The sequence below is a fragment of the Nonomuraea sp. NPDC004580 genome (assembly GCF_040609855.1).
Taxonomy (GTDB): domain Bacteria; phylum Actinomycetota; class Actinomycetes; order Streptosporangiales; family Streptosporangiaceae; genus Nonomuraea; species Nonomuraea salmonea.
Window position 1 is genome coordinate 454,513 of sequence record NZ_JBEXLH010000001.1, and the last position, 57,671, is coordinate 512,183.

43 protein-coding genes and 1 tRNA gene (1 of these 44 running past the window's edge) are annotated in these 57,671 nt (G+C 71.8%); 27 read left to right on the forward strand and 17 right to left on the reverse strand.

Annotated features, from left to right (window positions below; all coding sequences use genetic code 11):
- The 11 genes from ABZW11_RS02020 to ABZW11_RS02070 all read left to right on the forward strand — a co-directional run.
- A protein-coding gene (locus ABZW11_RS02020; RefSeq protein ID WP_355411608.1) for an ornithine carbamoyltransferase crosses the window boundary here: on the forward strand, positions 1-364 show its 3' portion. Its footprint begins 557 nt before the window's first position; the window shows 364 of its 921 coding nt (coding positions 558-921); its start codon lies beyond the left edge, outside the window; it ends in the stop codon at positions 362-364.
- Positions 361-1,590, forward strand: a complete 1,230-nt coding sequence (locus ABZW11_RS02025; protein ID WP_355411610.1) for an MFS transporter — start codon at positions 361-363, stop codon at positions 1,588-1,590. The genes ABZW11_RS02020 and ABZW11_RS02025 overlap by 4 nt, the downstream gene beginning before the upstream one ends.
- On the forward strand, positions 1,590-2,813 hold the full coding sequence (locus ABZW11_RS02030; RefSeq protein WP_355411612.1) for an FAD-dependent monooxygenase: 1,224 nt from the start codon (positions 1,590-1,592) through the stop codon (positions 2,811-2,813). The genes ABZW11_RS02025 and ABZW11_RS02030 overlap by 1 nt, the downstream gene beginning before the upstream one ends.
- Positions 2,814-3,022: 209 nt before the next feature.
- The gene (locus ABZW11_RS02035) at positions 3,023-3,619 is read left to right on the forward strand and encodes a hypothetical protein (RefSeq protein WP_355411614.1); all 597 of its coding nucleotides are present in this window, start codon (positions 3,023-3,025) and stop codon (positions 3,617-3,619) included.
- Entirely contained in the window at positions 3,616-4,941 is a 1,326-nt protein-coding gene (locus ABZW11_RS02040) for a hypothetical protein (protein ID WP_355411616.1), read from the forward strand. Before ABZW11_RS02035 ends, ABZW11_RS02040 begins: the two co-directional genes overlap by 4 nt.
- A gap of 45 nt (positions 4,942-4,986) precedes the next feature.
- On the forward strand, positions 4,987-5,817 hold the full coding sequence (locus ABZW11_RS02045; protein WP_355411618.1) for a hypothetical protein: 831 nt from the start codon (positions 4,987-4,989) through the stop codon (positions 5,815-5,817).
- A 142-nt stretch (positions 5,818-5,959) separates the two neighbouring features.
- A complete protein-coding gene (locus ABZW11_RS02050) occupies positions 5,960-7,237 on the forward strand; it encodes a histidine kinase (protein ID WP_355411620.1) in 1,278 nt (425 codons plus the stop codon).
- Complete coding sequence (locus tag ABZW11_RS02055; RefSeq protein ID WP_355411622.1) at positions 7,222-7,866, forward strand: response regulator transcription factor; 645 nt, start codon at positions 7,222-7,224, stop codon at positions 7,864-7,866. The genes ABZW11_RS02050 and ABZW11_RS02055 overlap by 16 nt, the downstream gene beginning before the upstream one ends.
- 88 nt (positions 7,867-7,954) lie before the next feature.
- Entirely contained in the window at positions 7,955-8,167 is a 213-nt protein-coding gene (locus tag ABZW11_RS02060; RefSeq protein ID WP_355411624.1) for an MbtH family NRPS accessory protein, read from the forward strand.
- Positions 8,164-11,673 (forward strand): amino acid adenylation domain-containing protein, encoded by a 3,510-nt coding sequence (locus tag ABZW11_RS02065; RefSeq protein ID WP_355411626.1) that lies wholly within the window; start codon positions 8,164-8,166, stop codon positions 11,671-11,673. The genes ABZW11_RS02060 and ABZW11_RS02065 overlap by 4 nt, the downstream gene beginning before the upstream one ends.
- On the forward strand, positions 11,670-23,315 hold the full coding sequence (locus ABZW11_RS02070) for an amino acid adenylation domain-containing protein (RefSeq protein WP_355411628.1): 11,646 nt from the start codon (positions 11,670-11,672) through the stop codon (positions 23,313-23,315). Before ABZW11_RS02065 ends, ABZW11_RS02070 begins: the two co-directional genes overlap by 4 nt.
- Positions 23,316-23,358: 43 nt before the next feature.
- Here the strand turns inward: ABZW11_RS02070 and ABZW11_RS02075 are convergent, their stop codons facing one another.
- Positions 23,359-24,360, reverse strand: a complete 1,002-nt coding sequence (locus ABZW11_RS02075) for a methyltransferase (protein WP_355411630.1) — start codon at positions 24,358-24,360, stop codon at positions 23,359-23,361.
- Positions 24,361-24,527: 167 nt separating this feature from the next.
- Here ABZW11_RS02075 and ABZW11_RS02080 point away from each other — a divergent pair, with 167 nt between their 5' ends.
- From ABZW11_RS02080 to ABZW11_RS02115, 8 genes are all read left to right on the forward strand, one after another.
- Positions 24,528-25,541, forward strand: a complete 1,014-nt coding sequence (locus ABZW11_RS02080; RefSeq protein ID WP_355411632.1) for a 3-oxoacyl-[acyl-carrier-protein] synthase III C-terminal domain-containing protein — start codon at positions 24,528-24,530, stop codon at positions 25,539-25,541.
- A 25-nt stretch (positions 25,542-25,566) separates the two neighbouring features.
- Positions 25,567-27,402, forward strand: coding sequence for an HAD-IIIC family phosphatase (locus ABZW11_RS02085; protein ID WP_355411634.1), 1,836 nt, complete (start codon positions 25,567-25,569; stop codon positions 27,400-27,402).
- On the forward strand, positions 27,395-27,634 hold the full coding sequence (locus ABZW11_RS02090; protein ID WP_345397000.1) for an acyl carrier protein: 240 nt from the start codon (positions 27,395-27,397) through the stop codon (positions 27,632-27,634). Before ABZW11_RS02085 ends, ABZW11_RS02090 begins: the two co-directional genes overlap by 8 nt.
- On the forward strand, positions 27,631-28,059 hold the full coding sequence (locus ABZW11_RS02095) for a VOC family protein (RefSeq protein ID WP_355411636.1): 429 nt from the start codon (positions 27,631-27,633) through the stop codon (positions 28,057-28,059). The genes ABZW11_RS02090 and ABZW11_RS02095 overlap by 4 nt, the downstream gene beginning before the upstream one ends.
- 66 nt (positions 28,060-28,125) lie before the next feature.
- Entirely contained in the window at positions 28,126-34,644 is a 6,519-nt protein-coding gene (locus ABZW11_RS02100; RefSeq protein ID WP_355411638.1) for an SDR family NAD(P)-dependent oxidoreductase, read from the forward strand.
- A complete protein-coding gene (locus ABZW11_RS02105) occupies positions 34,641-36,149 on the forward strand; it encodes a condensation domain-containing protein (RefSeq protein WP_355411640.1) in 1,509 nt (502 codons plus the stop codon). Before ABZW11_RS02100 ends, ABZW11_RS02105 begins: the two co-directional genes overlap by 4 nt.
- Positions 36,150-36,525: 376 nt before the next feature.
- Positions 36,526-37,302, forward strand: a complete 777-nt coding sequence (locus ABZW11_RS02110) for an AfsR/SARP family transcriptional regulator (protein ID WP_355411642.1) — start codon at positions 36,526-36,528, stop codon at positions 37,300-37,302.
- A gap of 91 nt (positions 37,303-37,393) precedes the next feature.
- Complete coding sequence (locus tag ABZW11_RS02115) at positions 37,394-37,855, forward strand: inositol-3-phosphate synthase (RefSeq protein ID WP_355411644.1); 462 nt, start codon at positions 37,394-37,396, stop codon at positions 37,853-37,855.
- Here ABZW11_RS02115 and ABZW11_RS02120 read toward each other — a convergent pair.
- Positions 37,828-38,760, reverse strand: coding sequence for an aminoglycoside phosphotransferase family protein (locus tag ABZW11_RS02120; RefSeq protein WP_355411646.1), 933 nt, complete (start codon positions 38,758-38,760; stop codon positions 37,828-37,830). The genes ABZW11_RS02115 and ABZW11_RS02120 overlap by 28 nt on opposite strands.
- Positions 38,761-38,769: 9 nt before the next feature.
- Positions 38,770-39,246 (reverse strand): carboxymuconolactone decarboxylase family protein, encoded by a 477-nt coding sequence (locus ABZW11_RS02125; protein ID WP_355411648.1) that lies wholly within the window; start codon positions 39,244-39,246, stop codon positions 38,770-38,772.
- Positions 39,247-39,380: 134 nt separating this feature from the next.
- On the opposite strand from ABZW11_RS02125, the gene sigJ reads away from it, so the two are divergent.
- Complete coding sequence (gene sigJ / locus ABZW11_RS02130) at positions 39,381-40,271, forward strand: RNA polymerase sigma factor SigJ (protein ID WP_355411650.1); 891 nt, start codon at positions 39,381-39,383, stop codon at positions 40,269-40,271.
- Here the strand turns inward: sigJ and ABZW11_RS02135 are convergent.
- Positions 40,260-40,820: a TetR/AcrR family transcriptional regulator gene (locus ABZW11_RS02135; RefSeq protein WP_355411652.1), complete on the reverse strand. Its 561-nt coding sequence runs from the start codon at positions 40,818-40,820 to the stop codon at positions 40,260-40,262. The genes sigJ and ABZW11_RS02135 overlap by 12 nt on opposite strands.
- A 106-nt stretch (positions 40,821-40,926) precedes the next feature.
- Here ABZW11_RS02135 and ABZW11_RS02140 point away from each other — a divergent pair, with 106 nt between their 5' ends.
- Both ABZW11_RS02140 and ABZW11_RS02145 read left to right on the forward strand, forming a co-directional pair.
- Positions 40,927-41,055 (forward strand): SDR family oxidoreductase, encoded by a 129-nt coding sequence (locus tag ABZW11_RS02140; protein WP_355412022.1) that lies wholly within the window; start codon positions 40,927-40,929, stop codon positions 41,053-41,055.
- A 2-nt stretch (positions 41,056-41,057) separates the two neighbouring features.
- Positions 41,058-41,405 carry a VOC family protein gene (locus ABZW11_RS02145; protein WP_355411654.1) on the forward strand — a complete coding sequence of 116 codons (348 nt, stop codon included), beginning with the start codon at positions 41,058-41,060 and terminating at the stop codon, positions 41,403-41,405.
- 178 nt (positions 41,406-41,583) lie between these two features.
- Here the strand turns inward: ABZW11_RS02145 and ABZW11_RS02150 are convergent, their stop codons facing one another.
- Positions 41,584-41,976: a response regulator gene (locus ABZW11_RS02150; protein ID WP_355411656.1), complete on the reverse strand. Its 393-nt coding sequence runs from the start codon at positions 41,974-41,976 to the stop codon at positions 41,584-41,586.
- A gap of 116 nt (positions 41,977-42,092) precedes the next feature.
- Here ABZW11_RS02150 and ABZW11_RS02155 point away from each other — a divergent pair.
- A tRNA-Arg gene (locus ABZW11_RS02155) sits at positions 42,093-42,164 on the forward strand.
- Positions 42,165-42,564: 400 nt separating this feature from the next.
- Here the strand turns inward: ABZW11_RS02155 and ABZW11_RS02160 are convergent.
- The 4 genes from ABZW11_RS02160 to ABZW11_RS02175 form a co-directional block, all read right to left on the reverse strand.
- Positions 42,565-42,738, reverse strand: a complete 174-nt coding sequence (locus ABZW11_RS02160) for a crosslink repair DNA glycosylase YcaQ family protein (RefSeq protein WP_355411658.1) — start codon at positions 42,736-42,738, stop codon at positions 42,565-42,567.
- 291 nt (positions 42,739-43,029) lie between these two features.
- A complete protein-coding gene (locus tag ABZW11_RS02165) occupies positions 43,030-43,662 on the reverse strand; it encodes a histone H1-like repetitive region-containing protein (protein WP_355411660.1) in 633 nt (210 codons plus the stop codon).
- Positions 43,663-43,811: 149 nt separating this feature from the next.
- Positions 43,812-44,705, reverse strand: coding sequence for an HTTM domain-containing protein (locus ABZW11_RS02170; protein ID WP_355411662.1), 894 nt, complete (start codon positions 44,703-44,705; stop codon positions 43,812-43,814).
- Positions 44,706-44,845: 140 nt separating this feature from the next.
- A complete protein-coding gene (locus tag ABZW11_RS02175; RefSeq protein ID WP_355411664.1) occupies positions 44,846-45,607 on the reverse strand; it encodes a DUF5819 family protein in 762 nt (253 codons plus the stop codon).
- Between the two features lie 476 nt (positions 45,608-46,083).
- Between ABZW11_RS02175 and ABZW11_RS02180 the strand changes: the two genes are divergently transcribed.
- Positions 46,084-46,380: a helix-turn-helix domain-containing protein gene (locus ABZW11_RS02180; protein WP_355411666.1), complete on the forward strand. Its 297-nt coding sequence runs from the start codon at positions 46,084-46,086 to the stop codon at positions 46,378-46,380.
- Between the two features lie 599 nt (positions 46,381-46,979).
- Positions 46,980-48,062: a serine hydrolase domain-containing protein gene (locus ABZW11_RS02185; RefSeq protein ID WP_355411668.1), complete on the forward strand. Its 1,083-nt coding sequence runs from the start codon at positions 46,980-46,982 to the stop codon at positions 48,060-48,062.
- 57 nt (positions 48,063-48,119) lie between these two features.
- Here the strand turns inward: ABZW11_RS02185 and ABZW11_RS02190 are convergent, their stop codons facing one another.
- Together ABZW11_RS02190 and ABZW11_RS02195 are read right to left on the reverse strand one after the other, a co-directional pair.
- Positions 48,120-48,965, reverse strand: coding sequence for a hypothetical protein (locus ABZW11_RS02190; protein WP_355411670.1), 846 nt, complete (start codon positions 48,963-48,965; stop codon positions 48,120-48,122).
- A 175-nt stretch (positions 48,966-49,140) separates the two neighbouring features.
- A complete protein-coding gene (locus tag ABZW11_RS02195) occupies positions 49,141-49,485 on the reverse strand; it encodes a hypothetical protein (protein WP_355411672.1) in 345 nt (114 codons plus the stop codon).
- Between the two features lie 522 nt (positions 49,486-50,007).
- Here ABZW11_RS02195 and ABZW11_RS02200 point away from each other — a divergent pair.
- Complete coding sequence (locus ABZW11_RS02200) at positions 50,008-51,135, forward strand: hypothetical protein (RefSeq protein ID WP_355411674.1); 1,128 nt, start codon at positions 50,008-50,010, stop codon at positions 51,133-51,135.
- A 182-nt stretch (positions 51,136-51,317) separates the two neighbouring features.
- Here the strand turns inward: ABZW11_RS02200 and ABZW11_RS02205 are convergent, their stop codons facing one another.
- Positions 51,318-52,430, reverse strand: coding sequence for a winged helix DNA-binding domain-containing protein (locus tag ABZW11_RS02205; protein ID WP_355411676.1), 1,113 nt, complete (start codon positions 52,428-52,430; stop codon positions 51,318-51,320).
- 79 nt (positions 52,431-52,509) lie between these two features.
- Positions 52,510-54,153 carry a protein kinase gene (locus ABZW11_RS02210; protein ID WP_355411678.1) on the reverse strand — a complete coding sequence of 548 codons (1,644 nt, stop codon included), beginning with the start codon at positions 54,151-54,153 and terminating at the stop codon, positions 52,510-52,512.
- 394 nt (positions 54,154-54,547) lie between these two features.
- Here ABZW11_RS02210 and ABZW11_RS02215 point away from each other — a divergent pair, with 394 nt between their 5' ends.
- A complete protein-coding gene (locus ABZW11_RS02215) occupies positions 54,548-54,799 on the forward strand; it encodes a transposase (protein ID WP_355412024.1) in 252 nt (83 codons plus the stop codon).
- 234 nt (positions 54,800-55,033) lie between these two features.
- On the opposite strand, the gene ABZW11_RS02220 is transcribed toward ABZW11_RS02215, so the two are convergent.
- The 4 genes from ABZW11_RS02220 to ABZW11_RS02235 all read right to left on the reverse strand — a co-directional run bounded on the left by ABZW11_RS02220 (position 55,034) and on the right by ABZW11_RS02235 (position 57,587).
- Positions 55,034-55,282, reverse strand: coding sequence for a hypothetical protein (locus tag ABZW11_RS02220; RefSeq protein ID WP_355411680.1), 249 nt, complete (start codon positions 55,280-55,282; stop codon positions 55,034-55,036).
- 77 nt (positions 55,283-55,359) lie between these two features.
- Positions 55,360-55,596, reverse strand: coding sequence for a hypothetical protein (locus tag ABZW11_RS02225; protein WP_355411682.1), 237 nt, complete (start codon positions 55,594-55,596; stop codon positions 55,360-55,362).
- A gap of 175 nt (positions 55,597-55,771) precedes the next feature.
- Entirely contained in the window at positions 55,772-56,950 is a 1,179-nt protein-coding gene (locus ABZW11_RS02230; RefSeq protein WP_355411684.1) for a helix-turn-helix transcriptional regulator, read from the reverse strand.
- On the reverse strand, positions 56,937-57,587 hold the full coding sequence (locus tag ABZW11_RS02235) for an HAD family hydrolase (protein WP_355411686.1): 651 nt from the start codon (positions 57,585-57,587) through the stop codon (positions 56,937-56,939). The genes ABZW11_RS02230 and ABZW11_RS02235 overlap by 14 nt, the downstream gene beginning before the upstream one ends.
- Positions 57,588-57,671 lie beyond the last annotated feature (84 nt).

Here is a 57,671-nt window from a genome sequence, read left to right on the forward strand (position 1 = left end):
GCCGGAGGAGCTGCTCGGCCGCGCGGCCGAGCGGGCGCGGCGCACCGGCTCGTCGGTGACCGAGCGGCACGACATGGACGAGGGCACCGCCAAGGGCTTCGACGTCGTCTACACCACGCGCTGGCAGACGACGGGGACCAGCAAGCCCGACCCCGACTGGCGGCGGACCTTCCAGCCGTTCCAGGTGACGGAACGCCTGTGGGAGGGCAACCCGGAGGCCGTCTTCATGCACGACCTGCCGGCGCACCGCGGCGAGGAGGTCACCGCCGAGGTGCTCGACGGCCCCGCCTCCATCGCCTTCGAGCAGGCCGCGGGCAAGCTGCACAGCGCGATGGCGGTGCTGGAGTGGTGTCGGGCGGGGTGAGCGCCCGCGGCGGCGTGCGCAACCCCGACTTCCTGAAGCTGTGGGCCGGGGCGGGCCTGAACCACCTCGCGGTCCGGGTGGGCGGCATCACGTACCCGCTGCTGGCGCTCTGGCACTCGGGCTCGCCCGGTGTGGCCGGGCTGGTGATGGCCGCCGTGCTGCTGCCCAACCTGGTCGTCCAGCTGCCCGCCGGGGTGCTGGTCGACCGGCTCGACCGGCGCCGGCTGATGCTCTGGTGCGACGTGGGCTGCGTCCTCGTGACCGGCTCCGTCGGCGGGGCGCTGCTGGCGGGCGCGTATTGGACGGCGCACCTCGCGGTGGCGGGTTTCCTGCACGGAGCGCTCTGCGTCGTCCACGCGCTGGCCGAGCAGGCGGCGGTGCGTCACGTGGTCGGCGCGGACGAGCTGCCCGTCGCGCTCGGCAGGAACGAGGCCAGGTCACGCGGCGCCGCGCTGCTCGGCCAGCCCGTCGGCAGCGTGCTGCTCGCGGCCGGGCGCACGCTGCCGTTCCTGTTCGCCGCCGCCGCCCATCTGGTCTCGCTCCTGCTGCTGCTCATGATCAGAAGGGACCTCCAGGACAGCCGCGGCCCGGCGGCCGAGCCGCCGCTGCGCGCGGTGCGGACCGGCGCCGCGTGGCTGTTCGCCCGGCCGTTCCTGCGCACGCTGGTGCTGCTGCTGTCGGCGTCCAACGTCGTCTTCCAGGCCGTCACGCTGGCGCTGATGGAGATCGTGGTGCGCGGGCACGGCCCGGTCGCGCTCGTCGGCGTGATCACCGCGCTGAGCGGGCTCGGCGGCATGGCGGGCGCGCTCACCGGGAGCTGGTGGGCGCGCAGGGCGGGCCTGCGCCCGCTGGTGATCGGCGCCTTCGCGCTGTGGTCCCTGGTGATCGCCGCGCTCGCCGTCAGCACGTCGCCGCCCGTGCTCGCGCTGCTCTACACGCTCATCGGGTACGCGGGCGGCGCGATCAACGTCTCCGGCCACGTCCGGCTGGTCCAGGTCACCCCCGACGCGCTGCTCGGGCGGGTGACCAGCGTCGCCCTGCTGGTCGGGATGGGCCCGGCAGCCGCCGGCTCGCTGGCGGCCGGCCTGCTCCTGGACGCGGCGGGGACCACGCGCACCGTGCTCGGCATGAGCGCGGCCATGGCGCTGCTCGCGGCGGTGGCCGCGCTGAGCCCGGCGCTACGCGGCGAGCCCACGGCTCGCGCACAGAACAGAAGGGGAAAGTGATGTCGGTAAGAACACCACGCATAGCCGTCCTGGGGGCCGGGATCGGCGGGCTCACCGCCGCCGCGACCCTCCTGCGGCAGGGCTTCGACGTGGACGTCTACGAGCAGGCGACCACGCTGCGGGAGGCGGGCGTGGGCCTGCACCTGGGCTCCAACGGCAGCCGCATCCTGCACAGGCTCGGCCTGGCCGCCGGGCTGGACGCGGTCGCGGTGCGGCCGGCCGCGCTGGAGGTGCGCGGCTTCGACGACGGCCGGGTCTTCGCCAGGCAGCCGATGGGGGCGGCGTGGGCGGATGAGCACGGGGCCCCGTACTACACCGTCCAGCGCTCCGACCTGCTCGGGCTGCTCGCGGGGCTGGTTCCCGAGCGGCACCTGCATCTCGGGCGGCGCTGCACCGGCTTCGCCGAGGACGCGGACGGCGTGCGGCTGAGCTTCGAGCGGGGGCCGGCCGCCGAGGCGGACGTGCTCATCGGCGCGGACGGCGTGCACTCGGTCGTCAGGCGCGCCGTAGCCGGGCCCGAGACACCGGTCTCGTCGGGGTCCGTCGCCTATCGCGGGGTCGTGCCCTTAGACGCGCTGCCGGGGCTGGCCCGCGACACCATGTTCGTCTGGCTCGGGCCCGCCTCGCGGCTGCTCGGCTATCCCGTGGCCGGCGGGCGGCTGCTCACGTTCGTCTCGATCGTGCCCGAGGACGGGGAGGGCGAGGCCGAGTCGTGGAGCGCGTACGGCGACGCGCGGGCCGTGGCCCGGGCACTGACCGGCTGGGAGCCCGACGTGCGGCGCATCGTGAGCGCGATCGACGCGGTCGGCCGGTGGGTGCTGCGCGACAGGGCGCCGCTGGAGCGGTGGAGCACGGCGCGTACGACGCTGCTCGGCGACGCCGCCCACCCGATGCTGCCGCACCACGGCCAGGGCGCCAACCAGGCCATCGAGGACGCCGCCGCGCTCGCGCTCTGCCTCGGCCAGGCGCCGCGCGGCCCCGGCTGGCCCGAGGCGGCCCTGCGCCGCTACGAGCAGGTACGCCGCCCGCACACCACGCGGGTGCAGCTCGGCTCGCGCGGCGGCGGCTCCCTGCGGCTGCACGCGCAGGAACCGGCCAGGGTGCCCTGCTCGACCCCGCTGCCCAGGCCCGCCGCGCCGCGCGGCAATGGACTCGGCTCGATGGTCGAGGACGTCGGCTGGATCCAGAGCTACGACGTCGAGGCCGCCCTGACCGGGTCCTGACGAGATCCGGGCGTATAGGGCAGGTATGGGGGTCCTTCCTATCGTTCCTGCGAGATTGACGGATCGGCCGTCGGAGGGCGGGAGACGTGGAAGAGCCGCAGTCAGCGCGGTCAGCACGGTCAGCGCAGCCAGCGCGGTCAGCGCAGCCGGCACGTGACGGCGGCGGTGACCCTGGGCAGCCGCCGGCCGCGCACCAGCGGCGCTTCCTGGTGCGGGCCGACGCAGGCGCCCGTTCGCTGGCCGGGCACTGCGCCCGGTGGCAGGAGGCGTACATCGGCGCGGTGTTCGTGTCGGTGGGGCCGGAAGGGGAGCCGGCCGAGCTGGTCGAGATGTTCCTCGCGGCCGGCTGCCTCGGGCGGCTGGTCACCTTCTACCAGCCGCACCTGGTGCCCGAGCTGGCCGAGCTGGCCGGGCTCGCCGAAACGACCTGGCGCGCCGCCCGCCCGCACGGAGCCGCCTCGGAGGCGTACTGGATGGAGGTGGCGGAGGTGCTCGCGGTGGGGGCGACCGAGACGGCCGGGTTCGGCCAGGACGTCATCGAGCGGGCCGCCGCGACCGCGACGCTGCTGAACGGCGCGCTGGGCCGCGGCGAGCTGCCCGCCCCGAAACCGCTGCCCACCCCGAAACCGCTGCCCGCCCCGCCCGCGAACGGCGCCCCCGTAGGGCCGCCGCCTGCAGGGGGGACGGCCGCGCGGCTGCTGCGCGAGGGGGCCCGGCTGGTGTCGCTCGAATGCGAGCAGCGCATCGAGGCCTTCCACGACCTCGGCGACACCTATCCCGCTACTCCTGCTCCGGAGGCTTCGTGAAGACTTCCACGATCGTCAGGACCGTCCTCGACTTCGACGTGGCCGAGTACGTCACCGCCGCCCGCGTCGCGGGACGCCGCTACCTGGACCCGGCGCTGCGCGGCCGGATGGCCGACCTGTACGTCGACCTGCACGCCCTGCTGACCGGCTCGCCGGCCACGCTGGACCGCCGGGAGCTGCGCGTGCTCAGGCTGGCCGAGCTGGCCCTGCAGAGCGAGTGGAAGCTGGCCGCGCGCACGGGCGAGGGCGTCGAGCCCGGCGGACCCGAGGGCCCCAGGGGCACCCGCTACCAGCCGTACAGCAACGTCAGGCTGCTCAACCACGCGCTCGGCACCCGCAGGCACGCCAGCGACGCGGTGGTGGAGCGGCACTGCCGCCAGGCGCTGAAGTACCTGGTGGACTCCTGGCTCGGCTACGAGCGCCGCACGGTGCGCGGCGAGGAGACGTGGGGCCGGCTCGACCTGCCCACGCCACGCGAGTCGGAGGAGCGGCTGCGCCGGCTGGAGGCACTGCGCGCGGCCATGCGGCCGTGGCCCGCGCTGCTCGAACCCGGGCCCGCGCCGCCGTCGCGCTGGGAGGACTATCTGGGCGAGGCGGGGCGGGCGCGGATCCTCGAATACCTCATCAACCTGCCGCAGAGCGACAAGCACGAGGAGAACGTCTTCCTGCGCGTCATCCACCTCACGGAGGCGGCCACGTCGGGCATCCTCGCGCGTACGGTCGCCGCCAACACCTGGCTGGAGTCCGGCGGCTACGGCGCCGCCGTGCGGTGCCTGGCGCTCGCGACGGAGCTGGCCCTGCTGCAGATCGACATCATGCTGGTGCTGCGGCGCACGATGTCGGTGGAGAGCTTCCTCGGCTTCCGCAAGGACACCGAGAACGCCAGCGCCATCCAGATGGCCTCCGCCCAGACGCTGCAGATCCACCTGCTCGGCGTGCACCCGCGCAAGGTCGAGGCGCTCGGCGGCATCGAGGAGAACGCCTTCCTGCTGCTCTACCTCAACCGCCACTTCCAGCCGCTCAGGTCGCTGCTGCAGCGGCTGGAGGAGACGGACGAGACGCGGCCGGTGTTCGCCGCCGCGCGGGAGCTCGACGAGGCGTTGTTCCGGTGGCGGCGGCTGCACCTCGGGCTCGCGCACCGCTATCTCCCCAAGGACGTGATGGGGTCCGGCGGCACGGTGGGGGCGCCGTACCTGTCGGGGTTCTACCACGATCGGATCTTCGACGCGGAGGGCCGGCTGTTCCCGCATCCCGTGCCGCTCGCGATGCCGCCGATCGACGAGCGGGTCAGGGCCCGCTCCGTCTTCTCCCCGCTCAACTGAGCGATCAGGACGGCCCACGGGCCGACATACCGAAAGGAAACCTCCATGACAGGCATGATGGACAGGCGGCGCATGCTGGGCGTGTCGGCGGGCGCGGCGGCGGCCACCGTGATCGGCGCGGCGACCGCCGGGCAGGCGGCGGCCACCCCCGGGCACCGGCTGCCCCCGGTTCCCGGCATGAAGGGCGACCGGTGGGCCAACGAGTTCTGGTACGCCTTCGACCTGGCCACCTGGCACGAGGCGAGCCAGGAGTTCAAGGACGCCTGGGCGGCGGTGAAGGCGTACTTCGACGGCGGTGACGCCGAGCTGGCGATGGTGCTGGCCTGGATGGAGGACATGCGGTCCCCGTCGTACCCGGCCGGCTACGTCAACCTCGTCACGCCCATCAAGGAGCCGCTGCGCGTCGTCTCCCGCATCCAGCTCGAGGTCTTCGACCGCTTCTACCCGCTGCACCACCCGCACAGCCGCGACCGGCTGGCGAGCGCGTTCGCCGACTTCGGCCAGGGCGTCCTGTACGACCCGCGCATCGAGGGCGTGCACTCCATGAACGGCCAGCCCGCGCCGGCCGGCTACCACATCTGGCACGCGATCCTGCGGGCGCAGACGTTCCTCGGCATCGACGCGTGGAAGTGGCAGATCATCGACCCCATGGTGGGGCTCGGCTGGGGGCTGCAGTCGATCGCGAAGCCGTCGCAGAAGGAGTGGAACCCGCCGCTGCCCCGCCACGTCGTGCGCGAGCAGAGCCGCAAGTGGCTCAGGCGGAGCCCGAGGGAGCTCGACCGGGCCTTCCTGTCGCAGCCGTACCCGGAGGACAGCCCGGGCGGCAATCCGGCCGGCACGCAGGCGCAGCTCTTCACCGGGAGGACCGTGCGGTAGGGCTGGGCGGTAGGGCTGGGCGGTAGGACTGGACCCACCGGGAAAAGGGGCCTGCCCGGCCTGTGCGCGGCGGCCTCGCCGCGCAGACTGGTGTCAGGGACGGCGACGGCCGTCGTGCGACACGGGAACACACGGGAACGGGGTGAGCGCCGTGCGGGAGGCGTTACGTCACCGGTGGATCGAGGTGCGGCGGGCCGGGGTCCGCGCGCTCGCGGGGCTGTCGGGGCTCATCCTGGCCGGCCTGTGCGTGGGCGCGTTCGCCGCCATCCTGGCGGGCGGGCTCGGGCTGCTGCTCGTCCCGCTCGTCATGATCGCCGTACGCGCGCTCGCCGGGTTCTTCCGCGGGTCCGCGGCCGAGCGGCTCGGGGTCGCGGTGGAGAGCCCGTACCTGCCGCGTCCCGGCACGACCGGTGAGTTCTGGCCGCTGCGCCAGGTCAGGCTGTCCGGCTGGATCGTCACCGACCGGGCGACGTGGCGCGACCTGGCGTGGCTGCCGCTGAACGTGCTGCTCGGCGTGCCGCTGGCCGCCCTGTCACCGCTGCTCGTCCTCTACGGCCTGTACGGCGTCCTGCTGCCCATCACCTACCCCCTGATCGACCAGCAGGTCGGCGCGGGGCCCGCGCACTTCCTGCTGCTGACCGTGGCCGACGTGCCGAGCGCGTTCCTCGCCGTCCCGCTCGGCCTGGCCGTGCTCGGAGCCGGGCTCTGGGCGGCCCCCTGGACGCTCGACGCGCACGCCCGCCTGACCGCCGCGCTGCTCGGCCCCACCCGCGGGCAGCTGGAGCGGCGGCTGGCCGCGGTGACGGAGTCGCGCAGCGAGGCCGTCGACTTCAACGCCGCCGACCTGCGCCGCATCGAGCGCGACCTGCACGACGGCGTCCAGGTCAGGCTGCTCGCGCTGGGCATGAACCTGACCGCGATCCAGCGGCTCATCCGCGAGGACCCGGAGGCCGCCGAGGCGCTGCTGATGGAGACCCGCGAGAGCTCCGGCAAGGCGCTCACCGAGCTGCGCGACCTCGTCCGCGGCATCCATCCGCCGGTGCTGGCCGACCGCGGGCTCGCCGACGCCGTCCGCGCGCTCGCCATGGACCTGCCGCTGCGCGCCGAGACCGACGTCGAGCTGCCCGGCCGCGCCCCCGCGCCGGTCGAGTCGGCCGTCTACTTCGCGGTCTCCGAGGCGCTCACCAACGTGATCAAACATGCCGTGGCGAGCCGGGTCGCCGTTCGGATACGGTACGACCGCGGCGTGTTGCGCGCCGAGATCACCGATGACGGCATCGGCGGGGCCGACGCCTCGGCGGGGTCGGGGCTGCGCGGGGTGGAGAGACGGCTGTCGGCGTTCGACGGCATCGTGGTCGTGAGCAGCCCCCCGGGTGGTCCCACGATCGTGGTGCTGGAGGTTCCGTGCGTGTTGTCGTAGCCGAGGATCAGTTCCTGTTACGCGACGGCCTGACCCGGTTGCTGACGGCCCACGGCTTCGACGTCGTCGAGGTCGTCGACAACGGCCCCGGCACGCTCAGGGCGCTGACCGAGCTGCGGCCCGACGTCGCCATCGTCGACGTGCGGCTGCCGCCGTCCTTCACCGACGAGGGGCTGCGCGCCGCCATCGAGGCCAGACGGCGGGTGCCGGGCCTGCCCGTGCTCGTCCTGTCCCAGTACGTCGAGCAGCTCTACGCCCGCGAACTGCTCGCCGACCAGGCGGGCGGCGTCGGCTACCTGCTCAAGGACCAGGTGTTCGACGAGGACCAGTTCGTCGAGGCCATCCGCAGGGTCGCCGCCGGCGGCACCGCGCTCGACCCCGAGGTGGTCGCCAAGCTGCTCGGCGGAAGGGGCGCCGACACGCCCCTGGCCCGGCTGACCGCCCGCGAGCGCGAGATCCTCTCCCTGATGGCCGAGGGCCGCTCCAACAGCGCGATCGCGCAGCGGCTGTTCATCAGCGAGAAGGCCATCAGCAAATACACCACCAGCATCTTCGCCAAGCTGGACCTGCCGGTGTCGGAGGACGACAACCGCCGGGTGCTGGCCGTGCTCGCCTACCTCAACGCCTGAGCCGCCCCGCGTATAGGGCAGATATTGGGTCGTACCCGATCGTGACGCCATTGGGCTGACATCCGTCACGATCGGAAGAGGTGAGCCGGTGTCCGGCGAGCAGAACGACACCTACCTCGTCGTCGTCAACGACGAGGAGCAGTACTCGATCTGGTGGGCCGACCGTGAGGTGCCCGCCGGGTGGCGTCAGGAGGGCACGCGGGGGCCCCGCGAGGAGTGCCTGGCCCACATCGAGCGCGTATGGACCGACATGCGCCCGCTCAGCCTGCGTACCCGCATGGACGAGGCCGAGGTGAGATGAGCGACGTCGAGCCGCGCCTGTCTCCGCGCCCGTCTCCGCGCCCGTCTCCAGGCCTGTCTCCGGGCCTGTCTCCGGGCCTGCTTCCCGGCCTGTTCGCCGCCCAGGCGGCGCGGACACCCGGTGCCGTGGCCGTCGTGGACGGCGGGCGGGAGCTGGACTACGCGACGCTGGAGCGTCGCGCCAACCAGGTCGCCAACGGGCTGCTGGCCAGGGGCGTGCGGCCGGAGACGCCGGTCGGCGTCTGCCTGCGGCGCGGCGCCGGCCTGGTGGCCGCCCTGCTCGGCGTGTGGAAGGCGGGGGCGGCGTACGTCCCCCTCGACCCCGGCCACCCCGCCGACCGCACGCACTGGATCCTGACCGACACCGCCGCCCCGCTCGTCCTGACCGACCCCGACCCCACCGCCGCTTCCGGCGCCGGCACCGACCCCACCGCCGCTTCCGGCGCCGGCCCCACCGCCGCTTCCGGCGTCGACCCCGGTCCCGACTGGGACCTGGTGCTGCCGGACGGTGCGGTGCGGGTCGCCATGGACGTCTTCGACGGGGAGCCCGGCACGGCGCCGGACGTCGCCGCCGACCCCGACCGGCTCGCCTATGTGATCTACACGTCCGGCTCGACCGGCCGGCCCAAGGGGGTGCTGATCGGGCACGGCGCCATCGCCAACCGGGTCAGGTGGACGGTGCGGGAGCACGGGCTCGGCCCGGCCGACCGGGTGTTGCAGAAGACGACGCTGACGTTCGACGCGGCAGGGTGGGAGATCTTCGCGCCGCTCATCAGCGGCGGCGCCGTGGTGCTCGCCCCGCACGGCGCCGAGCGCGACCCGGCGGCGCTGCTGCGCGCGGTCGCCGCGCACGACGTGTCCGTGCTCCAGGTCGTGCCCTCGCTGCTGCGGCTGCTGGTGGACGAGCCGGGCTGGCGGGAGTGCGGGTCGTTGCGGCTGCTGTTCTCGGCCGGCGAGCCGCTGGACGCCGAGCTGTGCGAGCTCGTACGCAAGCGGCTCCCCGTGACGATCTGGAACACCTACGGCCCCACCGAGTGCGCCATCGACGTGACCGCCCACCTGGCCGACCCCGGGCAGAGCGCGGGCCGGGTGCCGATCGGGCGGCCGATCGACGGCATCAGGCTGCGCGTGCTCGACGAGGGCGGCGCACTCGCGCCACTCGGAGCCCCAGGCGAGCTGTACGCGGGCGGCGTCGGCCTGGCCCGCGGCTACCTGGGCAGGCCCGCCCTGACCGCCGAACGATTCCTGCCCGACCCGTACGGCCCGCCGGGCAGCCGCATGTACCGCACCGGCGACCTGGTCAGGTGGCGTCCCGACGGCACGCTCGACTACGACGGCCGCATCGACGCGCAGGTCAAGGTCAACGGCGTGCGGATCGAGCCGGGCGAGGTGGAGTCGGTCCTGCTGGCGCATCCCGGCCTGCGCGGGGCCGCCGTGACGGCCGGTCCCGGGGCCGACGGAGCGGCCCGGCTGGTCGCGTACGTCGTGGGCCGGGACGGCGAACCGCCGCAGGCCGCCGCGCTGCGCGCGTACCTGCGTGACCGGTTGCCCGACGCGCTGGTGCCGTCCCTGTTCGTGCCGCTCGCCGCGCTGCCGCTGACGACCAGCGGCAAGGTGGACAGGGCCGCGCTGCCCGCACCTGACTTCGACGCGACGTCCGACGGCCCGGCCAGGCCGCTCACGAACGCCGAGCAGACCGTCGCCCGCGTCTGGCAGGACCTGCTCGGCGTCACCGGCGTGCGCGCCGACGACGACTTCTTCCAGCGCGGCGGCTCCTCGCTGCTGCTGGCCAGGCTGGCGGCCAGGCTGAGCGCCGCCATGGGCCGGGAGGTGGCCGTGCACCGGCTGTTCGCCGCCGGCACGGTGGCCGAGCAGGCGCGGCTCGTCGAGGAGGCCGCCGAGCCGGTCGCCACGGTGCCGCGCGCGCCCAGGGACCGGCCGCTGCCGCTCTCCGTCGAGCAGCACCAGCTCTGGTTCCTCGACAGGATGGACCCGGGCAACCCCGAGTGGGTGACGCCGCTGCTGGTCCCGCTGCCCGCCGACCTCGGCACGGCGACGGTCGAACGCGCCATGACGGCGCTCGTCGCCCGGCACGAGGTGCTGCGCACCCGCTATCGCATGGAGGGCGCCGAGCCCCGGCAGGTCGTCGACGACCCCGCCCCGGTCACCCTCCCCGTGGCCGGCCGCCCAGACGACCCCGCCGCGCTGGCCGAGCTGCTCGCCGGCACCTTCCGTGAGGGCTTCGACCTGGTCCGTGGCCCCGTCTGGCGCGCCCTGCTGGTCCGCGGCCAGGGCAGCGACGACCATGTGCTGGCGCTGGCCGTGCATCACATCGCCTCGGACGGACAGTCGTCGGTGCTGCTCGGCGCCGAGATCAGGGAGCTGTGCGCCGCACTCGCCGCCGGCCGGGAGCCCGAGCTGCCGCCGCTTCCCGTCCAGTACGCCGACTACGCCGTCTGGCAGCGCGACCGCATGACGGAGGCGTTCCTGGAGCCGCAGCTCGCCTTCTGGCGCGAGGAGCTGGCCGGCCTGCCCAGGCTCGACCTGCCCGCGGACCACCCGCGCCCGGCCGTCCGCGACCCGCGCGGCGCCACGCTCACCTTCGAGGTGCCGCGCGCCTGTTCGGACGGCCTCGCGGAGCTGAGCCGCCGCAGGGGCACGACCCCGCTGGCGGCGTATCTGACGGCGTTCTGCACGCTGCTAGCCCGCTGGAGCGGACAGTGGGACGTGCCGCTCGGCGTGCCCACGGCGGGCAGGACCAGGCCGGAGCTGGCCGGGGTCGCGGGCCCGTTCCACAACACGCTCGTCGTGCGGTGCGCGCTGGAGCCCGAGATGAGCTTCGAGTCCGCGATGGAGGCCGTGTGGGAGCGCAACAGGCGCGCGCTGGCCCACCGCGACGTGCCGTTCGAGCGGGTGGTGGAGGCGCTGGCCCCGGCGCGTGACCTGTCACGGACCCCGCTCTACCAGGTGATGTTCAACTTCATGGAGGAGGGCGTCACCGTCTCGGGCGGCGGCGACCTCGACCCGCTGCGGGACGTCTGGGGCGTCGCCAAGACCGACCTGACCCTGTTCCTGCACACGGCTCCCGACGGGAGCGTGAAGGGCATCATCGAGTACGCCACGTCCCTGTTCGACGAGCCCACGATCGCCAGGATGGCCGAGCACTACCTGCGCCTGCTGGCGGCGGCACCGGGCGGAGCGACGCTGCGTGAGCTGGGCGCGCACGCCGACGCGCCGCGCGGCCCCATCGAGCGGCTGCTCGCCGAGCGCTGCTCGGAGCTGCTCGGCCGCGAGGTCGGCGTGATGCAGAACTTCTTCCACCTGGGCGGCACGTCCCGGCTGGCGCTCACGCTGATGGCGCAGGTGCAGGAGGACTTCGATCTCGACCTGCCGGTCCGGCTGATCTTCGAGCGCCCCTCGGTCGCGCGGCTGGCCGAGGCCGTCCGCGCGCTCGCCGGCGCGGGACCGGACCAGCAACCGACGGTAGTAGAGGAGCAGCGGGCATGACGCAGATCGACATCGAGCGCGAGGAGGCCCTGCTGCGCCGCCGGGCCGGCGGCCGGTCGCGGATCCCGCGGGCCGACCGCGAGGCGCCGCTGCCGCTGTCGTACGGGCAGCAGCAGATGTGGTTCCTCAACCGCCTCGAACCGGACAGCCCCGAATACCTCGTCCCCATGATCCTGCGGCTGACCGGCCCGGTGGACGTGGCGGCGCTGCGCCGCGCGATCGACGAGATCGCCGCCCGGCACGAGATCCTGCGCACCCGCTACGCGGTGGCGGGGGCCGAGCCGGTGCAGCTCGTGGACCCGCCGGGCGAGGTCTCCTTCAGGGTGGACGACCTGCGCGGCGGCGACGAGGAACGGGCCCTGCGGATCGCCGAGGACGAGGTGGCCCGCAGCATGGACCTGGCCGAGGAGTGGCCGGTCAGGGTCCGCCTGGTGCGCGTCGCCGACGAGCTGAGCCTGCTGGTGGTGGTCTTCCACCACATCGCGTGCGACGAGTGGTCGCTGCGCCTGTTCGAGGAGGAGCTGAGCGCCCTCTACCGCGCTCCAGGCTCGCTGCCGCAGCCGCCGCTCCAGTACGCCGACTACGCCGCCCACCAGCGGGCCAGGGCCGCCGACGGCGCCTTCGACGGCACCCTGAGCTACTGGCGCGAGCAGCTGGCCGACCTCGTCCCGACCGAGCCGCCCGCCGACCGGCCCCGCCCCGACGTACGGGACTGGCGCGGCGCGGCGGTCCCCATCGAGGTGGACGCCCGGCTCGGCGCGGCGCTGCGCGAGATCGCCAGGGGCCGCGAGACGACGCTGTTCACCGTCCTGCTGGCCGGTTTCCAGGCGCTGCTCGCCCGCTACACCGGCAGGACCGACGTCACCGTCGGCACTGTGGTCTCCGACCGCAACAGGCCTGAGCTGCAGGGCATGTTCGGCTACGGCATCAACAGCCTCGTCATGCGCGGCCGGTGGCGGCCGGGCGAGACGTTCGCGGGCCTGCTGGCCGGCACGCAGGCGGCGGTGCTGGACGCGCTCGACCACCAGGACATGCCGTTCTCCCGGCTCGTGGACGAGCTGGAGCCGGCCCGCGACCGCTCGCGCACCCCGCTGTTCCGGGTGGCGTTCACCATGCACGAGCCCAAGGCCGCCGCGCTCGACCTGCCGGGCGTGCGGGCCGAGTCGCTGGAGGCGCCCTGGCGGATCTCCAAGTTCGACCTCACGCTCCAGCTCCAGGAGGCGCCCGACGGGTCGCTGATCGGGCAGGTCGAGTACGCCACCGCGCTGTTCGACCGGGAGACGATCGAGCGCACGGCCGCGAACCTGGTGCGCCTGCTGGCCGGCATCGCCGCCGCCCCCGACACCCCGGTCGACCGCCTGGACCTGCTCGGTCCTGACGAGCTGGCGGTCGCCACAGGCCCGGTGCGGCCTCGGCCCGCCGACCCGCGTACGCTGCCCGAGGCGTTCCTTGAGCAGGTCAGAGCCACGCCGGGCGCGGTCGCGCTCACCGACGGCGGCCGTCACCTGACCTACGCCGAGCTGAACGCGCGGGCCAACCGGCTGGCGCACCGGCTGCGCGGCGCCGGCGTCGGCGCGGGGTCGCTCGTGGGCGTCTGCCTCGACCGCGGCGCCGAGCTGGTGGTCACGCTGCTGGCGGTGCTGAAGGCGGGCGGGGCGTACCTGCCGCTCGACCCGGCGTACCCGGCGGACCGGCTGGCGTTCATGGTGTCGGACGCGGGCGCGCCCGTCGTCGTCACCCGCTCGGAGCACCTGGAGCTGGTCGAGCGGGTGCACGGCGGCGAGGTGATCGTCCTCGACCGGGACGCCGCCGCCATCGAGAGCCGTCCGGACACCGACCTCGACCCCGCCTCCGTGCCGGGCGACCTCATCTACGTGATCTACACCTCGGGGTCCACCGGCCGCCCGAAGGGCATGTGCCTGACGCACGCGAACGTGCTGCGCCTGCTGACGGCCACCCGCGAGCGGTTCGGGTTCGGCCCTGACGACGTGTGGCCGATGTTCCACTCCTACGCCTTCGACGTGTCGGTGTGGGAGCTGTGGGGCGCGCTGCTGCACGGCGGCCGGCTGGTGATCGTGCCGTTCGACACGGCGAGATCGCCGGACGACCTGATGGACCTGCTGGTCGAGCAGCGGGTGACGGTGCTGAACCAGACGCCTGGCGCCTTCTACCGCCTGGTGCGCCTGGCCGCGCAGGGCGACCCCCGCGTGGACCGGCTCGCGCTGCGCCTGGTGATCTTCGCCGGCGAGCGGCTGGAGATGCCCGACCTGCGCCCGTGGACCGACCGGCGCGGGCTCGCCGCGCCCGCCCTGGTCAACATGTACGGCATCACCGAGACGACCGTGCACGTCACTCACTACGAGGTGACGGAACGGGACCTCGAACCCGCCGAGGCGTCCCCCGTCGGGCGGCCCATCGACGACCTGTGGGTGGTGCTGCTCGACGAGCGCGGCAACGTCGTGCCGCTCGGCGCGACCGGCGAGATCTGCGTGGGCGGCGCGGGCGTCGGCTGTGGCTACCTCGACCGGCCCGGGCTGACCGCGCAGCGCTTCGTGCCCGACCCCTACGGCCCGCCGGGCTCGCGGCTCTACCGCAGCGGCGACCTCGCGCGGCGGCGGCCGGACGGCGGCCTCGAATACCTGGGCCGCATCGACGACCAGGTCAAGATCCGCGGCTACCGGGTCGAGCCGGGTGAGGTCCAGGCCCGGCTGCGGGCCGACGACCGGCTGCGCGACGCGGTGGTCGTGGCCCGCGAGGACGTGCCGGGCGCGGCCCGGCTCATCGCGTACGTCGTGCCTGCCGACCCCGCCGCCTTCGACCCCGGCGAGCTGCGCGCCACGCTGGCCGGGTCGCTGCCCGACTACATGGTGCCCGCCGCGTTCGTGCCGGTGGCCGAGATCCCGCTGACCGCGCAGGGCAAGGTGGACCGCCGCGCCCTGCCCGCGCCGGGCGACGCGGCGCTGCCCGCCGGAGCCGGGTACGTGGCGCCGCGCACCGCGATCGAGGAGCTCATCGCCACCGTGTGGACGGAGACGCTGCCCACCGGCCGCGTCGGCGTGCACGACGACTTCTTCGAGCTCGGCGGCGACTCCATCCTGGCCGTCGTGCTGGCGGGCGGCCTGCGCGACGCGGGCCTGGACGTCAGGGTCGCCGACCTGTTCGAGACGCGGACCGTGGCCACGCTGGCGGCCCGGCTGAACGAGCGCGGCGGTGAGGAGGAGAGCCGGTCGGGCGGCCTGACCCCGGTGCGGCCGTTCGCGCTGCTCACGGAGCAGGACCGGGCCAAGGTGCCCGGCGGGGTGCTGGACGCGTACCCGATGTCGCGGCTGCAGACCGGCATGGTCGTCGAGATGCTCTCCGACGGAGACCTGAACCTCTACCTCAACGCCACCGCCTTCCGCGTGCTCGACGACCGTCCCCTGCAGCCCGACCTGCTGCGCGAGGCGACCCGCACGGTCGTCGGCCGGCACGAGGCGCTGCGCACGTCGCTCGCGCTCACCGGCTACTCGGTGCCGATGCAGCTCGTGCACCGTCCGGAGGACGTCGAGGTGAGCGTGCCGGTCGCCGACCTCGGCGACCTCGACCTGGACGGGCAGCGCGCGGCCGTGCGCGCGTTCGTCACCTGCGAGCGCACCCGGCTGTTCGACCTGGCGAAACCGCCGCTGATCCGGGTCTCCGCGCACCGCTGCGCCGCCGAGGGCTGGTGGATCACCATCACCGAGTGCCACGCCGTCCTGGAGGGCTGGAGCTACCACTCGCTGCTCATGGAGATCCTCACCGTCTACCGCGCGCTGCGCGACGGGACCGAGGCGACGCTCGCCGACCTGCCCGCCATCAGGTACGCCGACTTCATCGCCGCCGAGCAGGCCGTGCTCGCCGACGACGCGGAACGGGCGTACTGGCGCTCGATCGTCACCTCCGTCCCCAAGTTCACGCTGCCCGCCGGGCTCGGCGCGGGCCAGGACGCGCCCAGGCGGGAGTACCGCATCCGCATCCCGCTGGCCGGCTACGAGGAGGGGCTGCGGGCGGCGGCGAGCGCGGCGGGCGTCCCGCTGAAGAGCATGCTGCTCGCCGCGCACATGAAGGTCATGAGCACGCTCACCGACCAGCGCGCGTTCTTCACCGGCCTGGTCTTCCACGCCAGGCTGGAGGCGCCGGGCGCCGACCGGGTGCACGGCCTCTACCTCAACACGCTGCCCTTCCCGTACGAGCGGGGCGCCCGCACCTGGGGCGAGCTGGCGCGCCGGCTGTTCGAGCAGGAGACCGAGCTCTGGTCACACCAGCGCTTCCCCATGCCGGAGATCCAGCGCGACGCGGGCCCCGAACGGCTGCTCGACACCCGCTTCGTCTACCTGGACTTCCACCAGGTGGACACCGACCTGTTCGACGGCGACTCGGTCATCGACGACAGCCCGACGGAGTTCGGCCTGGGCGTGCACATCCTGGCCGGCCACCTCATGGTCACCGCCAACGTGCAGCACGTCTCGGAGGAGGCGGTGGACCGGCTCGGCGCGATGTACCGGGCCGCGCTGGAGTCCATCGTCGAGGGCCCCGACGGGGACGCCGACGCGGTGCTGCTGCCGCCCGGCGAGTACGACCGGCTCGTCACCGAGCTGAACGTCACCCGCACCCGCCCCGTGGACGCGAGCGTGCTCGACCTGTTCGAGCGGCAGGCGGCCCGCAACCCGGGCGCGGTGGCGGCGGCCTTCGACGGCGGCTCGTGGACGTACGCCGAGCTGGACGCCAGGGCCAACCGCGTCGCCCACCGGCTGCGCGCGCTCGGCGCCGGACCCGAGAGCGCGGTCGGCGTGCTCGCCGCCCGCGGCCCCGACCTGCTGGCGAGCCTCATCGGGGTGTGGAAGTCGGGCGCCGCGTTCGTGCCGCTCGACCCGTCGTTCCCGGCGGGGCGCATGGCGACGATGCTGGCCGACGCCGGCGCGCGGGCGGTCGTCACCGACACGCCCGACGCGTTCACCGAGATCGAGGTCGTGGAGCTCGCCGACGCGAGCCTCGACGGGCTGCCCGCCACCTCGCCCGGCGTCCGCACGGACCTGGACGGCGTCGCGCAGATCATCTTCACCTCCGGCTCGACCGGCCGGCCCAAGGGCGTGCTCGTCACCCACCGCGGCCTGGCCAACCACGTGCGCTGGGCGGCGGAGGAGCTGGCCGCGCAGGGCACCACGGGCGCGCCGCTGTTCTCCTCGGTGGCCTTCGACCTCGTCGTCCCGAACGTCTGGGCGCCGCTCGCCACCGGCCAGCCGGTCCGGCTGCTGCCCGCCGACCTCGACCTGTCCAGGCTCGGCCGCGAGCTGGCCGAGCACGGCCCCTACAGCTTCATCAAGCTCACGCCAGGCCACCTCGACGTGCTCGCCGGCCAGCTCAAAGGCGCCCAGGCGGCCAGGCTGGCCGAGATGATCGTGGTGGCGGGCGAGGCGCTGCCGGGCAGCACCGCCCAGCACTGGCTGCGCGTGCTCGGTCCCGGCGGCCTGGTCAACGAGTACGGGCCCACGGAGGCGACGGTCGGCACCTGCACCTACCCGATCATGAAGCGGGAACGGGACGAGATCGTCCCCATCGGCCGCCCGCTGCCCGGCATGACCATGTACGTCCTGGACGAGCACATGCGGCCGGCGCCCTTCGGCGTCACCGGCGAGCTGTACGTCGGCGGCACCGGCGTCGCCCGCGGCTACGCGGGACGTCCTGGGCTGACCGCCGACAGGTTCGTGCCCGACCCGTTCGGGCCGCCGGGAGGCCGCCTCTACCGCACCGGCGACCGGGCCTGGGTGCGCGGCGACGGCGCGGTCTGCTTCGCCGGGCGGGTGGACGACCAGGTCAAGGTCCGTGGCTATCGGGTCGAGCCGGGCGAGATCCGCGTCGTGCTGCTCGACCATCCCGGCGTCAGGGACGCCGTGGTCGTCGTACGCACGGGCGGGGCGGGGGACCGGTCGCTCGTCGCGTACTGCGTGCCCGCCGACGCCGCCCTGCCGCCCGCCGCCGAGCTGGCCGCGCACTGCGGCACCCGGCTGCCCGACTACATGGTCCCCGCGCTGTTCGTGCCGCTCGACCGCATCCCGCTCAACGCCAACGGCAAGGTGGACAGGAACGCGCTGCCCGATCCCGACCCGCGCGCCCAGAGCGGCTCCGCCCACGTCGAGCCGCGCAACGAGCTGGAGACGCTGATCGCCGAGGTGTGGCGCACGGTGCTCGGGCACGAGCGCATCGGCGTGCACGACAACTTCTTCGAGCGCGGCGGCCACTCCATCAGGGCCGTCACCGTGGTGGGCGCGCTGCAGGAGCAGGGCCTGGACGTCTCCGTCCAGGACGTCTTCGAGCACCGCACGGTCGCCGAGCTGGCCGCCACGCTGGCCGGGCGCGAGAAGGCCGGCGAGGAGCGGCGCGCGGTCGAGCCGTTCGCGCTGGTGCCCGCCGCGGACCTGGCCACACTCCCCGGCGGTATCACCGACGCCTACCCGCTGTCCGAGGTGCAGCGCGGCATGGTCGTGGAGATGCTGGCCGGGCAGGAGCACGGCTACTACCACAACACCATGTCGTTCCTCGTCCGCGACCCGCACCCGTTCTCGCTCGACGCGCTGCGCGCCGCCGCCGGGATCGCCGCCGCCCGCCACGAGGCGCTGCGGACCTCCATCAGGCTGTCCGGGCACTCCGTGCCCCTGCAGCTCGTCCACGAGAGCGCCGAGATCCCGGTCCGCGTGCTCGACCTGCGCGGCCTCGACGACGGCGGTCGCGAGCTGGCCATGCGGAGCTTCCGCGCCCAGGAGCGCGCCCACCGGTTCGACCTGGAACGGGCGCCGCTGATCAGGATCACCGCGCTGCTCAAGGACGACGCGTCGTGGTGGCTGTCGTTCACCGTGCTGCACGCCGTCAGCGAGGGCTGGAGCTTCCACGGCCTGCTCATGGAGCTGCTCGACGACTACCGCGCGCTCAGGGACGGCGCCGAGCCGCCCCGCGTCGAGCCGCCGTCCGTCCGCTACGCCGACTTCATCGCCGCCGAGCTGCGCGCGCTCGAATCGGCCGACGACCGTGCCTACTGGCGCGAGGTCGTCACCGGCAGGCCCGGCTTCGCGCTGCCCGCGGCCTGGGGCGAGCCGCACCTGCCGCGCGAGGACTACCACGTCGTCCTCATGTACGCCGACCTCGAGGAACGCCTGCGCGCCCTGGCGGCCCAGGCCGGCGCCTCGCTGAAGAGCGTGCTGCTCGCCGCCCACCTCAAGGTGCTCGGCACGCTCACCTCGGAGCCCGAGTTCGTCACCGGCCTGGTGTGCAACGGGCGGCTGGAGGCCCAGGGCGGCGAGCGCGTCTACGGCATGCACCTCAACACGCTGCCGTTCGCGTACGACAGGGGCGCCAGGACCTGGCTCGACCTCATCCGGCGGACCTTCGACGGCGAGCTGGCCCTGTGGCCGCACCGCAGGTTCCCCATGCCGGTCATCCAGCGGGAGCTGGGCGACGGGCGCAGGCTCATCGGCACGGCGTTCAGCTATCAGGACTTCGACCAGGTGGACACCGGCCTGATCGACGTCACCGCCACCGAGGGCGAGGACCCGACGGAGTTCGCGCTCGGGGTGCCGGCCACGCCGACGTACCTCATCCTGCGCTCCAACACGCACGCCATGAGCCGGCGCAACGCCGACCGGCTGGCCGCGATGCATCGAGCGGTGCTGGAGGCCATGGTGGCCGACCCGGACGGCGACGCCCGCGCCACCTGCCTGCCGCCGTCCGAGCGCACCTCGCGCGAGAGCGTCCCGGCGGTCGAGCACCCGCTGCCCCGCAGCCTGCACGAGGTGTTCGAGCGGCGCGCCCGCGAGACGCCGGACGCCGTCGCGGTCGTCCACCGTGGAGACCCCGGCGGGCGGCTGACCTATCGGGAGCTGGACGTGCGGGCCGACCGGCTCGCGCACCGGCTGCGTGAGCTGGGCGCGGGCCCGGAGACGCTGGTCGGCGTCTGTCTCGAACCCGGCACCGACCTGGTCGTCACGCTGCTGGCCGTGCTCAAGGCCGGCGCCGCGTACCTGCCGCTGCCGCCCACGTCGCCGGCCGACCGGCTGCGGTTCATGCTGGCCGACTCCGGGGCGGCCGTGGCCGTCACCACCGCCGGCCTCGCGCCGTCGGTGACCGCCGAGGGCGTCGAGCAGGTGCTGCTCGACACCGGCGCCGGCCGCATCGCCGCACTCGCCGGGACACCCCCGGAGAGCGGGACCGAACCGGGTCACCTGGCGTACGTGTGCTACACCTCGGGCTCGACCGGCCGCCCCAAGGGCGTCGCCGTCACCCACGCCAACGTGCTGCGCCTCTACGCGGCCCTGTCGGGTCAGGTCGCCCTCGGCTCCGACAGGACCTGGGCGCTGCTGCACTCCTACGCCTTCGACGTGTCGGTGTGGGAGCTGTGGGGCGCGCTGCTGCACGGCGGCCGGCTGGTGATCGTCCCGACCGAGACCGCCCGCTCGCCCCGCGACCTGCTCGACCTGCTCATCGCCGAGCGGGTGACGACGCTGTCGCTGTCGCCGGTGGCGTTCCGCTCGATGATCGGGGCGGCGGACGGCGACGAGGCCACGCTGGCGCGGCTGTCGCTGCGCGAGGTGGTGTTCGGCGGCGACCGGCTCGAACCGTCCGACCTGGACGCCTGGGGGCTCGACCGGTGCGACCTGGCGCACGCGTACGGGCCGACCGAGTGCACGATCCACGTCACCTACCAGCCGCTCACCCCGGCTGACCTGGGCGCCGACCGAGGGACAGTGGACGGCGTGCCGATCGGCCGGCCGCTCGACGACGTCCGCACGTACGTGCTGGACCCGTACGGGCACGAGGTCCCGGAAGGGGCGCCAGGCGAGCTGTACGTCGGCGGCGCCGGCGTGGCCCGCGGCTACCTCGGCCGTCCCGGCCTGACCGCGGAACGCTTCGTGCCCGACCCGTTCGGGCCCCCCGGCGCCCGCTGCTACCGCACCGGCGACCTCGTACGCCGCAGGGCCGACGGCGCGCTGCACTTCCTCGGCCGGGTGGACGACCAGGTCAAGGTACGCGGGCACCGCATCGAGCCCGGGGAGATCCAGGCCGTGCTGGCCGCCCATCCCGCCGTGCGGGAGAGCGTGGTCGTGGCGCGCGGCGACGGGCCCGCGCGGCGGCTGGTGGCGTACTGCGTGCCCGGCGGCGGGAAGCTGCCGCCGGCCGCCGATCTGGCCGCGTACTGCGGGGAGCGGCTGCCCGACTCCATGGTGCCGGCCGCGTTCGTGCCGCTGGAGGCGGTCCCGCTGACCGTCAACGGCAAGCTCGACCAGCGCGCGCTGCCCGCCCCCGACCGGGCCGCCCTGTGGTCGTCGGAGCGGGACTTCGTGGCGCCGCGCACCCCGGCCGAGCGGACGCTGGCCGGGATCTGGTCGCGGCTGCTGGGCGTGGACCCCGTGGGGGCGCACGACCGGTTCTTCGACCTCGGCGGCGACTCGCTGACGATACTCAAGGCCATGACCCAGGCCAGGGAGGCCGGCCTGCCGGTGACGCTGCGCCTGCTCTACCAGCACGGCTCCATCGCCGAGCTGGCCACCGCCCTGGACGGCGCCGGCGAGCCGGGGGCAGGTCCTGCCCTGACCCCGGCGCAGCGCCGGGTCCTGTCCAGGCCGGGCGGGCACCGCTACGACCACTGGCAGCTCAGCGTCCCCGTCCCCGAGTGGGTCGACGCGGCGACGCTGGCGGAGGCCCTGCACGCCGTCGCCGCCCACCACGCGATCCCGGTGTCGTTCCGCCAGGTCGAGGGTGGCGACCGGGCGGCGGCGGCCGCGTACGAGCGGCTCGACCCGGAACACGGGCCGCTGCTCAGCGCCGTGCTCGCCACGACGGGCGCGGACCGGCCGGTGCTGATCCTCGCCGTGCACGAGCTCGCCGCCGACCGCGCCTCCCTGCTCCTCCTCCTGCGCGACCTGGAGACCGCCTGCCGTGGCTCCGCGCTGCCGGAAGGGGACGGCGGGACGCTGCGACGGTGGGCCGCCGCGCTGCCGGAGCCTGACGATCTGATGGCCCAGGCCCACCACTGGCTCACCAGGATGCCCGCGCCCCCGCTCCCGCTGGACCACCCGTCCGGCACGGGGAGCGTGCGGTCGCTGAGCGTGCCGCTGCCCGAGCCGGTGCCGTCGCGGGAGGAGGTGCTGGCCGCGCTGGCGGTCGTGCTCGCCCGCTGGAGCGGCGGCGACCGCGTGCTGCTCGACGTGGAGGCCAGGGCGGGGCACGCGCCGCAGGACGCGGCCGGGCCGTTCGCGCACCGGTTCCCGGTGAGCCTGTGGGTGCCGCCGCAGCGCGCGGCGGTGCTCGCCTCGGTGGCGGGCCAGCTCGCCGCCGTTCCGGACGAGGGCCTGGGGTACGAGCTGCTGCGCCAGGCGGGCCCTGTCGCCGACGCGCTCGCCGCACTGCCCGCGCCGCAGATCAGGTTCGGGTACGAGCCGGGCATACCGGGCGCCTTCGTCCCGGAGCGGATCACGGCGGTTCGCGACCCGCTCGCCCCCCGCGAGTACGTCCTGGAGATCGACGTCACCGGCTCCCGGCTGACGTGGACGTACGCGCTCCACGACGAGGCGACGATCCGCTCCCTGGCCGAGCAGGTCGTCGCGGAGCTCGGCGGGGCAGGGATCCCGTCGCCGGTGCCGACCATGGAGCGGCATCACGTGCCCGGTGTCAGCCTGGCCGTGATCAGGGACGGCGGGATCGCCGGGATCAGCGCGTACGGCCGCCTCGACGCGAGGCGCGGCGACCCCGTGACGCCTGACACGGTGTTCCGGGTGGCGTCGGTGAGCAAGCAGGTGACGTCGCTGGTCACGCTCACGCTGGCCGCGCGCGGCCGGCTGGACCTGGACGCCGACGTCAACGACCTCCTCACCTCCTGGCGGGTGCCGGGGACGGAGGGCGCGCCGATCACCGTACGGCACCTGCTGGCCAACACCTCGGGCCTGGCCAGAGACCCCGAGTACCCGCCGTACCGCGACGGCGAGCCGGTCCCCACGGTGCTGGACGCGCTGCTGGGCCGGGCGCCGGCGCGCACCCCGGCGGTCCGCCGAGCCCGCCCGGTGGGGACGTTCGAGAAGAACGTGGTCAACTACCTGGTGCTGGAGCAGCTCCTGACGGACGTCACCGGCGCCGGCTTCCCGGCCCTGGCACGGGAGACGGTGCTCGACCCGCTGGGCATGACGGGCAGCGGCTACGAGGCCGGCTTCCCGCACGGCGCAGGACGCCCGATCGCCCATGGCCACGACGCGTTCGGCACGCCGATCGACGGCTTCGGCCTCATCCACCCGGCGACGGCCGCGGGCGGGCTGTGGACGACGGCGGCGGACCTGGCCCGGGTGCAGCTGGAGATCCGGCGCGCGTACCTGGGCGAGCCTGCCCTGATCACGCGGGAGCTGGCCGGGCAGATGCTCACGGCCACGCCGGGCAGCCTCTACGGCCTGTCCATGGTGGTGGACCGCTCGGAGAAGGAGCTGGACTTCGGCGCGGTGGGCGAGTTCACCGGCTACTGGGCGATGACGATGTGCCGGGTCACCGGCGGCGACGGCTTCGTCCTGCTGGCGAACGGTGACGGCGGTCGCGGGGTGGCGACGTTCGTCACGGAGCTGTCCGGCACTCAGCGCTTCGGCGCCGAGTAGCCCTCGGCGGGAGCGGCCGGCCCCGAGGGGCCGGCCGCTCCTGTCACTTGCGGTGGCCGATGACGAGGTGCTTCTCGCCGCCGGTCCTGTGCACCTCGCAGTTGGTGAAGCCGGCCGCCTCAAGCAGCGCGCGGTACTCGGCGGCGGTGCGGTGCCGGCCCTCGGTCTCGACGTGCATGGTCAGGTTCATGACGGACGTGGGCAGCGGCCCCGTGCGGGCGTCGTCGAAGAGCCGTTCCATGATGAGCACCCGCCCGGGCGGCGTGCAGGCCCGGTACGCCTTCTGCAGCAGCATCGCGCACGTCGCGTCCGTCCAGTCCGACAGCACGTATCCGAAGGCGATGCAGTCGCCCTGGGGCAGCTCGTCGGCGAAGAAGTCGCCCCCCTCGAACGCCAGCCGCCCGGCCAGCCCGTGCCGCTGAGCGGATTCGCGCAGGTACGGCTCGACCTGCGGCAGGTCGAAGATCACGGCGCGCAGGCCGGGCGCGTGCTGGAGCGCCGCCGTGGCGAAGGGCCCCGTCGCGCCGCCCACGTCCACCAGTCGCGTGACGTCGCCCAGTCCGGCCAGGGCGGCGATCTCCTGCGAGGGCGCGTAGCTGAGGTCCCACATGGCCCGCAGGAAGTCGCGGGTGGCGGCCTCGTCGCGGTAGAGGGTCTCGAACGGCGACGGCAGGTCCCGGTCGACCGCCGCCTTGCCCTCCCGCAGGTAGGCGTCGAGCCGCCCCATCCGCGCGACGGTCTCGGTGGCCAGGTGCTCCACGAAACCGCCCAGACAGCGCGGGTCGTCCCTGTCGAGGTACGGCCGCATCGGCTCGGGCACGACGTACTGCTCGTCCGGCGTCCTGCCGAGGACGCCGAAGGCCACGAGGACCAGCAGCACCCGTTCGAGGGTGTCGGCGTCGACGCGCAAGGCGGCGGCCAGCGCCGGGGCCGTGGCGCCGCCGTGGCGGATCAGATGGGTGAAGACGCCGTGCCGGTCGGCCACGTGGAGGGCCGGGGTCGCGACGACCCCGTATACGGCGCGTTCGAGCTCGCTCGGCAACATGATGCCATCCGTTTCCCGGTGTCGAAGAAAAGAATTCCGGCTGGAAAGCCTAACTTCGTTCCCGGAAATCGTCAGGGTGCGGTGACCGCGTATGGCGCTGATTTATCGGAGATGTATAGACGCATTTTCCATAATCGGCGGCGACGGCACGAGCGCGCGGGAGGAAGATGTTCGGGATCGCCGGTTTCGGTTACGCGTTCGGAGCGGACGAGGACGTGCGGGAGGTCGCCGCCGACTACGTGCCCGACCCCGAACGCATTCTGCGCATGGGTTACCGCACCTTCCACCGGGCCGAGGACGGCGTCACGGGCACCGAGCTCGCCGCGCGGGCGGGCCGGGCGGCGCTCGACCGGGTCGGGCTCGCCCCCGCCGACCTCGACCTGCTGGCGGTGGCGGTGTCGGAGCTGCCCGAATACCTGCACTGGGACTCCTCGGCGGCGCTGGCCAGAGAGCTGAAGATCGACCGCGTCCAGACGCTGCTGCTCACCGAGGGCTGCGCGTGCGGCGTGACCGGCCTCGGCACGGTGGCGGGCACGCTGGCCGTCCAGCCGGAGATCGAGACCGTGCTGTTCGTCGCGGTGAACCGGGTGAGCGAGTTCCACCGCAACCGGATGACGGTCAACACGGCCGTGCACAGCGACGGGGCGGTCGCGGCGGTGCTGCGGCGCGGCCATCCCCGTAACCGGTGGCTGGCCACCCACCAGTTCACCGACCCGGAGTTCTGCGACTGGTTCCGTACGGACTACGGCGGCGCGGTCGCCCCCGTGCCGCCGCCCGGCTGGTCGGCCGCCACGGCCCCGGCCGGCACCGAGCGGGTGCACGCCCACTTCGACAAGAGCCCGCGCCGGCTGCGCGCCTTCGTGGACGCGCTGGCCACCCGCTCGGCCGAGGTGATCGAGCGAGCCTGCGAGCGGGCCGGCGTGGACCCGGGCGAGCTGACGCACGTCTTCGCGCTGAACGAGAGCGAGGACGCCATCGCCGACGTCGCCCGCCCGTTCGGCATCCCGCCCGAGCGCACCAACGCCGGCCTGGCCGCCGCGCACGGGCACATGGGCGCCGCCGACCAGCTTCTCGCCCTGGGGCGGTGCTGGGACGAGGGCGAGCTGGCGCCCGGCGACCTCGCCGCACTGACCGGCACCTCGATCGGCATGCGCTGGTACTGCAGCCTCATCAGGGTCTGACCGGACGTCCGGGGAAGGGTTGATCATGGACGCACTGCTGCAGGAGCTGCGGACGGCCGTCGCCGAGCGCCGCATGCCGCCGCCGCGCACCCGCCTGGCGCTGCTGGAGACGGCCGACCCCGCACTGGCCCGCCGCGCGGGACGCCTGCTGGCGGCACTGCCACCGCCCGGCGCGGATGACGCGCCCGTCGTGCCGGTGACCGTGCTGGCGACGGCCACGATCGGCCCGTACGAGCAGATCCTGCGGGCCCAGCTCGTGGCCGCCGGCGTGCTGCCCGAGCTGACCGTGGGGGAGCACGGCTCACTGGACAGGGACCTCGCGACGGGCGCGTTCGCCCGGTCGTCGCCGCGGTTCGTCAGCGCGCTCATGGACGAGTCCTTCTTCCTGCCCCGCGACTGGTCCGCCGCCGGCGTCACGGCCCTGGAGGAGCACGTACGCGCCAGGCTGGCCGCCCTCACCCGGCACCTGCCCACCGGCGGCCCGACGCTGATCCTGCACACCGTCCCCATGCCCGCCGAGCTGCGCGACGGCCTGGTGAGCCGCCAGGCCCGCACCCAGGTCACGAAACTCTGGTACGAGCTGAACGCCGCCCTCCTCGCCCTCGCCGAGCAGCACGCCGCCGTCGAGGTCGTGGACCTGGCCGGGCTGCTGGCGGAGGAGCCGTACGCGGCCCGCGACGACCGCATGCACCGCTACGGCGACCTGCCCTACACCGACGGCGCGCTGCTGGTGCTGGCCCGCGAGGTGCGCCGCGTCGTCCAGGCCGGACTCGGCCTGTCACGCAAGGTGCTCGCCCTCGACCTGGACGGCACGCTGTGGGGCGGCGTGCTCGGCGAGGCCGGCGCCGGCGGCGTGCACCTGGGCGGCCTCTACCCGGGCAACTGCTACAGCGCGTTCCAGCGGGCCGTGCTGCGGCTGCGCGAGCAGGGCGTCATCCTCGTCCTGGCCAGCAAGAACGACGCCGAGCCCGTCGAGGAGGCGCTGAGCGGGCACCCCGAGATGCTGCTGCGCGCCGACGCGTTCGCGGCGCGGGCGGTCAACTGGTCGTCGAAGGCGGAGAACCTGAGCAGGGTGGCGGACGCGCTCGGCCTGCCGCCGTCCGCGTTCGTCTTCGTGGACGACACCGACGTCGAACGGGCCGAGGTGGCCGACCGCTTTCCCGAGATCGGCGTCGTCTCGGCCGCCGGCGACCCCGCCCACCTGGTCAGGAGGCTGCTGCGGACCGGCTGGTTCGACGCGCCGTCGCTCACCGAGGCCGACCTGCGGCGCGCCGACCTCTACCGGGCGCGGGCGGAGCGGGCCGAGTTCTCCGACGGGTTCGAGGCGGCCGCCGACTACCTGCGGGCGCTGAAGATCGAGGTGGAGATCGCGCCGGTCACGCCGTACACGGTGGCGCGGGCGGCGCAGCTCGCCGCGCGGACGAACCAGTTCAACCTCACCGGCGTGAGGTTCGGCGAGGCCGAGACGGCCGAGCTGGCCGCGCGCCCCGACCACCTGGTGGCGACCGTCACGGTGTCCGACAGGTTCGGCTCCGACGGCGTCGTGGGCGCGCTGTGGGCCGAGCGCGGCGCGCGTGCGTGGCGGGTGCTCAACCTGGTGCTGAGCTGCCGGGTGCTGGGACGCGGCATCGAGACGGCGATCGCCGCCTGGCTGTCCGAGCGGGCCGCCGAGAGCGGCGCGCGGACCCTGATCGGCCGGTACGTCCCCACGAAACGCAACCGGGTCGCCGCCGCCTTCTGGACGCAGGCCGGCTTCACCAGGGATGAGGACGGGGACGGCTCGTTCGTCCTCGACCTGACCACCGGCACGGTGGACCTGCCCGGCTGGATCACGACGAGCGAGCGGAGCGGACATGAGTGAGCAGGTCAGCAGGGTCGTGACCGAGGTGCTCGCCGAGATACTCGGCGAGGACGCCGGGCGGCTGCGCCACGAGGACGTCCTGGCCGAGCGCGACTGGGACAGCATCAGCTCCCTGGAGGCGCTGGCCCAGCTCGAAAGCCGGCTGCGGGTCACGCTCGACCTGCGCGAGTTCCACGCCGTACGGACCGTCGGCGACCTCACCGAGCTGGTCGGCCGGACGACGGCCGCATGATCCTCGGCATCGACCACATCGGCCTGGCCACCCCGGAACCGCTGCGCACCGGCGCGTTCCTGGAGGCGCTCGGCCTGTCCCCGGTGGACGGCGGCGTCGCCGACGACTATGGCGTGACCTGTGAGTTCTGGCGCCTGCCCGGCCAGGGCCCCGACATCGAGCTGGTCTCACCGTCCCGCCCGAACTCGGCGATCGAGGGCAGGCTCGCCGGGCAGGGGCCGGGGCTCTACCACGTCGCGTTCGTCGTGGACGACGTCGAGGCCGAGCTGCGCCGGCTGCGCGGGAGCGGGCTGTCCCCGGTGGACGCCTCCCCGTGCGGGGGCGCCCGGCCCGGAATGACCGTGGCCTTCATGTACGTCCCCCGCCCGGCCGCGTTCCTCGTCGAGCTGGTGGCGTACCAGGAAAGCGCGGAACGGCGCGTATAGGCGGCATATTGCGGGCCCGCACAGAATGCCGAGCGGACCTCGATAACGACGGAAAAGGGGCACCCGGTGCGTTCCAACGAAGAATTCGTCGCGATCATCGGAATCGGCTGCAGGCTTCCCGGCGCGCGCGGACCGGAGGAATTCTGGCGGCTGCTCCGCGACGGCCGCGACGCCATCGGCGAGGTGCCCGCCGACCGCTGGGACGCCGGCGCCTACTACGATCCGACGCCCGCCACGCCGGGCCGGATCAACAACCGGCTGGGCGGCTTCATCGACGGCGTGGACGAGTTCGACGCCGAGTTCTTCCGGCACTCGCCGCGTGAGGCCGCGCGTACCGACCCGCAGCAGCGCGTCCTCCTGGAGGTCGCGTGGGAGGCGCTCGAAGACGCGGGGCTGCCCGCGCACCTGCTGGCCGGCTCGCGTACGGGCGTCTTCGCCGGCGTGCACTTCAGCGACTACGAGTGCATGGAGTCGGCCGACTCCCACGACAACGACCTGTACTCGATGCGCGGCACCGCCCGCAGCGTCATCGCCGGCCGGCTGTCGCACGCGCTGGCCCTCCAGGGCCCCAGCATGGTCATCGACGCCGCCTGCTGCTCCTCGCTGGTGGCGCTGCACCTCGCCTGCCAGAGCATCCGGCGCGGCGAGGCCGACCTGGCGCTGGCCGCCGGCGCGAACGTGCTGCTCGACCCCGGCATCAGCGTGTCGTTCTCGCGGGGCAACATGCTGGCGCCCGACGGGCGCTGCAAGGCGTTCGACGCCTCGGCCAACGGGTTCGTGCGCAGCGACGGGTTCGGCGTGGTCGTGCTCAAGCCGCTGACGGCGGCCCTGGCCGACGGCGACCGCGTCTATGCCGTGGTACGCGGCGGCGCGGTCAACAACGACGGCCAGACCGGCGCCTCGGCCGGCACGCCCAGCCAGTCGGGGCAGGAGCAGGTGCTGCGCGCCGCGTACGCCGACGCGGGCCTGACCCCCGACCGGGTGCACTACGTGGAGGCGCACGGCACCGGCACGGCCGTCGGCGACCCGGTCGAGCTGTCCGCCATCGCGGCGGTCCTCGCGGCGGGCCGCCCGGCCGACCGGCCGGTCAAGGTCGGCTCGGTCAAGACCAACATCGGGCACACCGAGGGCACCGCGGGCATCGCCGGCGTCATCAAGGCCGCGCTCAGCCTGCACCACAGGACGCTCCCGCCGTCCCTGCACTGCGCCGAGCCCACCCCTGCCTTCGCCTGGGACCGGCACGCCGTCCGGGTGCAGCGGGAGCTGGAGCCGTGGCCCGACGACGCGCCCGCCGCCGTCGGGGTCAGCTCGTTCGGCATCACCGGCACGAACGCCCACGTCGTCCTGGAGGCCGCCCCCGCCGCCGCCACCGAACCCGAACCCGCCCTCGGACCCTCGCGCGGGCTGCTGCTCGCCCTGTCCACGCGGTCCAAGCAGGCGCTGGCCGACGCGGCGGGCGCGTACGAGGAACTGCTGGCCAGGCCGGACGGCCCCGCCGCGCTGGACGTGTGCCGGGCGGCGGCCACCCGCCGCAGCCACGAGCCGCACCGGCTGGTCGTGCACGCCGGTTCGGCCGCCGAGCTGCGCGAGGCGCTGACCGCGTTCAAGGAGGGCAGGGCCAAGGCGGGCACGGTCACCGGCCGGGTGCCCGCGCGGCCGGGCAAGGTGGCGTTCGTCTTCCCCGGGCAGGGCTCCGAGTGGCCCGGCATGGGCGCGGAACTGCTCGCGTCCGAGCCGGTCTTCCGCGCCGCGATCGAGCGGTGCGACGCGGCCGTGCGGCGGTGGAGCGGATGGTCGGTGCTGGAGCTGCTGTCCGGCCCGCCGGAGCGGATGACGGCGCTGCCGATCGACGTGGTGCAGCCGGTGCTGTTCTCCGTGCAGGTGGCGCTGGCCGCGCTCTGGCGGTCGTGGGGCATCGTGCCCGACACCGTGATCGGGCACAGCATGGGCGAGCTGGCGGCGGCCTGCGCGGCCGGCCGGCTCTCCCTGGACGACGGCGCCCGCGTCATCTGCGCCCGCAGCCGGCTGATGGCGACCACGGCGGGCCGGGGCGGCATGGCCGTCGTGGGCCTGGCCCACGAGGAGGCCCGCGCGCTGGTGGAGCCGTACGCGGGGCAGGTCTCGGTGGCGGCGCTCAACGGCCCGTCCACCACGGTCGTCTCCGGTGACCGGGCCGCGATCGACAAGATCGTGGGCGAGCTGGAGGGCGGCGAGGTCTTCTGCCGCCGCATCGACATCGACGTCGCCGCCCACAGCCCCCACATGGACGCCCTGCGCGACCTGCTGCGCACGGAGATCGCCGGCGTCGGCGGCGAGGCCGCCGCGGACGGGCCCGCGTTCCACTCGACCGCCGACCCTGAGGCGGAGCGGCTGGACGCCGCCTACTGGGTGCGGAACCTGCGCGAGCCGGTGCGGTTCTGGCCGGCCGTCGAACGGCTGGTGGCCGAGGGGCACGACACGTTCGTGGAGATCAGCCCGCACCCGGTGGTGCTCGGCGCGATCGGCCGCGGCATCGAGGCCGATCTGCTCCTGCTGCCGTCGATGCGGCGCGACGAGAGCGTGGAGGTGGCGCTCGGCTCGCTCGCCCACCTGTACGTGGCGGGCCACGAGCCCGACTGGCCCGCCCTCTTCCCCGGCCGGGGCGCGCACGTGGACCTGCCGCGCTACCCGTGGCAGCACACCAGTTTCCCGTGGAAGGACTCGGCCACGGCCGGGCGTCCCCGGCACGGCACGGCCGGCCACCCGCTCCTCGGCGCCCGCATGCAGCTCGCCGCGCATCCCGGCACCGAGTTCTGGGAGTCGTGGCAGGACGTCCGCACCACGCCGTACCTGGCCGAGCACCGCGTGGACGACATGGCCGTCTTCCCCGCGGCCGGCTACGCGGAGATGGCCCTCGCGGCATCGGGCGGCGAGCCGGTGGAGCTGACCGGCCTGATCTTCGCCGCCGCCCTGACCCTGCCCGACCAGCGCACCACCCAGGTCCAGCTGGCGCTGGCCGGCACGGGGGAGCAGCGCGCCTTCCAGATCTACAGCGACCAGGGCGACGGCGCCTGGACCCTGCACGCGAAGGGCCGCCTCCGCCCGGCTCCCGCCACAGAACCGGCCGTGCGGGCGTCGGCGGTGCCCGAGGGTTGCACGGTCATCGGCGCGGACGATTTCTACCGGGAGTGCGCCGCGCGCGGCCTGCGCTACGGGCCGAGGTTCCAGCGGATCCAGCGCGTGCACCGTGCTCCTGTCGGGAGCGAGGCGTGGGCGGAGCTGTCCGGCTTCGGCACGGTGACCTCGCCCGGCGACCCGCACGTGGTGCACCCGGCGATCCTCGACGCCTGCCTGCAGACCGTGCTCGCCACGCTGCCGGAGGGCACGGACACGTACCTGCCGGTCGGCCTCACACGGCTGCGCCTGCACGGCGCGCCCGCCGACGGCTGCCTCGCCCACGCGAGCCTCAGCGCCGACGGCCGCGCCGACCTCAAGGTGTGGAACCCGGACGGCACACTCGTCCTGGAGGTGGACGGCCTGGCGATGCGCCGCCTGGGCGGCACGGACGACGCCACGGGAAAGATGACCGAGGCCCGCTACGAGATCGCCTGGCAGCCCTTGCCCGCCCCGCCCCGCGAGGAGACCACCCGCCGCCTCCTGCTCCTCGACGCTCCCGGCGGCACGCTGCACGAGACGCTGACCGCCCGCGGCCACACCTGTGTCAGGGTCCACCCCGGCCAGGCGTACGAGCGCGTGGCCCCTGACCACTACGTCATCGACCCGGCCGCCCCCGCCGACTTCGCCCGCCTGCTCACGGACACCGCCGCCGACTTCGACCTGGACGGCGTCATCCACGCCTGGGCCCTGCTCCCCGGCGACACGGGGAGGATGGGGGAGCAGGACCGCGCCCCGTACACGGGAGCGGCCACCGCCCAGGACGCTGCGACGTCGGACGCGGACGTGCTGGCCGGGGCGCTCGCCCTGGCCTGCGGCGGCGCGCTGCACCTGGTGCAGGCCCTGGCCGGCACATCGACCCGGCTGTGGATCGTCACCACGGGAGCCGTCGCGGTCAGGCAGGGCGAGCTGCCCGACATCGTGCCGGCGTCCCTGTGGGGCTTCGGCAGGACCGTCGCCCACGAGCACCCCGAGCTGCGCTGCACCCTCGTGGACCTCGAACAGGGCCGCCCCGACGCGCTCGCCGACGAGCTGGCAGCCGAGGACGAGGACCAGGTGGCCTGGCGGCACGGCGAGCGGTACGCGGCCAGGATGCGACGCCTGCCGTACCCCGTACAGGACGACGACGAGACCGTGCGCGGCGCCGAGCTGCTGCGCGGCGGCGGCAGGTTCCGGCTGGAGATGCCCGCGCCGGGCCCGCTCGACCGGCTCCGCCTCACCCCCGCGGAGGCGGAGCCGCCCGCGCCCGGCGAGGTCGAGGTCGAGGTGGCGGTCGCGGCGCTGAACTTCAAGGACGTGCTGCGCGCCATGGGCGTGCTGCCCGCCGCCACGACGGCCGCCCTGCCCCTCGGCATCGAGTGTGCGGGCCGCGTCACCGCACTCGGTCCGGGCGTCGAAGGGCTGTCGGTGGGGCAGCGGGTGGTCGCCATCACCGACTCCTCGCGCGGCTGCGTGGCCTCCCACGTGCACGCCGACGCCCGCGTAGTCGTGCCGCTGCCCGGCACGCTGAGCTTCGAGGACGCCGTGACCGCGCCGATCGTCTTCCTGACCGCGTACTTCGGGCTGGAACGGCTGGCGGGCATGGGCGCGGGCGACAGGGTGCTGATCCACTCGGCGAGCGGCGGCGTGGGCCTCGCGGCCGTGCAGCTCGCCCGCGCGGCCGGCGCCGAGGTGTTCGCCACCGCCGGGAGCGAGGAGAAGCGCGCCTACCTGCGCGACGAGCTGGGCATCGAGCACGTCATGGACTCCCGTTCCGTGGACTTCGCCGCGCACGTGCGGGAGCTGACCGGCGGCGAGGGCGTGGACATCGTGCTGAACTCGCTGTCCGGCGACGCCATCGAGGCGGGCCTGGGGGCGCTGCGGCCCGGCGGCCGGTTCGTGGAGCTGGGCAAGCGCGACATCGAGGAGAACACCCAGCTCGGGCTCGCGCACTTCGGCAGGGGTCTGTCGTTCTGCTCGCTCGACGTCGAGGCGCTGTTCCTGCACCGGCCCGAGCAGGTCGGCGCGGCGCTGCGGGGGCTCATGGGCCGCCTCGCGGACGGCCGGCTGAGCCCGCTGCCCAGGGAGGTGCACCCCGTACGGGCGGCCGGCGCCGCGTTCCGCCGCCTCGCCAGGGCCAGGCACGTCGGCAAGGTGCTGGTGTCCATGGAGCCGGAGCCGTCGGGCGACCTGCCGGTCCGCGCGGACGGCAGCTACCTGGTCACCGGCGGCCTGGGCGCGCTCGGCCTCGGCACCGCGCGGGCCCTGGCCCGCGAGGGCGCCGGACACCTGATCCTGCTCGGCAGGCGCGCGCCGAGCCAGGAGACGGCCGCCGAGCTGGACGCGCTGCGCGCGGCCGGCACCGCCGTCACCGTGGTACGCGCCGACGTCGCCAGGCACGCCGACCTGGCCCGCGCCGTCACCTCGGCCCTGGCGGGCGCGCCCCCGCTGCGCGGCGTCGTGCACGCGGCAGGTGTGCTGGCCGACCGCACGCTGGCCCAGCTCACCTGGGAGGACTTCACGACCGTGCTCGGCCCGAAGGCGCTCGGCTCCTGGAACCTGCACCGGCTCGCGGCCGGCGCGCCGCTCGACTTCTTCGTGCTGTTCTCCTCCGTCGCGGCCCTGCTCGGCAACCCGGGCCAGGCCAACTACGCGGCGGGCAACACCGCCATGGACGCGCTCGCCCACCACCGGCGCGCCCACGGCATGCCCGCCACCACGATCAACTGGGGCCCCTGGTCGGACATCGGGCTCGCGGCCCGCCCCGACCGCGGCGGCCGGCTGGAGGACCGCGGCCTGCCGAGCTGCACCCCCGACGAGGGCTTCGACGCGCTCCTGCGGGAGCTGGCGGCGGGCGGGCCCGCGCAGGTGGCGATCACCCGGTTCGAGCCGGGCCGCTGGGCGGAGCTGCTGCCCTCGGCCGGGCGCGGCTCGCTGCTGCGCGACCTGCTGGCCGTCCCCGATGACTCCGGCGCGGACCGGGCCGGCCAGGACGGCAAGGGGCTCAAGGACGAGCTGCTCGCCGCCGCGCCGGACCGCCGCGCCGGCCTGCTCGTCGAGCACGTCACCCGGCAGATCGCCAAGATCACCAGGACGGATCCCGCGCTGCTCGACGCGGAGGCGTCGGCCACGTCGCTGGGCGTGGACTCGCTCATGGCGATGGAGCTGCGCCAGGCCATCGAGTCCAGCACGGGCGTGGTCGTCTCGACGGCCCGGCTGCTCGGCGGCGCGACCATCGTGGAGATCGCGAGGTACGTCGAGTCCGGCCTCACGGAGGCGCACGCCCCGGCCCAGGCCGCCGAGTCCGGTGGCGCCGAGGCGCGCACCCCGGCTCAGGCCGCCCGGCCGGTGACCGTGCCGGAGCTGCGCCCCGAGCAGGTCGACGAGCTGTCGGACGGCGACCTCGACGCCGTGCTCGGACAGTTGCTGGCCGGTGGGGAGAGCACCGCGTGACGGGCATCGCCGACCTGCTCGACCGGCTCGCGCCGGAGGAGAAACGCGCGCTCGTACGCGACCTGCTGCTGCGCCGTGCGAAGGGCGACGAGCTGTTCCCGCTCTCGCACGGCCAGCAGGCCATGTGGTTCATGCACCACGTCGATCCCGGCAATCCCGCCTACAACGTCCCGTCCGCGTGGCGGGTGCTGACCCGGCTGGATCGGGCGGCCTTCGACGGCGCGCTCGCCGACCTGGCCGCCCGGCACCCGATGCTGCGGACGACGTACGTGGCGCTGGAGGGCATCCCGTTCCAGCGCGTGCACCCGTCGGCCGGGCAGGTGCGGCTGGAGTCGTACGACGCCCGCGACCTCGGCGAGGACGCCTTCGCCGCGCTGCTCACCCGCGAGGCGATGCGCCCGTTCGACCTCGCGGAGGGCCCGGTGCTGCGCTGGCACCTGTACGACCGCGGCGACGCCGGGCAGGTCCTGCTGCTCAACGGCCACCACATCGCCCTGGACGCCTGGTCGGCCTTCCAGTGCCTGGACGAGCTGGGCGTGCTCTACACCGCCAGGCTGCGCGGCGAGCCGCCGGACCTGCCGGAGGTGGGCGCCCGCTACACCGACTACGTCCGCCGCCAGGCGGCTCTGCTGGGCGGTCCCGAAGGCGAGCGGCTGGCCGCCTACTGGCGTAGCAGGCTCGCGGGGCCGCTGCCCGACCTGGGGCTGCGTACGGACCGGCCGCGTCCCCGCGTCCGCCGCCGGCGCGGGGACCGGTGCCCGGTGTCGTTCGACGCCGAGCTGTCGGCCGCCCTGCGCCGCCTGGCCGACGCCGAGGCGGCGACGCTGTTCGTGGTGCTGCTGGCGGGCTTCTACACCCTGCTCTACCGGCACACCGGGCAGGCCGACCTGCGGGTGGCGACCCCGACCGCGCACCGGGAGCAGGCCGCCTTCAGCCAGGTCGTCGGTTATTTCGCGGACTCGGTGGTGCTGCGCGCCGACCTCGCGGGGCCGCCGTCGTTCCGCCTGCTCGTGCGGCGCGTACGGGACGGCGTGCTCGACGCGCTCGACCACCAGGACCTGCCGTTCGCGGTGCTGGTGGACCTGCTCAACCCCGAGCGTGACCCGAGCCGCCCGCCGCTGTGCGAGGTCAGCTTCGGCATGCAGAAGTCGCACCGCGTCAGGTTCCGGCAGGCGCGCGGGCCGGAAGGGGTGTCGCTGTTCGGGTTGCGCTCGGCGGACGCGCTCGTGCTCGACCTCGGCGACCTCGTGCTGGCGCCGCATCCGCTGTCGCACCCGGCCTCCCGCTACGACCTCGACCTGCAACTGCACGAGACGGACGGGACGATCGCGGGCGCGCTGACGTACGACACCGACCTGTTCGACCGGACGACCGTCGAACGTCTGGTGAGCAACCTGCGGGTGCTGCTGGCCGCGGCCGTCGCCGACCCCGACGCGCCGCTCTCCCGGCTGCCCATGCTGACCGAGGAGGAGCAGCGGCTCATGCTCGGGTGGGGCGCCGGCTGAGCGGGCCCTGGCGCGCGGAACGGGGGGCCTAGACCTACCCCCGGCGTAGGCCGATGCCCCCGAATTCGGGTGGCGGTTTCACCACCGTCGCCCTCCTGACTTCACGTGTCAGAAAGCCGCGGGCCGTCGCCGGGAGATGAGTCAACGTCATATTCTCCGATGGCCTGCGGTTTCACCACCCCTGCCGGAACATAATTCCGGTATATTTCATAAATGCCGGTCACGCTTATCCGACGGACCGTCGCTCCCTGTGATGGCGACCTTTTTTCGTGATTTTGATTTGTCAAGCGAAAGATTGTCCTCGATTACAGCTTTCCTTATCGGAAGATGGCAATCTTGGAGTGTTGGAGCATTTCGGTAAACAAGGGGGTGCCACATGGAGTTCCGGCTCCTGGGGCCGGTCGAGGCCTGGAGTGGCAGGCGTACCGTTCCGCTGGACGGGGCCAAGTTACGCACCGTGCTGGCTGCGTTGCTGTTCGCCGAGGGCAGGCCGCTTTCTGATCAGAGAATGAGCTACCTGCTGTGGGGTGAGCAGCCGCCCACGACACCGGGCGCGCAGATCTGCACGTACGTGTCCCGGCTCCGGCACCGGCTGCAGAAAGGCAGCCTGGAAATCACTCGTGAAGGGAGTGGTTATCAGCTGGTCACCGGACAATGGGAAGTTGACCACCGGAAATTCCAGACCCTGGCCGACCAGGGCGCCCGCCGGCTCGGCGCCGGAGAATTCATCCAGGCGGAGAGCACGCTCAGGAGGGCGCTCGCGCTGTGGCGCGGCCCCGCCCTCTGCGACGTGACCGGGCAGCTGTCGGCCGCGGAGCTCCCCGGCCTGGAGGAGAGCCGCAGGACGGTGCTGGAGCGGCACATCGACGCCAGGCTGGCCCTGGGCATGCACGTGGAGCTCGTACCCGAGCTGACCGGCCTCGTGAGCGAGGACGCGCTCAGGGAGGGGCTCAGGACCCAGCTCATGATCGCGCTCTACCGCTGCGGCCGGCCGGCCGACGCGCTCCAGGTCTACCAGCAGGGACGGGAGATCCTCGCCGAGCACCTGGGCGTCGCGCCGGGGGAGGAGCTGCAGCGCGTGCACCAGGCGATCCTGACCGGAGACTCCGGGCTCGACCACCCGGACGTGCTCAACCTGCGAGGCGCCGCCTGACGGGGGCGGAGCCGCTGGACATATAGCCGAGGTATGGCCGCGCCGCCTAGGTTCCCCCTGACATGCCACACGGGGGGACGGGAGACGGACGGTGCGGACGGGGATCTGGCTCATAGGAGCACGGGGGTCGGTGGGCACGACGGCGACGCTGGGAGCCGCCGCCATGCGCGCGGGTCTGGTGGCGCCCACGGGGTGCGTCACCGCGCGGCCCGACTTCGCCTCCGTGCCCCTCACGGAATTCGGCGACCTGGTGTTCGGCGGGCACGAGCTGGTGGACACTCCGCTGCTCAAGCGCGCCGAACAGCTGGTCGACGCCCGCGTGGTGCCCGCGGGGCTGCCCGCGCTCGTCGAGCGCGACCTGCGGGCGGCGGAGGAGGAGATCCGGCCCAGCCCGCTCGCCACCGCGCCCGACCAGCGCGCCGGCCTGTACGGGCCGCTCGCGGAGCTGGCGTTCTTCTTCAAGGACCCGCTGGGGACGCGCGAGCACGGCCTGGAACGTCAGTACGACACCCTGGTGACCTGGGCTCACTCCGTGAGCAGCGCCGCCAGCTGATCGGCCAGGTCGAGGAGCGGCGCCAGGTCGTCCACCTCGCCCGCCCTGGACACCCTGAAGCCGTGCCTGCGCCCGTGGAAGGCGCCCTGCACGGCGTGGAACTGGGCCCACCGCCGCACCCGCTCGCGGTCCACCTCGGCCGTCTCGGCGAAGACGTCCAGCGTACGCAGCAGCGCCTTGCCCAGGTCGCCCGACTCAAGCAGCTTCAGCACCAGCGACTTGACCAGCGGTCCCACGTCATAGGCGGGGTCGCCGGCGTAGCCCTTGGGATCGACGGCCAGCCACGGCTCCCGCTCGGCCCGCAGGATGTTGCCCGGATGCAGGTCACCGTGGATGAGGATGCCGGGCTGCCGCGCCCCGACCTCGCGGACGGTGGCCACGGCGGCGTCCACCACGTACGCCGGCATGGTGTGCGGCAGCTCGGCCGCGTCCCTGCGCAGCTCCTCCTCCCAGGCGCCGGCCCAGTCGTGCAGGCGCGGCAGGTGATCCGGAGCGGGGACGGCGAGGCGGCGGCTCAGCACGCCCGCCACCGTCACCATCTCCTCCACGTCCCCCGCCGTCGCCAGGGTGCGGGTGTCGGCACGTTCCAGCAGCATGGCGTAGCGGTCGTCGGCCCGCTCGTACAGCATGACCGCGCCCCGCCCGCCCCACGCCGCGAACGCGTCCGGCTCGTGCACGTTGCCCGGATGCGGGAACGACACCTTCATCACCGCGGCTCCGCCGCCGGGGCGCCGCACGGGCACGATCACACCGACGCCGCCGTGCAGCACCTCGCCGTCCGGCACACACCCCCACCGCTTTGTCAGCTCGGTCACGATCGCGGGCAGCTCGGCGATCCACGCCGCCCCAGCCTCACCCTCACGCGCGACGGTACCCTGCGCCAACCCCTCCGGAATGCGGATCATCCGGGCACACTATCGCGTGTAGTTCTGCCCCAAGGGTTTTCCTGGCACCGGCTTGGCGATGAGCGCGACCGGGATGAAGAAGCACATCTGGGCGATCGCCATGGTCAGCGTCCACAGCGCCTTCTCGTCGTAGTGGACGGCCGCCCTGGCGAACAGCTCGTCGGGGACGCGCTCCCCGTACGGGTTCGGGGTCAGCACGGCCTCCACCAGCTCCAGCGCCGCCCGTTCCGCGTCCGTGAAATGGGGGGCGTCCCGCCACGACGCCACCGCCGTGATCCGCTCCTCCACCTCCCCGGCCGCCCGCAGCTCGCCGGTCTGCCGCACCGTGTGGTAGGTGTTGCCGACCAGCTGCCCGGCGCGCAGCTGCACCAGATGCACGGTGGTCTGGGGAATCGTCCCGTTCATGACGGCCTTCGCCATCGCGCCGGCGATCTCGCCCACCTCGGGGATGAACCGGGCGGGGTCGGGCAGTCGCGACTCGGACATCACAAATTCCTCTCCTCGGATGTTCGTACGGGACTCCGACGACGCAGCCGGGCGAAATGTGAGCCTCACATCTCCGCCCCCTATGTCGTCATCCTTGGTGAAGACCCACGGCACACGAGGGGACCGGCCACGACATGACCACGCCTGACCCGAGCCTGATCAGCGAACGACGCCAGCTCATCAGCCTCGCCTACCGCCTGCTCGGCTCCCTGGCCGACGCCGAGGACGTCGTCCAGGAGACCTACGCCCGCTGGTATGCCATGCCGGACGAGGAACGGCAGGCCATCGAGGTGCCGGCCGCGTGGCTCACCAAGGTCGCCGGCCGCATCTGCCTCGACCTGCTCGGCTCGGCCAGGGCCAGGCGCGAGCGCTACGTGGGGGAGTGGATCCCGGAGCCGCTGCCCGAACGTACGGACTGGATCACCGCCGGCCCCGCCGACCCAGCTGATCGCGTCACCCTCGACGAGTCGCTCAGCATGGCCTTCCTCGTCGTGGTCGAGTCGATGAGCCCGGCCGAGCGCGTGGCGTTCATCCTGCACGACGTCTTCCGCTACCCCTTCGCCGAGGTGGCCGAGATCGTCGGCCGCACGCCCGCCGCCTGCCGCCAGCTCGCCTCCTCCGCCCGCCGCCGCATCACCGCCGCCCAGCCGCCCGAGACCACGAACGCGCGGCGCGCCGGCGTCGTCAGGACCTTCAAGCGGGCCTGGGAGTCCCAGGACATCGCCGCCCTCATCGGCATCCTCGACCCCGCCGCCACGCTCACCGCCGACGGCGGCGGCCTGGTGCCCGCCGTCCTCGAGCCGATCCGCGGCGCCGCCGCGATCGCCCGCTACGCCCTGGAGATCACGGACATGATTCCCGCGCTCTCGCTCACGGAACGGATGGTCAACGGCCGGCCCGGGCTGGTGACCGAGCGGGAGGGCCGGACGGTTGCCGTGATGGCGTTCGAGGTGGCGGGGGACCGCATCACGAACATCTGGGCCGTACGCAACCCCCACAAGCTCCGCGCCTGGTCAGCGGCGTAGGCCGTCGAAGAAGATCGTCGTGATGCGTACGGCCTCGTCCTTCCACCCCGCCGTGGCCCGCATCCCGCAGACCCCGCCGAGCGCGCGCAGCACCGTACGCCCGCCGACACCCTCACGCAGCGTCCCCGCCGCCACGCCCGCCGCAAGCAGCCGATCGAGAGCCTGCGCCATCTGCGTACGAGCCTCGTCGAAGACCGGCGAATCGGTCGCCATGATGCTCTCCAGCGCCACGGCCATGCCCTTGCCCACCGCCGCGTGCTCCACGAGCAGCAGCAGGAACCGCCGCAGGGCCTCCTCGGGGGCGTACCGGCCGAGGTGCTCATCGGCCGCGCCGCACAACGTGGCGACCTCGTCGCGATAGACCTCCTCCACCAGGGCCTCGCGGGTCTCGAAGTGGCGGTAGAGCGTACCGACCGCCACCCCGGCCCGCCGCGCGATCTCCTCGACCTGGATCTCGGCCTCCCCGCCGAGGAACGCCTCGCGCGCCGCGGCCAGGAGCGCCTCGCGGTTGCGCCGCGCATCCGCGCGCATCGGACGTGAGGACGTCACCAGCACCTCCCTAAGGTGAATCAGACTCCGTTTGCTGTAGTGTTACCGGAGTCCGATTCACCTTTCACTGCAGGAGCTGCAGCAGCAGATCGCCGACCGCCTCAACATCCCGATGGGCCGCCCCGGCGACCCGGAGGACGCGGCGGAACTGATCGCGTTCCTCGCCTCGCGCCGCGCGAAATGGCTCACGGGCGCCCAGTTTCGGGTCGACGGCGGCATCATCCCGGTGGTGTGACCATGCCCTTCACCCTCGCCTCGATCATCATCGACACCGCCGACCTGGAGCCGGAAAGCACGTTCTGGCACCGGCTGCTGGGCGGCACACTCACCGTCACGCCGACCCACCACTTCCTCCAGCCCGACGGCCTCCCGGTCATCGTGATCCAGCTGGCTCCCGGCCACGTGCCTCCCACCTGGCCGGACCCGGGGGTTCCCCAGCAGCTCCACATCGACCTGCGAACAGCCGACCTCACCACCGCCGACCGTCAGGCCCTGGACGCCGGCGCCCGCCGCCTGCGGACGTCCGCAACCTCCAACGTCTACACCAGCCCGTCAGGCCACCCCTTCTGCCTACGCCAGACCTGACCGGACCCAGGAAGGCCCCCGGCCCCTCCCTGACCCCGACAAGAGAGCCCGGGACCCGGACCAGAGGGGACCGAGCCTCGGGACCAGGGGGAACAGGGCGTCGGGACCAGGGGGAACAGGGCGTCGGGACCAGGGGGAGGCCGAAACCCCGACTATCAGGGGGAGGCCGGAACCCCGATCAACAAGCCGGCGCCGCTCCTGCCGCCAGATCCCGCACCACCTGGATCAGCTCAGCCGGATCGAACGGCTTCGTCAGGTATGCATCCACCCCGATCCCCCGGCCGCGCACCTTGTCATCGTCCTGCGCCCGGGCGGTAATGAGCACCACCTTGATATGCCGGGTGGCCTCATCGGTCCGCAACCGCTGCGCCGTCGTCCACCCGTCCAGGCGCGGCATCATCACATCGAGCGTGATGACGTCGGGCATGACGCCCAGCACCTGATCAAGGCAGTCCTGTCCGTCGGTGGCGGTCACCACCTCGAACCCCTCCAGATCGAGGTTGACCGCGATGAGCTGCCGGATGACCTCGTCATCGTCTACGACCAGTACTTTCCCAAGAACCTCGCCCACGGCCGCCAAGCTAACCTGTAGCTGGCCGGTCACGGGTGGCTTTCGCCGGATGCGTTCATGGAGTGTTATCTGGTGCGGAGTGGTCCCCGGATACTGGTAGCCTTGTCACCTGTTGAGCCCCCTTAGCTCAGGGGATAGAGCACCGGCCTCCGGAGCCGGGTGCGCAGGTTCGAATCCTGCAGGGGGCACGCACGATCTCCAGTAAGGACCTGCGGCAACGCAGGTCTTTCTGCTGTCTGAGGTGTGCCGCTCAATGCCACTGATTATGGGCAAGCGCTCACGATCGCGTACGAGGACCGTGCGGATCTTGAGTGGCGGCAGGAGTTCCGGCGCAAGGCACTGGACTCCGTGAGCGCGCGGCGAGTGAGCCGCACGAGTTCGTCGGGCACAGCGAGGGACATCAGGCCGCCCAGGGTGCCCTCGGCGTCCGGCACGGCTCGAGTCTCCTCGTTGAACGGCTGGCCGGTGCGAGCCGAGTGGCGTATTCGCGAGAGTGCAACGGGCTGGTCTACTGCACCGAAGAACCTCCATCACCACCCCCGCCAGGAGGCGAGGGGCCGGTCGGCACTGCCCCAAGCAGGGGCGGGCTCACGGCCAGCGTACGTCCAGGGTGCGTTCGACGAACTGCGCGTACTGCTCGAACGCCCGCTCGACCTCCGCCCGATCACTGCTGTGGAGTGGTGTGAGCGGCTGCACGGCGATCCGGACCGCGCTCTTCGTGAGGGTACGTTTCCAGGTGGCCACGACCCGGCCGGCGCGCACCAGAACTCCATCGCTTCCCGCCGCGAGATCACCGTGTCCGCCGACGGCCGCGGGTTGGTCTCCCCACGCCGGTGGTCTGCTGCTGATGCAGGCGCTGCGCATCGACGGACCCCTCTCTGTCAGACTGCTGTGAGGCGCCACGGCTGATGTCGCTGTTTCAGCCGCACTCTTGTCGGGGTGGTTCGGCAGCTTTTATGCGCCTGGCCGGGCATTATGAAGGCTATTGCCCGGCCCCGAGTCCTCAGGGGCCGGGCAATAGCCTTTGCGCGATGTTGTGTGGTGGTGCGCGGGTTAGCGATTACGCTCGCCATGGCTTGATGACGATCGCCGGTTCACCGCCCGAGCACAGTAGCCTGATTGTCTCGTTGGCTGACGAGTTTGCGGTCTCTCTACCGACCGTGCCACCGGTCGCCGTGCCACCGGTCGCCGTGCCACCGGTCGCCGTGCCATCGATCGCCGTGCCATCGATCGCCGCGCCACCGGTCGCCGCGCCACCGGTCGCCGCGCCACCGGTCGCCGTGCCACCGGTCGCCGTGCCACCGGTCGCCGCGCCACCGGTCGCCGCGCCACCGGTCGCCGCGCCACCGGTCGCTCTTGCAGCGCCAGTGACCACTTCTGTCGCGCCAGCAGGGCGGCCTGCCCTTCGAGAGCTCCGTCTGAGCGGCTGAGGCCACTTCTACTTTCGACGATGGGACGGAGTTCGCAGAGGCGGCTGTAGCCATCCCGGATGGCAGGAGTGTGAGCGTGGCGAGAAACGCCGCGCCGATTAGCGGGAGTCGGTTGTTGTGCATGGGCTCCTCCAGATGGAGAACTGCGACCATGGTGATCGCGACCCAGGAACTGACATGTCGACATATTCCCGGCATCCACCCCGTCACACATTTCTGGACGATTATGTCCGTTCGGACTCAGAAATGGGGTCATGGGGCCCGCGGATCGGCGATTGGCGTGCAGATAAAGCCCATGGACCTCGGCGCCCCACTGATCTGGCTAAGTGCCGCGGCGCCACCCTTATCTTTCCAAATCTTGCGAAGGACTTCTTCGCCAAGTCATGCGTGCGATTCGAAGTGTGCTTACGTCGACGCTGTGGCATGCCGAAGGTATCGGACCCTTACGGCTCGCGTCCACGAGGCGAATCGCTCGTAGGTAGAATCTCGAATGAAGAGCAAATCTGTGGCGATCATGATGAAAGAAAATGAGGTAAGCCCCAGAAGCATGCCAACACCGAGGTGCATGCCAGTCACTGCAACTATCCCCAGTCGCCTCGTCAGTCCGTTCAGCATCAGTAGTGGAAATGTCAATTGGATGAAGACGGCGGCATAGGTCCCAACGGTGACTAGGAAGACGTTGTCATAGATCGCACGGCTGAGACTCGGAAAAGGTTGGACATCTTCGATGTGAAGGGCGTAATAAAGTGCCGTTCCTTCTTGCCAGAAATCGCCCTGCACCTTGAGGAGGCCGGTATTCACGTAGAGGATGCTCACCTGGAGGAGAGTGGCCAGGAGGGCAACATTATGCAGGACTGTGGCCATGCGCCACCGGACGTCGCTCGCGAGGGCCGTCGGAGACCTTGACACAGCATGGAGAGCTCTCTTCTTCGCCCGTCTGGCATCGATCGACCAGCGTGCCGAAAGGTCGGCGAAGGAGAGATAGATGAGCACGAGAAGCATGAGATCGTCACCGCCATCGAGCAGCCATGGTTGACGTTCACGCCAAGACCAGAACATGACGGCTAGCGCTGGCGTTATCAGACGTGTCCGCCAGCCGAGCATGAAAAGAGCCGAGAGTATGATGAAGAAGTGGAAGAGCAGTTCGAATTGCTCGCTGGAGCCTGCGAGCGCGAATATCGAGAAGGTGCCCTTCTCGGCCAGGCGCTCTTCGAGGAGATCTTTCGTCCATGGTGATTCGGGTCCCCAGAGCAGACGGCGATCCTCATAGTCGACCAGCAGCAGGCCCAGGAGGACCAACCCATATCCGATGCGGAGGACAGCCAAACCATAGAGCCCGTAACGAGTGCTACTGGCTCGCTCTACTCTGTTGAGGATGCACCCCTGTATATGGTGATATATTTGCCATAGTCGAATCTGTTGGCGGTTGCTGCTATCCCTCACCCAAAGGCCTCTTTCCAGAGCTTAACCGCTTCATTCGTCACGGGCGACGGCGGCCACCAGTCGAAGTCTCTGTGATATCTGTTCCCGCCGTCACTCCAGTTCCGGTCTGAGAACCGAGGAACGACATGGTTGGAGATCCGCACCTGCACCGCGGTTATCCTATTCCCCCATTGGGCGCGCGCCGCTAGCGTCGCGATAGCGCTCATATGGCGCACCGCTTGCCGGCGAGCGATTGGATCAGGAGGGCCAGCGCCATCTGGTGTCGCATCCTCTGTTTTCGGACTAGTCGCCGCCGGCTCGACGCCAGCTTCGGTCATCATCTGGTAGCCACCGATGACGAGTCGTGAGAGGCGTGCGGGGAAAAGGCTGCCCCGTACCTTGTCTATCCCAGGCTTGCTGATGTCCGTCCAGTCGGTGGTTTTCTCTATACCGGTCGAATCGCGAGCTTTTGCACGAACGAGAACTCGAGTGTTGTAATCGACTGGATCAGGCGCGAATAGCTCCCAATTCTGATGAAAGTACGGCTTGATGTAGCCATTGAGGATTGAGGCGCTCTGTTCGCTGATCGGATTCGATGGGGCGAGGTATAGGAACGTCGCAATGAAATGAAAGGACAGTAGCAGCGCGCAGATTGCGCACCATGCGACGATGACTTTTTGCCGCCAGTCGCACAATCGACTGGCGGGATATGCGTGATGCCGCTGCTCGGGGTAGCCAGCTTCTCGTCCTTGCAGAGATTCCCAATCATCCAGATCCACGGTCGGTCCTCCTTGCGTGCAGCGCCTTTCTCTCGCACCACGAGAGTCGTGCGCTACGGCATGGGCAGTGCCCTGAGGCCGCGTTGATCGAGGCTCCGATGGCGTGCACTTGGAGAAATTTTAGGGCTTGGGCTGGGTATGTTCGGCAGTTCCCTCATGAACTCCCTGCTGATTCAATTTTTGCTAATCTCCAGATCACTCACGACCGGAATGATGCCTGGTCGCAATCCATTGCATCATGAAGTTCCTCATATCAGAGTAAGCGGCGCTGAGAGGGCTCTCTAATATCTGGTGTGGGCGGCCGTGGCGTGCGCCATCTTTGATCAGCCTTGCGTGAAGCCGGAGCCCGCGAGCAAGCGGCCGCGCCGCTCGCGGCGCCGCTCCCATCGCGCTCGACGGCCCGCACACCTAGACCGGTTGAAAGCGTAGAGTCCCAGCCTCGTGACGGATCGCGTTCGGTGCTGTACGACCGGAGCATGCGGTACGGGCATAGGGGTGGGTACACGCCAGCGGAGCAGGAGCGGAGGGACCGTGTACGGCTGCAGGCGGCCGAGTGGTTCGAGGCCGGGGAGCCGACCAGGACGGTCGCGGCGCGGTTACGGGTGCACGAGCGGTCGGTGACCCGCTGGCGGAAGGCATGGCGGGAGGGCGGCAGACCGGCGCTGCTGTCGAAGGTGCCGGTGCCGAGGGAGAAGCTGTCGGCCGCTCAGTGGGCGCGGCTGGATGCCGAGCTACGACGGGTGCGCCGTTGGTGTGGCGCTGGGACACCGTGAACGTGCATCTGGCAGGCCAGGTCGCCGACTTCGCCGCCGAAACGCCGATTGGTTACGCATCGTCCGGCTTAGCGCCTACGCTCCCGAGCACAATCCTGCCGGGGGTTTGTGGTCGCTGCTCCGCCGGGCCTTGGCCTGTGTAGCGGTCGGCGGTGAGGGTGCCCCCTCTGGGAAGCCGGGCAAAGGACGCACCACTGAAGAGGCTGCCGATCGGCTTGTCGGGTGCGTTGACCTGCAACAATATCCAAACCGCGGGTTTGGAACCGGACAACATGGTGGGTACTATTTGTCGATCGGTTTCGGCCAGGCGTCCCCTCCCTTGCTCAGCGCGTCCAAGGAACTCCCGGACGCCGACCTCCGGTCAGTCCCCCCGGAATGTTGATCTGTCGTTGAAGCTCGTTGCCTACATCACTGAGGGGTGGCTGCCCAGCGTGGAGGATCCGCTGTCGCTCGTTGATCGCCTCAGCCCTCGAAGGGGTGCAGGCGGCCGCTGATAGATGGCGGGGTCAGTCCTCAGATCTCCCCTCTGGTCCGGAGCCGATCTTGGTTCGAACGAGACACGGGATCTCCCAAGACCGGAGAAGCAGATGGTTAGACGAATGGGCATCGTGATCTGTGTGATCACGTCCATACTGGCTCTTACGGCAGGTGCCGCCTTGGCCGACCGGCGTTCTGGAACACGGACGCCCTATAACACGATCCTGGACGCTGTCGTCGGCGGCGGCTCGACCGCCGCGGTCGCCGAGGTCCGTAACGGTGACGAAATATGGGCAGGCAGCAGCGGCTTGGCGAAGGCGAACGGCGACCAGCCTCCACCGGCTACCGCAAACTTCCGCGCCGGGAGCATCACCAAATCCTTCACCGCGACTGTCGTGCTCCAACTCGTGGGCGAAGGAAGGTTGAGACTGTCCGACACCATCGACCACTGGCTGCCCGGCCTCCTTCGCGACGACAGCACGATCACCGTGAGACAGCTGCTCCAGCACACCAGCGGCCTGCCTGAGTACACCACGGACATGGTCGATGACGCCGGTATCCCCAAGGAGCGTTATCGCACCTGGTCCCCGAGAGAACTGGTGGAGAAGGCCGAAAGGCTTCCTCTGGAGTTTCGCCCGGGCACCAGGTTCCAGTACTCCAACACCAACTACATCGTCCTCGGCATGCTCATTGAGAAGGTGACCGGCAGACCGTACGCGACGGAGATCGAGCAGCGGATCCTGCGCCCGCTGGACCTGGCTCGCACCTGGCTCCCGGGTGCCTCACCCGAAGTGCAAGGCCCACACGCCCACGGGTACGTGGCCGTCAAGAAGCACGGCGAGCTCACCCGCGTCGACGTCACCAGGTTCAACCCGACGATAGCCGGCGCCGCCGGTGAGATCATCTCCACTGCCGGAGACCTCAACCGGTTCTACCGCGCCCTGCTCGGCGGCAAGCTGCTTCCTCCCGCCCAGCTGAAGGAGATGAAGCATCCCGGCCCTTCGGGTGATTATGGGATGGGCCTGGAGGTGACTCACCTGCCCTGCGGCACCGCGTACGGCCACACCGGCGAAACCCCCGGATACGTCACGGCGTCGTTGATCTCAGCGGACGGCACCCGGCAGATCACCCTGTCGACCACGCCGTTCTCCGGCGACTCGGGATCCGCGGAGAAGGCCCTGTTGAAATCCGCACTTTGCGCCTAACGAGGGTCTCGCATGGTCCACCGCCCCAAGAAGGGCCTTACCATGCGGCTGTAGGTCTCACCGTCTCCGCCGAGCGACGCCGAGGTCTCCGCGGCGGAGCGCATCAGAGTCGCGGCTGACCCGTCGGGAAAGGGACGAGCGAGCGAGACTGCGGGTTTCACCCACGTCAGGCCATACTCGGCGAGCGGCATGGCCGAAAACGCCGGAGAGCCGGCCGTCGCCCTGGTGCCGCACGGTCACGGCCAGCAGGACGCCGGGGTCATCGGCACGTGCCATGGTGAGGGGGATCTTCTGGTTCGGCCGGTCGAGCCGGACGGGCTCGGGGTGCTCGACCTGTTTCCGGCCCCAGACCCGGGTGGCCTGCTGCCGGCCCTTGGCATCCTCCACCTGGGTCTCCACCCTGGCGTACTCGCCCCAGCGAGCGGTGACCACAAGTTCGCCGAGGTCTGCCGGGACGGCGAACGACAGGCCCATGGAGGACGCCCACAGGCGGCCGAGGTTCTGCGGGGTGAGCACCTGCGGCAGCTCGCTCTCGCCGCCGTCGCCCTCCGCGCCGATCTCGGTCTCCGGCAGCTCGCCGGCGTCCTCGGCGACCCGCTTCGGCGAAGGTTTCGGGCCCAGCATGCCGACCAGGTAGCGCTCGCGTGGCCCCATCGACCGCAGCGGCAGCTCCTCGAGGTCGCCCTCGTACGGCCCGAGCAGGTCACGCTCGACCAGTTTCTGGAACGCGTCCCTGACCTCGAACGACGTGACCGGCGGGAAGTCCTGCGGCACGTCGAGCGGATGTCGCGCCTCACTCACCGGCGGACCGGCGGCCTGCCCCACCTCAGCCTCGGTTCCCCCGCCGAACAGGTCGCCCTGGTCAGCTCCCGCTGTGAACAGCTTCTCCTGCCGATCGAACACGTGGCGGTGTCCTTCCTCGACTGACCGATGAAACCACGCTAGTTGTTCTTGATGAGCTTCTGAATGAGCTGTGGCCGGATCGTGAGGTCAGCGCCGGCTCCGTCTTAGCCGGCTGACACTTATGTTTCCTCAGGTCAGCGACACGCCGTGATCCGCTACCTGCCGACCGGATAGGTCATCGCGGGACAAAGTGCGCGTTACCCTTCCGCGTGTAAAGCAGGATGACCCCGACGGTGCCCGCGCTCATGCCGAGCAGACCGAGCATGGCGTACTCGAGTGCGTAGACCTCGTTCATGGAAGCCGAGAAGGCCCCCCAGAGGATGGGCGCGAGCATGATCCAGGCCACTGCCGTTGTGATCGTCACCCCGATCCGGCTGCCTTGCCGGCCTCTGGCAGCGCGGACCGCGAACCAAAGGTAGAGCAGGAGGTACAGGCCGGCGAACGCGGCTTGGTAAAAGTGCACGATAGTCAGCCCAGCGAACAGGGCTGAGACGACGAACAGGACCAAGGCCAGGGTCACTTCCCTAGGGCGAGTGGGCGCCGACTCGTCGCGCTTGTGGGGGGCTCCGGTCACGACTTCTCCGATGCTCGTTCTTGACGTGGATGTACGTACTTCATAACCCTGTCACTGATCGACGTCAGCTGATGATCCGCAACCGACACTTTTGGTCAGCGCCGCGGCGCGGCCCCTGTCCGCCGTATTTCGCGCCGCCCCCTTCCATTCCCGGGCTTTGTCGTCGCGCCGGGACCGGTCCCGGCCATGCAGGAATAAGATCGGCGGGCGACGGAATCCACCCTGCTGACGGGTCGGCGAGATCGGCATCACCGTCCTGTCGCTGTCATCGCGCAAGGCGGTCCTTCGCCTCGCCATCGAGGAAGAGCCTCGTCGCTACCGCTGACAGGTAGGAAGGTCAATTCTGAAGAAGTGATCGATTTTCGGACCAGGAGCGGATTGGAGATCCTCGCGCTGCATGGCCGAGGACTGTCCGCTCGGGCAGCAACCAGATGGATCTGTGCTCACCCGCGGGTGTATTCATGCGAGGTGCTCGTCTGGATCATGTGCTCGGCCAGGGACGAACGGGTCGCCCAGCACGCGCGCAGAACCATGGAGGCTTTGGCCGCCGACCCGGGCTACCGCTACGAGACGTTGTACGCCATCTGGCGAGTCAGTCAGAGCAAGGAGAGCGAATGGGACGGGCGGCGCCTGATTTGGAATCATGACGCGAGGCCTGACCTTCCACCGGCCGCGAAAACGTTCCTGCTTGCCCCTGTGCAGGAATGTGCGTACGTGCCGGCCGTACGGTTGGTGTGTCTACTCGGCTCGGCCCGTTCCGGCGGTGGCAGGTGGCGGTACGCGGATTATGTGGTGCAGGAGGCCCTGCACTCCACCGATGAACGTTTCCGCGCCCAACTACGCAGCCTGCTGTCCAGCACCGATCAGCCCGACCTTCTCGACGAGTTGCTGCGCTGCTTTCGCGATTGCCTGCACGATCGAGGGTTTGGGCGACGGCTGTGGCACCGTGGGCGGCCGACTGCCCTCATGAAGATCCTGCTGGCCAACCCACACCTGCTGAGCCGGTCGAGCGATCACTATGACCGGAGCGGGGAAGCAGCCCTGCTGGCGATCTTGCAGGACCGTCTCGAGATGCTGACCATGCATCTCGAACGTAACCCGATGGCCGCGTTGCTGGAGCTGTACAGGGCGCTACAGCTACCTCTCGGGCGCGAGCTCAAGGACCGGTGCCGCCGGCTGCTCCGCGAACTGGAGCCAGGGCCTGTGCGCGAGGCCGTGTGCCAACACGCATTGCGGGGCAAGGCGGCTGCGGTGCAGGCGGCGGTTGAGGCCGGCTACCGGCCGGCCCACGAGAACGAACTGCTCGCGTTTCTGTTCGTCACCGAACAGTGGGAGGACTACGACCGCGCGGACCCCGACGGGAGCTTGTTGCGCGCTTACTGCGCTGAAAACGACACCCACAGGTGGAGAATCGTCGAAGTCGCCCGCCGCGCTCGCCGCCCCAACCCATTCCCGCCAATCCCGAAGCCACCCACACAGCCGAAGGTCAGCGGCGGCCGGTCAAGCCCGATCGGTTCGTGGCCGACAAATCCGGGCGTTACCGATCATGGTGGCGGCGACTACGGCGGCAGCTACGGCGGATTCAGCACCCACTGACTCCGCCCACCTGAAGGATGCGCTCGCTGTCCTCCATTGTGGGCAGGGGGAAAGCATATGGAGTCGGGGCGCGCGACGATCCCCAGGGCGCCCCTCGCTACCTTCGACGCCCCTGACTTGCCCGCGTTCCGCCGCAGACGGCGAAGCAGGTCAGCGGCGGCGGGAGGCGCTCGGCCGCCGGGTCACGGCCAGCGCACCTCCGGGGTGCGTTCCACGAACTGCGCGTACTGCTCGAACGCCCGCTCGACCTCTGCCCGGTCGGTTCCGCGGAGCGGTGAGAGCGGCTGCACGGCGATCCGTACCACGCTCTTCGTGAGGGTGCGTTTCCAGATGGCCACGACCCGGCCGGCGCGTACCACGGTGGACTGGAAGATCCCGTTGTTGCCGGGGATGATGGCCGCCTTGTGCTCGTCGGCGACCATGAGCGAGCGGTCTTTGTAGCCCAGCAGGTATTCGTCGAACCCGGGCAGCACGAGCAGCTCGTCGTCGCCGGCCGGGGGAGGGGAGGTGTCGAGGAGCGCGGCGTCGAGGTAGGCCTCCACCCCGCCGACGGTAACCCTGGCCAGCGCGTCGCCGGCCACGGCGATGCCGCGTTTGGCGTCGGCCGCGGTCAGGCCGGTCCAGCCCGCGAAGTCTTGCCTTGTGGTCGGTCCACGGCCGCGGAAGTAGCGCAGGGCGATGGTGCCCAGCGCCTCGTCGCGCTCCGGCCGGTGCGGGTCGGGAACCCACTCGTCGAGCAGGACGAAGCTCTGCTCGTTGCCGATGTTGGGGGCGATGCACAGCAGGCCGCGCTGGCTGGCGTACCACAGCAGGTGGTAGCCGCGCTGGCCACCGGTGTCGATGCCCTTGCCGGCCAGCACGGCCAGGCACTCCGACCGGGTCAGCCGCCCGCCGCCGGCCAGGGCCGCGCCCAGCACCTCCATGGCCTGTACGGCGCTCTCCTCCGAGAGGCCGAGTTGCTCGCGCCGCCGCGCCGCGCCGTTCAGCACCCGGACGCCCATCAGTTCGACCATCCAGCGGGCGTCGCGGGGCGGCACGAAATGGATGGTGCCGCGCATCGGCCAGGTGCGCAGCGCCTCACGCCGCTCCAGCGCGTCGGTGACGTCGGCGGCGGTGAGTCCGGGCAGTCGCACGCCGAACGACCACAGACCGCTGGCCAGGTCTTGCGCCTGCATCGCCCCGAGCCAGGTCACCACCTCGGCCACGCCCGTCGTCCGCCTGGCATCGCCGGGCGACGAGCGGAGGAGCAGGCTGGACAGCCGCAGGCCGAGCACCACCTGGGGGGAGAGTTCCACGGGCCAACCGTATCCTCCGCCGCCGACATTGAGCGTGTGCCGTCGAAGTTTGGTGCCGGTGCCGTGGTGGCGGACGTGGTCAAATCAGGCGGGTGCAGAGGGTGCGGCCTCGAATCTCCCAGTTGACCCTTCTGCCGCCCGGCGGGCAGGCACCGCTGGTGTACGCGGTGACACGGAGGACGAAGTCCCACCCCTGTGGAGCGGAGCCGGCCCTGCATGGCCACACCTTCAGCAGTTCGGAGTTGCTGATAAGCACCTTGTTCTCCTCACCCTTTCTGGCCAGGAGACATTCACCCGCGCGGAACTGCCGCTGCACGCAGAGGGCGATCTCGTTCGTGTCCTCGCCGTAGCTCTCGCCGTACGTCCACCACCCTTCCCCGTCCACATCGTCGCCGCTGTACCTGACGCACTCGGAGTCGTCGTCGACCACCTTGAGCACCTTCATGTAGGCGTCGGAGCGGCCGCAGCTGACCGCGCGCGGCTTGCTCCTGCTCCACTCGCCGTTCAGACGCTCGTAGGCGTCCAGACAGTCGCCCGCGGAGATCTTCTCGAACGCCTTGCGGGTGGGATCGGATGTGGGGGTGGGGGTGGCACTGTCGGTGGCGTTCGGGGTCTCGGACGGCTGAGGCGCGGGTGTCGGGGAAGTCGGGGTCTGCTGGGGAGTGGAGATGGCCTTGGAGATGGCCGGCGCGTTTCTCTTGTCCCCGATGGCCCACGCGGCGAAAGCGACCAGCAGGAGGCTCACGACCGCGGCCGCGGCCACCGGGAGCTTCATTCGTCCGAGCGGCGGAAACCGCTGGCCGTCCCCCGGCGCGTCCTGCGGCGGGGGCGCCAGCACCTCGGTCTCCGCCACTCGCGTGGCAATCATCGTGCTGACGGGCTCCGGCAGCCGAGCGTCCTCGCCCTCGGCGAGCGCGGAGCAACGTTCGAGGAACGCATCGAGGCCGGGCCGGTCTTTCGGATCCTTCTCCAGGCCGGACGCGACCAGCGGGAGCAGCGGCTCCGGCACGCCGGTCAGGTCGGGTTCCTCGTTGGCGATGCGGTAGCCGAGGGCCTCGATCGGGCCATCGCCGAAGGGCCGCCGGCCGGTGGCGGCGAAGGCCAGCACGGCAGCCAGGCAGAACACGTCACTGGCCGGCCCGACCTCGCGGCCCCGGAGCTGCTCGGGCGACATGAACCCGGGCGTGCCGACCACACTGGTGCGGGTGGTCTGCGAGGTGGCGTCGAGCGCGCGGGCGATGCCGAAGTCGATGATGCGGGGCCCGTCCTGGGCGAGCAGCACGTTGCCGGGCTTGAGGTCCCGGTGGACGACGCCCCGCTCGTGGATCGCCATCAGCCCTTCGGCCAGGCCCGCGCCGAGCCTCGCGACCGCCGCCGCGGAGAACGCGCCGTGCTCGCCGACGGCCTCGTGCAGCGACGGCCCCGCGATGTACTCGGTCACGAGCCAGGGCGGATCGGCGTCGGCGCGGGCGTCCACCACCTGCGCGGTGTGGATGCCCCCGACCCGCCGCACCGCGGCGATCTCCGCCTCGAACCGCCGCCGGAACTGCGCATCCTCTGCCAGGTACGGGTGGATCACCTTGACCGCGACCGGCCGGCCACCTTTCGAGCGGCCCAGGTAGACGCGACCCATCCCGCCCGCTCCCAGCCGCGCCAGCAGCCGGTACCCACCGACGTTCTTCGGGTCGCCCGCCTCAAGCGGCTTCAATTTCTCGCCGGACACTCGCAGGTCCTCCCGCACCCACTGGTGATCTAGAACGTACCCTTCCACACAGACGATAAGAGAGGGGATGCCCTGATCGAGGCATCTTCGAGCGATACGCCTGCGGACAGGAGCGGACTCCTGATAGCTGAGGTGTTGTCTACACAACTCGGCAACCAGGAGCCCGTGGTTGTCTGTTTACACGCCCGCGTCCGTGAGCGCCAGTGGTTGCATCTCACCGGGATGCCGATGTCATGACCGGATGCCGTCATATCCATCGGATTTGACCGATGCCGAGTGGGTGGTTGTCGAAGGCGAGGCACGGGCGGTCATGGCCGAGCTGGTCCAGGCCCCCGGCAGGCCGATGTGCATGACTTGCGCGCGACACTCGACGCGATCAACTACGTGACCAGGTATCGCGGTCGACACGCTCGGGCTGCTGTTGTGCGTGATCGTCACCGCCGCCTCCGTCCAAGATCGTGACGCCGCCCATCCGCTGCTGGCCCGGCTGCGGGAGAAGTTCTCTGTCATCGCGCTGGTCTGGGCGGACGGCGGCTACGCCGGGCGCCTGCTCACCTGGGCGCGCGACGTACTCCACCTGACCGTCACCATAGTCAAGCGCTCCGACGACGTCCGCGGCTTTCTGCCGCGAGTTCGGCCTGCTTGACGGCAGAGTCGACGTAACGATTGAGCTCTTGGGCGCTGTTGGCGATGAGGGCTCTGGTTTTGGTCGCCTCGGGGGAGGACTCGATGATGTCGCCCGACCATAGGCGCGCCAAGCCGTTGGGACGTTGAGCTTCTCGCGCGATGAGGTCCCCGTTAATGCCTTTGACCCTGCATATTGCGAGCAGTCGTGACTGCTCTTCAATGATCCGCATCCTACTTTCCAAACAATGGCGGTTCATCGGGCTTGGCCGGCGAGCAGGCGGTGCCACCACTCGTGTGCTTCCCCGCGGCGCCACCACTCAGCCGTCCAGGACAGGGGTGGCACGCCCTGGCGGGGAAGGGTGCGGCGGTGGATCTGGTAGACGCCGGCGCAGGAGACCAGTTCGTAGGCGGTCATCTGGCAGGAGCAGGTGTATGCGACGACCCGGCCGGGGCCGAGGCCCTGCACGATCCACCGCAGCGCCGTGCACCCGGGGCGCGGCACGGCCGGATGCGGTGAGATCCCCGGGCAGTCCTCGTCCGTGAGGACATCAGGCGGAGCGAGATCGACGGCGGACGCGGTCACCGCGTTGCCCGGACGATCCGGCGCTTCCGCTCGGCGATGCTCTCCTGCTCCGCGATGGCCTGGCACAACCCTGCCAGGTCGTCGGCGTCGACCGTGCGGTGCGCGCCCGCGTCCTCGACGGCCCGGGGGAACGGACGCTCGCGGGTCGCCCAGAACCGCCCGGCGTCGCTGCGCATGATCCGCCACCCGGCGAACACCGGACTAACGGCGGCTACAGCCCTATCGTGTGTCATGGGTCAGGACCACCATCCTGATCAGGGATCCGTCGGCGATGTAGGGCATCGCTGGCGGGTCCGCTTCATGCAGGCAGTGGTCCGAGGCTCCTACCTGCATCACCGGCTTGGACAATCCCCATGCTGATGCGCAGAGTGAGCGACAAGTGACACAGTGTGTGTCACGCAGAGGCGGTCAGGACAAGCCGAGCCATTCGGCGAAACCACATAGTTCGTCACTGCTTGCACGGTGGAGGCGCAGGAGCGTCTCGCCGTCCTCGCGTACCCAAGGGTGCTCACGCGTGTGCTGCGGTGCGATTCGGCGCGCGCTCCTCAACGCGTCGAAGGCGGCGTCTCTCATGCCGGCCCACAGTCGGGCACGCGCCAACTCGATGTAGAAGCCACTCCGGCGTTCGGCGGGCATGCTGGACGGTGGTACCCAGGTGTCCCCGAGGTCCAGAGCAGGTCGGAGGTGGCTGTCGCCGAGGCTGACGGCGAGCGAGACCTCGTGAATGCGCACCGAGTCCGGTCCGAAGGCCGTCCCGTAATAGACGCTCTCGGGAACCATGCCGCCGAGCCGCCAGGCCTCGTCGCGATGGCTCAAGGCGTCTTCCACCTGGCCGGCCCGCGCCCCGACGACGGCAGCGCGCATGTGCAGCGATCCCAGCACGCCCATGTACTGGAGGCTCGTGTCCTTGCGCGTGCGAAGGCGGTCGATCTCGACTTCGAGGGCTCGTAGCCCCGCCTCATAGGTGTGCGTCGCGAAGAAGACTTCAGTCCGAACGTATGCCACCGACGCCGCCAGCAGCGGGTCCTCCACGAGCACAGAGGTCTGGCGCATCAGATCGATCAGCCGGGCCGACAGGTCCAGATAGCCGTACTTGTAGGCGACCGCGTCGGCCGCGCGGTACGAGGTGACCAGTAGCGGTGCGAGGCCAGACGCCGTTCGAAGTCCTCGGATGAGTTCCGCGATCAAATCAGGAAGCGTGTAAGAGAGCCGGACGTACTGGGATTCCAAGCGACACCGGACCGCTTCGCGTACGGCCACCTGTAGCTCAGGCAGGGGACGCACTGGACCCTCGTCGGGGAAATCACAAGTCGTGATCACCTGGCGCAGGAGGGGGATCGTGCTGTGGACGCGACTGTCAGTACGGCTGGTGCCGTGCAGAAGTTGGGAGGGATCGACACCAAGGGCCGCGGCGATGGCATCGAGAACGTTGTCGCCCGGGTTCCGGCTTCCCTGTTCCAGCTTTCGGATCATGCTGAGCGAGATGTTCGCTGCCCGTGCGAGATCGCCCTGGGTCATGCGGCGCGCGCTGCGGATCGCCGCGATGCGCTCTCCCGCGCTTGAGCTACTTCTCCTAGCCGAGGGCATCAGGGCTCCGTCCGGTCGTATCCAGGAGAGCCGGCAGGTCTGTGAGACCGTTGATTCGCAGGTCGGCGGGCACGGCCGGATCGTCGCCCCAGAGAAGCCCCCACGGCCCTCGTCGAATGAGGCAGGTGACGAGGCCCGCCGCCTTGGCTGGAACGACATCGTTCACCGGGTGATCGCCGACGTAGAGCGTTTCCTCGGGGGCCGCCCCAGCGAGCTTGACGACGCGATCGAAGAAGGCGGCATCCGGCTTGGCCACACCCCATTCCGCAGAGGTGGCGATGGCGTCAACGGGGAGGCGTAGTCCGCGCAACAGATCGCCGACCTTGGCCGTCTGGTTCCCGGCGACGCAGACACGTAGGCCCATGTCCTGTAGGGCCTGAAGTCCATCCCGCACGTCCGGGTACAGGTCGGTGTCGTCCAGATATTCACCCCGGCCGGCGTTTTCGCGGTCCCTGTACGCCGCCTGGAGATCGATGCCGGGGCGGATGAGGCGGAGGGCTTCGGCGTTGTCCATCCCCAGTGCGGTCACCGCGCCGACGAGCGCGGACATCGTGTGGCGGGGCGCCCCGAGCCAGTCTGCCCATGCCCCCCAATATCGATCGTCACGGACCAGCGTCTCGCCGATGTCGAACACCACAGCCCTGACCACACCGGCAGCGTAAACGATTCGGCTGGCGTTCACCCGCGACCTGCTACGTCACGATGACAGTGTGCGAAAGTG

Coding starts and splice junctions, on each gene's coding strand:
- ABZW11_RS02225 (WP_355411682.1), bottom strand. CDS start 55,596: ATGACACACGATAGGGCTGTAGCCGCCGTTAGTCCGGTGTTCGCCGGG.
- ABZW11_RS02075 (WP_355411630.1), bottom strand. CDS start 24,360: ATGTTGCCGAGCGAGCTCGAACGCGCCGTATACGGGGTCGTCGCGACC.
- ABZW11_RS02090 (WP_345397000.1), top strand. CDS start 27,395: ATGAGTGAGCAGGTCAGCAGGGTCGTGACCGAGGTGCTCGCCGAGATA.
- ABZW11_RS02120 (WP_355411646.1), bottom strand. CDS start 38,760: ATGATCCGCATTCCGGAGGGGTTGGCGCAGGGTACCGTCGCGCGTGAG.
- ABZW11_RS02145 (WP_355411654.1), top strand. CDS start 41,058: ATGCCCTTCACCCTCGCCTCGATCATCATCGACACCGCCGACCTGGAG.
- ABZW11_RS02070 (WP_355411628.1), top strand. CDS start 11,670: ATGACGCAGATCGACATCGAGCGCGAGGAGGCCCTGCTGCGCCGCCGG.
- ABZW11_RS02180 (WP_355411666.1), top strand. CDS start 46,084: ATGCGGTACGGGCATAGGGGTGGGTACACGCCAGCGGAGCAGGAGCGG.
- ABZW11_RS02045 (WP_355411618.1), top strand. CDS start 4,987: ATGACAGGCATGATGGACAGGCGGCGCATGCTGGGCGTGTCGGCGGGC.
- ABZW11_RS02030 (WP_355411612.1), top strand. CDS start 1,590: ATGTCGGTAAGAACACCACGCATAGCCGTCCTGGGGGCCGGGATCGGC.
- ABZW11_RS02095 (WP_355411636.1), top strand. CDS start 27,631: ATGATCCTCGGCATCGACCACATCGGCCTGGCCACCCCGGAACCGCTG.
- ABZW11_RS02165 (WP_355411660.1), bottom strand. CDS start 43,662: ATGACCCCATTTCTGAGTCCGAACGGACATAATCGTCCAGAAATGTGT.
- ABZW11_RS02230 (WP_355411684.1), bottom strand. CDS start 56,950: ATGCCCTCGGCTAGGAGAAGTAGCTCAAGCGCGGGAGAGCGCATCGCG.
- ABZW11_RS02085 (WP_355411634.1), top strand. CDS start 25,567: ATGGACGCACTGCTGCAGGAGCTGCGGACGGCCGTCGCCGAGCGCCGC.
- ABZW11_RS02185 (WP_355411668.1), top strand. CDS start 46,980: ATGGGCATCGTGATCTGTGTGATCACGTCCATACTGGCTCTTACGGCA.
- ABZW11_RS02065 (WP_355411626.1), top strand. CDS start 8,164: ATGAGCGACGTCGAGCCGCGCCTGTCTCCGCGCCCGTCTCCGCGCCCG.
- ABZW11_RS02110 (WP_355411642.1), top strand. CDS start 36,526: ATGGAGTTCCGGCTCCTGGGGCCGGTCGAGGCCTGGAGTGGCAGGCGT.
- ABZW11_RS02080 (WP_355411632.1), top strand. CDS start 24,528: ATGTTCGGGATCGCCGGTTTCGGTTACGCGTTCGGAGCGGACGAGGAC.
- sigJ (WP_355411650.1), top strand. CDS start 39,381: ATGACCACGCCTGACCCGAGCCTGATCAGCGAACGACGCCAGCTCATC.
- ABZW11_RS02125 (WP_355411648.1), bottom strand. CDS start 39,246: ATGTCCGAGTCGCGACTGCCCGACCCCGCCCGGTTCATCCCCGAGGTG.